This is a genomic window from Winogradskyella sp., from assembly GCF_028289625.1.
In the GTDB taxonomy this organism is placed as follows: Bacteria; Bacteroidota; Bacteroidia; order Flavobacteriales; family Flavobacteriaceae; genus Winogradskyella.
This window is the reverse complement of sequence record NZ_JANQOM010000020.1, coordinates 115,344-173,014: the sequence shown is the minus strand read 5'-3', so window position 1 is coordinate 173,014 and position 57,671 is coordinate 115,344. Positions and strand designations below refer to the sequence as shown.

Genomic DNA, 57,671 nt, shown 5'->3' with positions numbered 1-57,671 from the left:
ATAAAATAGCCTCGCTTCTCCGATATGATTAATTCTTCCTTATAGTAGTAAGATATTTGAAATGGACTCTTACTTATTGTGATATAGAAGTCGTTACTTGTCCTTAATATGATGTCTTTGCCTCTTTCCGTTGCTTCAAAACCTGAAACATTTGGTGTTTTAATAACAGCATGCGATTGACCATCCAATTTTTCACCATTTGGCAAGAAAGTAGTTTCGACTATATCGGGAGTATATGCTGAGAAAAGATATGTGCCGTCATTTACTTTTACACTTGGCTCGCCTTTTTCCGATATGGAAAAAGACTCAAAGGTTCTTTCGTAATTCTGAGCACTTATGGAGACGCTTAATAGCGCCAATACTGTATAAAAAATTATTCTATTCATTATAAAATTTTAAAGACCTCACAGGTGCGTTTATTACCCATGAGGTCTAAGAGCTGCTATTAATCTTTATTCAATAAGAACTCCAATGGTCTATCTAGCCTTTGATTCCATGAATTTTCTGAATGTTCTGTATCCTCAAAAAATAGATTTTTGGAATCCTCTTCTGTGTATCCTTTTTCCTTTAAAATCCCATCAACTTTTGATGCATATTGCGGATAATGTTTGTCGAGCGTTTTATTACCATAATCAAAATAGACTTTATGGCTACCGGCTTTTGGAAAACTGTTATTCATATATCTAAATATGGCATCAGGATACGGATTATCTTCAACAGGTCTTGCACCGACCCAATGTGTTGAAAGACAGCCAGCTCCACCAAAAATCTCTGGATATTCTGAAACAGCGTACATGGACATTAAACCTCCCATACTCGAACCCATGACATAGGTATTTGATTTGTCCGTATGCACAGAATATTGTTTATCGATCAACGGTTTTATTTCCTTAACGAGGCATTTTAAGTAGTTATCGCCATTAAGCTTAAAATTTCCCTTGCCAGCAATATCTACGAGAGAATCTTTAATCGACTCATCTATGTAGTTAAAGGCCTTTTGCGGAAATAAATCTTGCCAGCGAATTTCTGAAATATTATGAATTGCTACTACAATAAAGTCTTTGGTTTTGCCTTCATTAATTAGTCGGCTTGCCCATTCATCAACTTTCCATTCTTGTTTATTCCATGTTGTTGTAGCATCAAATAACATTTGTCCGTCGTGCATGTACAATACGGCATACTTTTTATCTTTTGAATAGTTCTCTGGTAACCAAACATCAATCGGTCTTGGCGTGATATATTTAGACGGAAAGCTATCTAATCTTACTAATTTTCCACTAGACAATTCAGCGGAAGTTACTGGTATAAAATTATAAGCCAATTCTGAAGATACTTCCTCAGTGACTTCATCTTGCATTTGCGCTTTGTCATTTTTACAAGAACAAAGTATCAAACAAAATCCTAAAACTAGCACTACATTTTTCATCCTTAAAGCTTTGTAGTTAGTATCGTAACACCTTTGGATTTTAAATCTATGACATCTCCCCATGTTACGGTTTCGCCTGTAATTATATTCTTAAGCGTTTTACCCTTTAGACCCATTTCCTCTTGATAATTGAGGTCTATTGTTATGATATCTTCGTTTTTATTCAGAATTAAAACAATCGTCTCGTCGCCTAAAGTCCTGTACATAAAATACGTGCCACTAAATGGTGCAAAATGAACGGTTTTACCATCGTGAATGGCTTTACTGCTTTTTCTATAGTTGAACAGTTTTGTAATGAACGATTGCATATCTTTTTGAGCATCGGTTAAGCCTTCACCTGTAAAAGCATTTGTAGCGTCACCTTCCCAACCGCCAGGAAAATCAGTTCTTATAAGGCCATGGTCGCCAGGCTTTTCAAAATCGTTCATAAAGATCTCTGTGCCATAGTAAATTTGCACAATTCTTGGCATCATGGCGTATGTCGCCATAGCCATTTTAGTATTTTCTATATCCCCATTCAATTGGGTGAAAATACGGCTCATGTCGTGGTTGTCGGGAAATACTAGAATGTCTTTTGGACTTGGATAATGAAAATCATTGGCCAAGCCTTCATATATTTTTGTTAATCCTGTATCCCATGATTCTTTCTCGTTAAGACCTTCAACGACTTTTCGTTGCATCGCAAAATCCATAGTTGATCTTAGGTTAGAATCGTAACCGTCTTTGTTATTTGCTCCTTCTTGCCAATAGCCAATCAATAAAGGATTATAACTCCACTCTTCACCTACAATGCTAAAGTTCGGATACTCATCCATGATGGCACCTGCCCAATCGCTCATAAAATCCTTGTCGGGATAAGGATATGTATCTTGACGAATGCCACCTAACTGTGCTGTTTCAATCCACCATATACTGTTTTGTATAATATATTTTGCCATGAAAGGATTACGTTGATTTAAGTCGGGCATTGCGGCCACAAACCAGCCCTCATTATTTCCTTTTCTGTCAGCTTCTGAGGCATACATATCTTGATTGGTCGTACGTCTATGATTAGAGTTAATGGTATAGGCGTTTCCCCAATTTTCTATGTTTTCTTCATAATTCTTTTGAAGGTTAACCCAATCTTTGAATGGTAAATCTTTCATCCACCAATGGTATAGTCCACAGTGATTTGCCACCTGATCCATAATAAGTTTCATCCCCTTTTCTTTCAATTTAGAGGATAACTCTTTATACTCCTGGAGAGTACCAAAACGAGGGTCGATTTCGTATAAATCTGTTACAGCATAGCCATGATAAGACCCTTGTTTCATATCATTTGTTAGAAGTGGTTGCGGCCAAACAGCTGTAAATCCTAAATCGTGGATGTAATCAATATGATTTGTAACACCAACTATATCACCTCCATGCCTCGCATAATTATCAGTTCTATCAATGGTACGCTCTAGCATAGAAGGTTTTCCCTCAATACCCAATGGCGTATCATTAGTACTAATTCCGTTTACAAAGCGGTCTGGTGTAATTAAATAAATCGCATCAGAACTGTTAAACCCTATATAATCTTCAGGTGATTTTTCACGTTCTTTTAATTCATAAGTTTGTGTCAATTCGGTACCATCATCTTGTTTAAAAACAATGTTAAACTTACCAGGTTTTGCGCTTTCAGAAATTTCTAAATCCAAAAACAAATAGTTAGGACTATCTGCTTTATTGGCTTTAACTAACGTTATCCCTTGATGAGAAATCTCAGGTGAAGTTGTACCAATATTGGGATGCTTCACCAAAAGCTGAAGGCTTTGGTTCTTAAATCCTATCCACCAATGTGGTGGTTCTACTTTTTCTATATCATTAGCTTCTACTACCGGTTCACTAGTAGTGCTATCATTAGCATTTGATGGTTGCTCTTTACAAGACATCAAAAAAACTAATAGAAATGCTGTAAGAACTCTAAATGTTGTCATATTTCTTATGTTTTAATGTTCTTGATTTAGGCTATATATTGTTTTAAACAGTTACTAAATTATTGGGTGAAATCAATATGGCTTTTCCATTTACCATAATTTGTAAATCCTTATCTCCCTCTAATTCGAAATGTGTGTGCCCTTGGCATACATTTACCTTAATGATTTGATGTCTAAAATTTACCTTAAATGAATAGGCTTCCCATTGCTTTGGGATTTTTGGCTCAAAACTTAGCAAATTGTCTTTAATACGCATGCCACCAAAACCTTCGACAATACTCATCCAGGTACCTGCCATAGATGTGATATGTAACCCTTCATGAACTTCATGATTGTAGTCATCCAAGTCTAGTCGTGATGTTCTTAAATAAAAGGTATAGGCTTGTTCCATGCGGCCTAACTTAGCTGCTTGAATGCTATGTACGCACGGCGATAGTGAACTTTCATGAACTGTAAAAGGCTCATAAAAATCAAAATGACGTTCAAGTTCTTCTTGGCTAAAGTGGTCTTCAAAAAAGTAAAACCCTTGAAGCGTATCTGCTTGCTTTATATATGGTGAACGTAAGATCCTATCCCAAGACCATTTTTGATTTATAGGTCTTTGGGATTTGTCCAAGTCTGAAACTGTAATTAATTCTTTGTCTAAAAAGCCATCTTGTTGCAGGTAGACATTGTGCTTTTCAGAATATGGAAAAAACATATTATTGGCTACTTCTTGCCAATCCTTAATTTCTGCTTTAGATAATTTGGCCTTGTGCATCACCCGTGTATAATCCGTAGTGAATTCTGATTGTACACGTTCAATATTTTCTATGGCGTAATTGATACACCATCGAGCAATATAGTTGGTATACCAGTTATTATTGACGTTATTCTCATATTCGTTAGGACCAGTTACACCTAGTATAACATACTTATTCTTCTCTGTAGAGAATGTTGCTCTTTGGTGCCAGAAACGCGCAATTGCTATTAGCACTTCGAGTCCCATTTCCGGAACATAACTGTAATCGCCTGTATAGCGGTAGTAATTAAAAACAGCAAATGCGATAGCACCGTTTCTATGGATTTCTTCGAAAGTAATTTCCCATTCGTTATGGCACTCTTCACCATTCATGGTCACCATAGGGTATAATGCTGCACCGTTTTTAAAACCGAGCTTTTCAGCATTCTCTATTGCTTTTTCTAAATGTTTGTATCTATAGGTTAACAGATTTCTGGCGACACTTTGATCTTTGGTTGCCATATAAAATGGAATACAATACGCCTCAGTATCCCAGTATGTACTTCCACCGTATTTTTCTCCAGTAAACCCTTTTGGGCCAATATTCAATCGGGCATCAGTTCCAAGATAGGTTTGGTTTAAATGAAATATATTAAATCGGATACCTTGTTGTGCTTTCACATCACCTTCAATAGTAATATCTGCCATATCCCAAATTTTCGCCCATGCTCTTTTTTGGTTTTCTAACAAAGTTGCAAAACCAGACTTTGTGGCTTTTTCTAAAACATGCTTAGCAGCAGTAACCAACTCATACTTATCATGATTTCTATCTACGGTGTACCCACCAAACTTGTGTATTGTGTAGGTTTCATTTTGCTTAACGTTATATTTATAACTAAAGGCTGCACTATTAGAATCAGCACTAATGTTGGGTTCAATAATAATTGATTTTCCTTCGATGAACACTTGGGATTCCATGAATGTACAGGTATAAAAGTTGGTTTTCATGGTCTTTGCCTGGATAAATGCCTGATTGTTTTCGTGACTAACATTTAAGGTGTCCCAAAACTTATCGTCCCAGTTGGTATCTTCGTTGGTTATGCCGCTATCTATGTAAGGGCTGTAGATAATCGATGCATCAGCGTTAATAGGCTTAACAGAATAATTAATTGCACCTAATTCGTCAATATCTAAACTGAGAAAACGCTTTACAAATACTTCTACTTGTATATCATTTTGCAGTGTCGCCACAAAACTTCTAGACAACCAACCTTCTTTCATGTTAAGTTCCCTTTTAAAGTTTTCTACCTTTTTACAAGTATGAAGATCGAGTGCTTCATTATTTACAAACACGTTAATTCCTATCCAATTTGGGGCATTAAGTACCTTAGCAAAATACTCTGGGTAACCATTTTTCCACCAGCCTACTCTTGTCTTGTCTGGATAGTAAACTCCAGCAATATAACTGCCCTGAAAAGTAGGTCCTGAATATTTTTCCTCGAAATTCGCACGTTGCCCCATAGCACCGTTTCCAATACTAAATAAGCTTTCGGAAGCTTTTACATTATCTGGATCAAATCCTTCTTCTAAGATTGACCAATCATTGGGTATGATATAATCTAAATTCATGTATATTTTAATTTAAAGGTTAATTAAACCTCTTATTTTTTATCTTTCAATTAATGCTTTTATAAATTCATCAGAGATTTCAGTGAAATCCTTAAATATATGTTGAGCGTGTCCTAAAACATCCTCACTGCCAATACCAACAGAAATCATATTAGCCACATTTGCAGCCTCGACACCTGCGATAGAGTCTTCAAAAACAATACAATTTTTGGGTGCTATCCCTAATTGTTTCGCTGCTATTAAAAACACCTCTGGATCTGGCTTTGCTTTGCTAACATCGTTACCGTCAACTATAGCATCAAAGCATGTATTTAAGCTTACACGCTCTAAAATAGTTCTAGCATTCTTACTCGCTGAGCCTAATGAAATAAGCTGCTTTTCTTTCTTCAAAAGATTGAGCACTCTTGGGACATCTGGTAAAATTTCGTCTTCATCCATTTTTGAAATATGACCTAGATAATCTTCATTTTTCTCTGCCATTAATCTATTGAATGTATCTTCAGAAATCGTTTTATTTCCCCAAGATAATATCTTTTCAAGAGACTTAACACGACTAACTCCTTTAAGCTGTTCGTTCTCCGCTTCGGAAAAGCTTATATCTAAACTATTGGCCAATTTCTTCCATGCCAGAAAATGATATTTGGCCGTATCGACAATAACCCCATCTAGATCGAAAATAAATCCTTTAGTTTTCATTTATTTAATCTCTTTAGTAGTTAACTAAAAGTGTTAATTCTCTTCTTTCACTGGATTGGTATCGATACTCTGATCGTTGACAAACCTTACCGAAATTGCTCCGAGAATCATAATAAATCCGGCAAGTACAAGGATATAAACCCCTTCTCCTCCAAAGAAACTCCTTAAAATTGGGCCTCCAAAAATCCCACTAATAATTTGAGGAATGACTACGGTTAAGTTAAACAGCCCCATGTAAATACCCATTCTCTTTGCAGGTAAAGAACCTGAGAGTATAGCATAGGGTATGGCTAAAATAGCAGCCCAAGCAATTCCGATTCCGACCATAGAAATTAACAACATGTATTGATTAGAAAAGAAATATGTTGAAATAAATCCTAATCCTCCTAATAACAATGACAACGAAAAGATAAATTTCCTATTGGTCAAGTCCATTAGCTTTGGCATAATCACAGAATACAAAGCAGCCACCAAACTGTATAAGGCAAAACATATACCCACCCAGTTACCAGCATCTTCGTAAGCCTTTCTAATAGTATGGTCTGTTGATGAATTGGCATCAAAATCTATTGGAACACCAAAATAATGTTGAGAAATCGCTGTGGTAGAATACACCCACATTAAAAACAAGGGAAACCAAGAGAACAACTGCACAATAGCTAACTGCTTCATAGTTTTAGGCATATTGAGAACTAACTTAAAGAAGCTTTCTTTTTTGGTCTTGTCTTCCTCTGTAATTCCATTAATCTCTTCAAACTCTTTTGGCGGATATTCTTTTGTTTTGAATACCGTAACCAAAACCGTTAATAATAAAAGTGAACCGCCTATGTAAAATGACCAAATCACCGATGGCGCCACTTTTCCGGGTTCCGCCTCATTAGCCACACCTAGCCCTGTCAAAATAAAAGGTAAAGCAGACCCGATGACCGCTCCTACATTTATTAAAAAACTTTGAATAGAATAACCCAAATTTCTTTGGCTATCGGGAGTCATATCAGCCACTAAGGCTCTGAATGGCTGAAATGTAACATTAAAAGAACCATCCATTAATGCTAACATAATTACACCGAAAGCAAGTACACCTGCCCCGCCTGCTTTTAAAAATAAGGGGGCATTAGGCATTAAAAACATGGCAATCATAGAAACTATGGCACCAATTAAGATATAAGGCGAACGTCTACCTATCCGTGTCCATGTTTTATCACTTGCGGCACCAACCACAGGTTGAACCACTAAGCCCATGATTGGGGCAACTAACCAAAAAAATGAAAGATTATGAGGGTCGGCCCCTAAACTGGTTAATATTCTACTGGCGTTTGCATTTTGTAGTGCAAATCCAAATTGAACTCCTAGGAATCCAAAACTCAAGTTCCAGATTTGCCAAAAACTTAACTTACGCTTTTTCATGAAAATAGTATAGTTTAAATTAATACTATCCTGACAAGCAATGCTTATCAAAACTTACGTGAAGAAGTGAAAATATAAGTTTTGATTTCGGTGATAAAGATATAAAAGATTTTAAAACGGCAATGTTAAATTTCTATTTGGTAGATTCGCGCTCTACCAAATCCGTTGCTATGACAATGGTTTGAAACTCTTCTTCTTCTGTATCTATTTCACTTTCCAATTTATCAATAAGGAGATCTGCCGCACGCTCACCCATTTGTTGCGCATGCTGGCTTACTGTTGTTAACCCTGGTGTTGCATGTTTAGACAAAACGCCATCCGTAAAACCAATAACCTGTACATCATTAGGTATATTAAGGCCTAACTTTCTAGCTACCTTCATTGCAGATAGCGCATACAGTTCATTGACTGCAAAAACTCCATCAATATACTCGTTAGAGTTAAAAAGTTGCTCAATCTCCTCTTCAAGTTCATCTAAGTGGGTCTCGAAATCTAAGGTATCGTCAATCTTTAAAATGAGATTTGCTTTGGGTGTCATTTTATGATCTTTAAGTGCTTCAAGATAGCCTTGGGTTCGTAGCTTACCAACACTGACATAGTCTTTAGTTGTAATTAATGCAATTGATTTACACCCGTTAATTATTAATTTTTCAACAGCATTTTTGGCTCCATTTAAATCATCCACAATAACCTTATCACAATCTATTTCCGAAACCACGCGGTCAAACATTACTATAGGCATACCTTGACTCATAGTCTCAGTAAAGTGATGAAAGTCCTGTAATTGCTGGGTCTCTTTTGAGATGGATAAAATAAACCCATCAATACTTCCATTAGCCAGCATTTCCATATTTATGACTTCTTTAGAGAAGGATTCGTTAGACAGCCCAATAATGACGTTATACCCTCTATTATTTGCTACTAATTCTACACCACGAATAACTTTTGAAAAGAAATGATGCACAATTTCAGGGATAATAATACCAATAGTATTGGTCTTACGATTCTTTAGGCTTAAGGCTATATTATTGGGTCTGTAATTATATAATTTAGCAAATGCCTGAACTTTTTGCTTTGTATCATTACTGATTTCAGGGCTGTTTCTCAAGGCTTTGGAAACCGTTGAAATAGAAACATCCAATTCCTTCGCGATTTGTTTTAGGGTTATTTTTCGCTTCATACTAAATTAACAATAATAAAGACATAATTTACGAAGATAAGTCAAATTTGAAGTTATCGAAATTTTTTGACTTCATAATTTTAACACGCATCTATTGATAATATCTCATTTTTTTACTATTTTTCGATTGGTATGAGTAAATTTTAAAAAGTTTTTAACACGAAAACGTTTTCGTGACATTCGTCATGTTTTTTAACACTCGTATCACACTAATTTTACATAGATTTAACCCAAGAAGTGAAAATATAAATCAATTAACTAAAGCGATTAATTTAAAATTATTGTATGAAAACATTCTTAAATGCTGTATTATTCTGTTTAATCATGATACCTGCAACCATGTTTGCACAAACAACAGTTTCTGGAACGGTTACAGACAAGGCAGACGCTATGCCTTTACCAGGAGTTAACATTCTGATTAAAGGGACTTCTAGAGGAGCATCAACAGATTTTGATGGTAAATTCTCCATAGAAGTAAATCAAGGGGAAACGATTGTCGTTTCTTACGTGGGTTACAGAACCCAAGAAATTATTTATAATGGTGAAGCTTCAATAGATGTGGCTTTGGAGGAAGATGCTGCTGAATTGGATGAAGTTGTCCTAATTGGTTATGGTTCTACTACCAAACAAGATGCAACAGGAGCCGTAGAAAAAGTAAATGATGAGGATTTTAACCGCGGTGCGATAGTAGCACCCCAACAACTTATTGCTGGTAAAGCCGCTGGTGTGCGTGTTACAACAGGTGGTGGTGCAGCTGGTGAAGGAGGTGAGATTCGAATTCGTGGTGGAGCATCCTTAGGTGGAGATTTTGGTGGAACAAACGACCCACTAATTGTCATCGATGGTTTACCTATTGACCAACGTGGTGGAGCTCAAGGTACAAGAAGTGCCTTAAATGCTATTAACCCAGCAGACATTGAAGATTTTGTTGTATTAAAGGACGCCTCTGCAACAGCCATCTACGGGTCTCGTGCTTCTAATGGTGTCATTTTAATTACCACTAAGAAAGGACGTGCTAATCAACCTCTACAATTTGAATATAGCTTACAAGCCTCTACAAGACGGGTAGCTAATACTCTAGACGTTTTAAGTGCGGCTCAATACAGACAAGTAGTACAAGATAATGGTGGTGATACTTCTACATTTGGAAATGCCAATACAGACTGGCAAGATGAAATCTACAGAACCGGTGTAGGTGCTATTCATAATATTACGGCTACCAAAGGTTATGAAAATTTTAACTTTAGAGTGAACTTTAATCATGCTTCACAACAAGGGCCATTATTGAATGACCTCTATGAACGTACTGGATTTAATACTTCATTTGAGCATCGTTTTTTAAACAATGACTTAAAAATCACGGGGATAGCAAGAGGCATTCAAGATGAGTTTAGATATGCCGATGAGGGAGCGATAGGATCTGCCGTTCGATTTGACCCTACGCAGCCTGTACGAGATGAAAATGGGAATTTTACACAGTACTTCACGGCAGGTAGCCTTCCACCACAAAATCCTGTTTTTCTACTCGAAGAAAGAGAGGATCGGCAAACGATTAAGCGTTTTATAGGTAACTTATCACTAGATTATAAATTTTGGTTTTTAAGGGATTTGAAATTAACTGTAAATGCTGGTGTAGATTACGCTGAGAATGAAGGTTTTAGGTTTGAACCAGCCAATCCTAATGTTGCAGAAGAATTCCCGCTTGACCGTCGTTCGGATGGGCTTAACCGGAACACTTCATTAGATTTTCTTTTAAATTATAAGTCGACTATAGAAGCTATAGATACCGAAGTCGATGTCACCTTGGGTCATGGCTTCCAAGAATTCTACATCAGAAGCGATATTAATGAAATTCGTGGTCCTGAAGGGCTTATAGATACTAATATAGATAGAAATAACTTACTATCCTATTTTGCGAGAGCCAGTTTTGACATTTCAGATCGCTATTTAGTATCTGCCATCATACGACGTGATGCCTCCTCAAGATTTGCCGAGGACAATCGTGTTGGTTATTTCCCCGGGATTAATGTTGGTTGGAAAATTATGAATGAAAAATGGATGGAAGATTCCTTTTTTTCAAACTTGAAATTAAGAGCAGGGTTTGGTGTCACCGGACAACAAGAGATTGGTGACAACTATAGTTTCCAAGGTTTGTATACACCATCAATTAATAACCAAGCCAATATTCAGTTTGGTACCACGATTAATGGCGAGCCAATATTTATAGATACTCTAAGACCCGAAGGTTTCGATGAAAATCGTACATGGGAAGAAACCGATCAGTATAATATTGGTTTGGATTTCGGATTTTTCAATAACAGAATTTCTGGTACGATAGATGCCTATTATAGAGAAACTCAAAACCTATTGGCTCGAGTTCCAGTACCTTCTGGCTCAAATTTAACGGATTTACTGATCACAAATATTGGAGAGCTCGAGAGTAGAGGATTAGAAATAGTTTTGAATGGTGTGATTTTCCAAAACGAAAACTTTGGATGGAACACAAACTTTAACATTACGTTCCAAGAGCAAGAAATTACAAGATTGAGTTTGAGTGATGATCCTAATTTCTTTATAAACGTAGGTGATATTAATGGTGGTGTAGGTAATAATATTCAAATCCTAAAGCCAGGATTCGACCCAACAACCTTCTTTGTGTTTAGACAAGTGTACGATGATAATGGTAACCCTGTAGAAGGAGCTTATGTTGATGTTAATGGTGACAACCAAATTACTGAGGCGGATCGTCAACCATTTAAAAAGGCCACACCAGATGCCTTCATCGGGTGGACTAATAATTTCCGCTATAAGGATTTTGATCTTAATTTTACGTTTAGAGGTAGTTTCGGTAATTATGTCTATAATAATAATGCCTCTGATCTTGGTAACCTTAATGCCATTACCAATCAACCTGGCTATTTAGCTAACGGTAATGCTAGCTTTTTAGATACAGGATTCCAAAATCAGCAATTATTTTCGGATTATTATATAGAACGTGCTGATTTTGTAAGATTGGATAATATATCTTTGGGATACACCATTCCTTTCGAAAAAATGACGCTAAGAGCTTCTTTAACGGGAACTAACCTATTTGTTATAACAGAGTATGACGGACTAGACCCGGAAATAGCTGACGGTAGAGAGAGAAATTTCTATCCTAGAACGCGAGATATTGTATTAGGACTTAACTTTACATTTTAAGAGCAATGAGAAAACTTAATATAAATAATAGAGCTATGATGAAAAGAACAATTAAAACAGTATTAGCGATATTTGCATTAGTGTTTTTAATACACTCCTGTGAAGATCGACTAAATTTAGACCCAGAAGACGAACGTCTCACGGCTGATGCCGCTTTTGAAGACCCAGAAGCTTATAAAGAGTTTTTGGCTAAGATTTATGCAGGTATATCTTTAAGTGGACAGCAGGGCCCTGCAGGAACTCCCGACCTCATAGGTTTAAATGAAGGGTTCTCAAATTATTTGAGACTGTATTGGAAAATGCAGCAATTAACCTCCGATGAGGCCTTAATTGCTTGGAATGACGGAACTATTCAGGATTTACATGCGCAAGTATGGACCTCAGGTAATGAATTTATCAGAACTATGTACACCCGTATATTTTATCAAGTGGCATTAACTAATGAGTTTCTGCGCCAAACCACAGACGATAAGTTAAGCGGTCGCGGTGTCAATGATGAGTTGAGAGCCGAAATTCAAATATTTAGAGCCGAAACACGTTTTATGCGTGCTTTATCCTATTGGCATGCATTGGATTTATATGCCAACCCCCCATTTGTAACTGAAAACGATCCAATTGGTGCTTTTTTACCACCACAGATACAGCGTGCAGACCTATTTCAATATGTTGAGAGCGAACTCTTAGATATTTTGGATACTATGGCTGCGCCAAGACAAAATGAATACGGGAGAGCAGATCGTGCAGCAGCTTGGATGGTATTGGCTAAATTATACCTTAATGCTGAAGTTTACACAGGTACAGCTCGCTACAGCGATGCTCTCACTTATGTAAACAATATTATTAACGCTGGTTATGAAATTCCAGACGTACCGTATTTCTATTCGTTCTTGGCGGACAATGATTCTAATGGAGCCCAGAATGAAGTCATTTTTACCATCCCATTTGATGGTTTGAGAACTCAAGCTTTTGGTGGAATGACCTTTTTGACTCATGCACCTGTTGGTGGTACTATGAACGACGTGGCAGGGCCATTTTTCGGAATAGCAAGTGGTGGTTGGTTTGGTATAAGAACTTTACCAAATTTTGTTGAACTTTTTCCAAACGAAGCTAATTCAGCAGACCAAAGAGCTTTAATATGGACAGATGGTCAAAATAAAGATGTTGAAAGTGTAACCAATTTTAATGACGGTTATGGTATTTTTAAATATCGTAACGTTGATATTAATGGAAACCCTGGCTCGGACCCCTCTGGTGACCATGTAGATACTGATTTCCCTATGTTTAGATTAGCAGATGTCTATTTGATGTATGCCGAAATTGTAGCACGTGGTGGTGGTGGTGATGCGTCTACTGCAGTAAGCTACATCAACGAACTGAGAGAACGTGCTTACGGCAACACATCAGGAAATATATCAACTGGTGACTTAACTTTAGACTTTATTCTCGATGAGCGCTCTAGAGAATTGTATTGGGAAGCCCATAGGCGTACTGACTTAATCCGATTCAATCGATTCTCAGATAATGGGATTTGGCAATGGAAAGGTAACGTTCCGCAAGGAACAACAACCGAAGCATTCAGGGATATCATGCCTATTCCAGAGACCGATATAAGTGTTAACACTAATTTACAGCAAAATACAGGATATTAATAAGCTTAAATAACTATGAAAACATTAAAATATTTTAAATACTTAATTGTCGTTAGTCTTTTTTTCGGGCTTGTGGTCTCGTCTTGTGACGGTCCAGATCCTGAATTCTTTGCAGACCCTTCGTCACCAATTACTTTAGAGGAATTGGATATTAATCTTATAGTGATTGATGGCGCCAATCCAACTAACCCAGGAGTGACCTTTAATTGGAACGACACAAACTTCAATCAAGCTGTTGTGGAAGGCTACTCGGTTGAATTTTCGGCATCAGCCGATTTTACCAATCCAATAGAAGCAACCGGTTCTAATGGTGTTAGTACTGTAACGATGTCTATGAGCCAACTCAACAGTGCTGTTGGATCTATTGGCTTAGACCCGCTTCAGGTTGGAACTGTTTATGCAAGAGTTATTTCTTCATTAGGCGTTCAAGATGAATTAGCGGCTATTTCTAATGTCATTTCTTTTGATGTTGTGCCGTTCTTTAACTACGTCTTTAGAGATTTTTATCTCGTTGGTCCAGCTTCATCTGCAGGTTGGGAGAACAATAATAATAATCCTCCTATGTACAGAGATCCTTCTAATTCCAATGTATTTTCATACACAGGTTTTTTTAACGGCGGACAACCTCTAAAAGTTATTGAAACTAGAGGTCAATGGGCTCCTCAATATGGTGAAGGATCTGAGGGACAATTGATTTTCCGACCAACTGAGGATGACGATGACCCAGCACCTATAAATGATATTGAAGCTCTTTCTGACGGGTATTATAGATTTGAAATGAACATCAGTACTCTAGAATTTACTATAGAGTCGTTTAATGAAGCTGGCTCAACTCTTTATGATAGCATGACTTTACAAGGAAATGGTTTAGAGGGTGGTAGTGTACAAATGACATCATTTTCATTTGATCCTCATATTTGGTTTATTAGTAATGTAACCCTAGTACCCGGGGAATTACAATTCGTAACTAATACGGATATTATTTGGGCGGGCGATACGGAATTTTCTGGTGTAGCCACAGAGGGATCAGGTAGTATTCCTGTTATTGTTGAAGATGAGTATGAAGTATGGTTTAATGACCTTACAGGAGATTATATAATGATTCCACTAAACCTTTAAAATAAATGACTATGAAAAATAAATTAAATAAATTTTTGGGAATCTTCATCTTGGCACTGGCAACCATAGTCCTAGCTTGCGATGATGAAGAGACAGTAAATATTATTGAACCTGAAGCTGCGTTTGTTTTAGAACAATCCACGGCTTCTAATGTACTCTTAAATTTTGGTTTGCCAGATAACCCTGCTTTTACGGTAACGTGGAGTGACCCAGTTACAGGCAGTACAAACTATGATATAGAAATGGATATTAATAATGATTTTTCTAACCCTATAATGTTAGGAAGTTCTAGTACAAATTCATTTTCTATTAACGTTATGGATTTAAATTCTGCAATTATTTCCACCGGTACTGCAGAATTTGATGGGTTAACCGTGTATGTAAGAGCTCTGGCAGGAGGTGCAATAAGTAATACTGTAACTTATAGTATAACTGCTTATCCTACCGAAGGCGGTGTTGCTATAACAGATCCTTCAAACGGTGATAGTTTTGTGCTATCAATAGGCTCTGTAGACGATGTGATTTTAGATATGCAATGGGCAGATGCTTTACCAGAAGCCATTGGCAGTGTTGATTATGTCATAGAATCAGCATTAGCAGGTACCGATTTTGCAACAATTGTGGTTATTGGAACAGGAACTGATATTTCTTCACTTGAATTAACACATTCTGCTCTAAATGCAGTAGCGTTAGGTCTTGGACTCCCAGCAGATACCGCTGGTGATGTGGACATAAGAATTAGAGCTACTACTACAAATGATAATGGCACCTTGCTAGAGCGTATAAGTGAAACAACAACCATTAGCATCACCCCTTATGCAGTAAGTTTTCCAAACTTATATTTAGTAGGTAATGCTACAACACCAGATTGGAATAATAACAACAATAACACTGCAGTATTTAGAAATCAAGATGTGCCTAACAATTATATTTACACAGGTTACTTTAATACTGGTGAGTTTAAACTGTTAGAAGTTTTAGGACAGTGGCAACCACAATGGGGTACTAATGATGGTACTACATTAGCTGTTAATCCAGGTGGTGGTTCTGACCCAGGCGCATTTAGTGTTGCTACTGCTGGTTACTACACCTATGATTTTACTGTTGTAGATGAAGGAGGTAGCTTTACAGTAACCCCTTATGATGCATCTGGAGATCCTACCTATTCTACTATGGGACTTATTGGAGACGCTACCCCTAATGGCTGGGATGGAAGTAACGACACCAACTTTACACAAGACGCTAACAATCCGCATTTATGGTATATAAATAACGTTACTCTTACTAATGGCGGGCAGTTTTTAATCAGAGCTAACGATGTTTGGCCTGGTGAACCTAATGCTGCTGTTTGGCGTTATACAGGATCAAGTGAAACCTATGGCCAATCTAATTTAGATAATGGTGGTGGAGATAACTTCCCATTCACTCTACCTACAGGTTCTTATAATGTTTGGTTCAATGATTTGGATGGTAGATACGTAATTATACCTAACTAATACATATTATTTTATCCAAAAAAGGCTGTTTAGATTAAACAGCCTTTTTATTTAAAAAATTAAACTATGAAAAAAATTACATTTTTGATTGCAGTGTTTGCAGCATCGATTACAGTTGCACAGCAGCAGACAGTACAATTTGAAGTAAACCCTTGTTCTTTTCAAGATAGTGATGATATCACTATTACTTTTTTTGGCGATAGTATCGATGAAAGTGCTTGGAGCATTACGAATAATGAACTTTTCTTGTGGTCTTGGTCTTTTGATGAAAATGACACCAATGAGATGGACTCACCTTTTAATGGTTCTTGGACCAATTCGAATCCTGCAAGTCAGTTAACGTATAACCCCGGATCAGACACCTATACCATAACTCTTAATCCAAACGCCTATTATCAGCGCAGTAATATTGGACGCATAGGTTTTTTAATTAAAGCCCAAAACGGAACTGGTGATAAAAAATCCCAAGATATATTAGTAGAGGTTGGGGAATCGGCATTTTCTGTATTTTTAGATGCACCCTCTGAAAATTCCTTACTAATTTCATCTGGAGATAATGTTACTATCACGGCCTCTAATACTTGTGGTCTTGCAGATTATGTACTTAAAGCTAATGGTGTTACGATTGACACCCAATTAAACACAGCATCTTACACATATACGGCTAATAACGTTTTAGAAACAACATCCTTCTCTTTAGAAGTAACACAAGGGCCAGACACTAAAGTAATATCGGTTACGGCATTATTAAATCCAAATATAAGTCCACAAACAATGCCATCTAATCTTGTTGATGGTATTAACTATGATGATAATGATCCTACCAAAGCAACTTTGGTATTAGATGCACCTTCAAAGGATTATATTTATGTGGCAGGTAGTTTTAATGACTATGCACCTGATAATACTTATGCGATGATTAAGGATGACGGAGCTGGTTCAACAAAGTTCTTTTTGGAACTTACTAACTTAACACCTGGGGAAATAAATACTTACCAATATTGGGTGGTTGATGAAAATCCACCAGCTAACTCTCCCACATTGGTTAAGGCTGCTGACCCTTACTCTACTTTAATACTATCGTCTTTTGATGACCCTTTTATACCAGCGTCAACTTATCCAAATTTACCTGAGTTCCCTGATAGGGCTGAATTTGAAGTTACAGTACTCCAGACTGGGCAAACATCTTACAATTGGCAAGTTCCTAATTTTAATAAACCAAAAAAAGAAGACCTCATTATTTACGAAGTTCTAATTAGAGATTTTGATGCAGACAGAAACTATCAAGATCTCATTGACAAAATAGATTATTTTAAAAACCTAAATATCAATGCTATCCATTTGATGCCTGTTATGGAATTTGAAGGCAACGAAAGTTGGGGTTATAATACTTCATATCATATGGCATTGGACAAATTTTATGGCACTGAAAATAAATTTAAGGAGTTCATAGATTTATGCCACCAAAATGGTATCGCGATTATTTTAGACTTAGTGCTTAATCATGCTTTTGGACGTTCTCCAATGGTAAGGATGTGGATGTCTGATTCCGATGGTAACGGTTTCGGTGACCCTACCAGTGATAATCCTTATTTCCATACCGTACCTCAGCACGACTATAATGTCGGCTATGATTATAATCACCAAAATGATAGGGTTAAAGATTATGTAAAACGTGTTATAAAGCATTGGATAGAAGAATATAAAATTGATGGTTTTCGTTGGGATTTGACCAAAGGATTTACCAATAATTGTGGTCCTGGGTCACCTGGTGGATGTACAGATAGCTATCAGCAGGACAGAGTCGATGTTTTAAAAGAATATACAGATTATGCTTGGTCTTTAGACCCAACGCACTATACCATTTTTGAACACCTAGGCCCTGATAATGAAGAACAACAATGGGCTAATCATAGAGTTAATGAAGGCTTAGGAGTAATGATGTGGGGTAAAATGACCAATGAATATACTGATTTGGCTCAAGGTTTTTCTTCTAACATTAATCGTATGGGACATGTAAGCCGTGGTTTTAATGAGCCACGTTTATTGGGCTATCCAGAAAGTCATGATGAAGAAAGAATCATGTACGAAGCCGTCACATTTGGAAATAACTCAAACTCTTCTCATAATGTAAGAGATTTAAATACTGCGTTATCAAGAATGTCAGCACTTGGCGCGGTTTCTGTATTAATTCCAGGTCCAAAAATGATATGGCATTTTGGTGACTTAGGAATGGATAATTCTATCTGGACCTGTGGTGATGGTACCACCGTTTCACCTGGTAATGACGGTTGTAAACTAGCCACAAAACCTCAACCGCAATGGGTAGAGAATTGGTTGAGTGATGCTTTAAGAAGTCAAATCTATGAAGACTGGGGAAAATTCCACAAACTAAAAGTCGAAGAGCCAGTTTTTGAGGGTGACTATGATATAACCTCTGACAACCTCATACAAAGGGTTGACATATTTGATTCATCTATTCCAACAACTCAACTAAGAAATGTGATCATATATGCCAATTTTGATGTTACAAGTCGAAATATATTTACCAATTTCCCATCGGGTGTTACAAGTACGTGGTACGACTTAATGGATCCAACTGGTAATACCACAGTCCCTAACGGAACCGGTATTCTTTCTATACCTGCTGGTCAATTTAGGATTTTTGGAAATCAGCCTTCTAATGTTTTAAGTATAGACGACCAAGAATTTTCAGGCTTTACTATTTATCCGAATCCGTCAACAACATCATTTAGTGTTAACACAAATGTTTCGAATGTTGAGATCTATGACCTTACCGGTAAAATGGTAAAAGCTTACAGGGGTGATTTTACAAGAACAGACGCTTTTGATATTTCTAGTCTTAACACTGGAATGTATATTGTAAAAGTTGAAAATGATAATAACCAAACGATGACAACCAAGTTAGTCAAGCTCTAATTATAAGTGTTATTTGAGCAAAAAGAGCTTCTCGTTGAGAAGCTCTTTTTTTCTTAGATTTATCTTTTAATTCTATATATTTTCAATGAAATATCTCTTACTAATCGCATTTCTGTCATCATTTATGAGTCTCAATACCCAGCAATTAAAAAAGCACAGATGGGAAAACCGTGTGTTACTGATTATTTCAGAAAATGAATCGTCCGACCTAGTAAAGCTCCAATTAGAATTACTTAACAATCCCAATGAATTAAAAGAGCGTAAACTTATTATTTATAGGATTCATCCAAAAAAATATGGTCTAGCAGATGCAACTAAAACCAACTGGATTAAAGGCTCAAAATTATACAATGTCCACAACTCAAAGAAAAGTAAATTTAAGGTTGTTTTAATTGGATTAGATGGGGATATAAAACTCGAACAAAGCAAAATCCTTAACTCTGAAAAACTGTTTTCTACTATAGATCGAATGCCAATACGCCAAAGAAAACTCAAAGACAATCGCAAATAAAAAAGCTTTAATCTTATAAACTGAAGCTTATTCTATGTAACCATATTAACTCATTCTCGAACCGTACATTAAATTATTGAAAAACCTAATCCTATCTAAGCTAAAAACTAACAAGAAGAAAAATTGAACCTTTTGTTGGAGAAATCAGAAAAGTTCCGTCATTATATTCCAATCATTAATATTTTGAAACTATAGATAAAAAATCTCCTCAATTTCTTAAGGAGGTTGCTCCACATCTGTCGGTTTAAAACTTACCCTTTTTTAAAACCACAACAGTTTTGCGCTTCTTCTGCTATTAATTAATGAAGAAGTTATAATTCAGTACTTTATTCCCTCTAGACTTGTTCCTGAATTATTTTCAATTTCTTTTTCACCCAATTATTTTGTTTCAATCTTAGTCTTCTAGAATAAGATGCTAATTCTAGTCTATACAAAAACAATATATACTTAAATTTTCTGTATACCTAATGGCTATTATTTTATAAGTAGTAGTGGTACTACCCAAAATTTTAAATAGTTTATTTAAGAGAGGTTTATTTTCTACATAAGAAATATGGTTTAAACTATTACCATGAACACCTTCATTATCTACTAACTAGCTAATTAAAAGCACACCCTAATTGGCAACAGATAAGTCTGCACCAACAAGCATAATAGAAACATTGGTTACATTACCCATATTTCAATTCCCGATATTTCCATCAAATGCTATGGCCTAAAAAACATCGAATTCATTGCTCATACACTACTTAAATCCCAACTACTCAAATTTTGTTTGAATAATTTGGTTCTCCTTTAAAGCTAGCTGCACAAAATATTTAAAATGCATTCGTTTGCATTTATTATGTTTTTTTACAACCTAATTATTAAAATACCCTAAGCACTTTTGTTTAAAATTATTATTTATCAAATTATTATATCCCAAATACATATAATACTTAATAAAGCATTAACATTTTTAAATAAATAATAATTGCATATTCTCTTTTGATCTGTTATTTTTGTGCAATCGTTTGCATTAATTGTATGTTTATTATGAATTGCAAAAAGACAGTAATACTAAATTTTTAACTAAATATTTTCAAATTATGAAGCATTTTTACTTCTCTAAACTTATGATAGGCATGGCTCTACTTTTAGTAGGCCAATCCTATTTAATTGCGCAAAACAACATACAAGATGTTGTTATAAATGGCCAAGCATTTAAGAAAATAACTGGGACTATAAGTGTCGATGAAACTCTTGATAATTCTTCGTTATGGGTTATCGAAGGTATAGTAGAAGTTGCGCCAAATATAACACTTACAATTACTGAGGGCACTCAAATTTTTGCTGAAACAACAGGCACACGTCTAGAGGTTAATCAATTAGGATTGGTTAACTGGCAAGGTACTGCTGCAAATCCTATAGTTTTTAACTCACTAGCTAATGCGCCTGGGCAAGGAGCGGGAAATACGGCTAGAGGTCAGTGGAGTGGGATACAAATAAATGGTGCTGGCGGTACAGATAATTCGGGTACTATTAGATATGTAAGGTTAATGTACCCAGGTAGTGATGATGATGCATTTCAATTTAGTAGCGTTGGAGACCAAACTGTGGCAGAGTATATTCAAGTTTTTCGTCCTGGCGACAATGGAATAAGAATAAATGACGGAACGATTAATTTTAAATACTTAGTTTCAACTGATCCTACTGACCAAGAAGCGGGTATCCGTTGGGGCGATAACTGGAACGGAAGCGGTCAATTTTGGGTTGTAAATATGTTAGAAGGTTCTGAAGCTATACTAGGTAGAGGGGGAAATGGTTTGCTTTCTAATGTAACTATCACAGGCCCTGCATTTAACGATACGTCTGCTGCCTTTGAAGGTATTGGAATTAGAATTAGAGACGGTAGTACTGCCCAAATATATAATACCGCTGTTACAGGAGTAGACGTAAGTATAAGATTCAGTAACGGATCGGAGCAAGGTGTTACGGATGGCGTGAGCTTCTTCAGGAATTCTGCAAGTTTTGAAAATGACCCCACTAGTGCAGGCGGTGCAGGTTTTCATAGCTCTGCTGAAACATTTAACCCAGAAGATAGTGCATATGTACCAACAAATAATAATTCCACAGACTCCTTTTCCATCGTTGATTCCTATGTTGGCACAAGCACAACCAATAGTACAGCAGCTGGTGCTTTAGATGCTTTCTTTACAGATGTAAATTATGTAGGCGCTGTACAAAATGGCAATGATTGGACAGAGGGTTGGACTGTTAATTTAGACGGAACACCACGAACCCTTTCTGTAAATGGTTTTGACATAGAAAATATTGAAGTTTATCCAAATCCTGTAGTAGATGAGTTGATTATTAATTCTGGAACACGAATCTCAAACATGGTAATATACAACACCATGGGTCGTAAAGTCTATGAAAACTCATCTCTTGTCAATGGTGAAAACAAAATAAACATGTCTCAATTTCAACAAGGGATTTATTTCTTGCAATTGTCCTCAGGGGATGCGACTCAAACCTTAAAGGTCATTAAGAGATAGGCTCTAGTTTATAGTTGTTCAATAAGAACGGCGGACATGTATTATAGCAAAGCTATTAACAAGGCTCAAGAATAAAAAAAGTGAATTTGTTCTTGAGCTTTTTCAATTTAAAGATTTAAACTTAATAGTTATAGATAAATTACCTGTTACAAATTGTATTTATAAATGATTCTCTAGGTCATTTAACGTCTTTAAAATCCAAAAACACGCGGTAGCCATAAGCTTAAGTCTGGCGCATAGGTAATAATGATTAAAACGGCAATCATCACTAAAAACAAAGGTAAAAGTGGTCTAACTACCTTTTGAATGCTAAGATTGGCCACGCCACATCCCACAAACAATACGGATCCCACAGGTGGTGTGCAAAGTCCAATACACAAGTTCATAATCATGATAATACCAAAATGAATCGGGTCAATGCCAATATCCGTGACAATTGGCAAAAAAATGGGCGTAAAAATTAAAACAGCTGGCGTCATGTCCATAAAAACACCAACAAAAAGTAAAATGAGATTTATGATTATAAGAATGATAATAGGATTATCACTTATGGCTAGCAGGCCAGCACTAATTTCCTGAGGAATACTTTCATAAGACATCACCCAAGACATAGCCACAGAAGTTGCAATGAGTAACATCACGATGGCATTGGTCTTAACGGTTTCTAACAAAATTGAAGGCACATCTTTAAGGGTTATTTCCTTGTAAACAAAAGCCAACGCAAAGGTGTAAATCACGGCAATTGCAGAAGCTTCTGTTGCGGTAAATATACCCGCCACAATACCACCGATAACAATAACCAATAAAAGTAAACTCGGAAATGCTGCTATAAATCGTTTAAAGAATATTTTAAACCCAACACTTTTTTCGGTAGGATATTTTTTAATATAAGAATAAATAGCTGCCACCAGCATCAACGCCAATCCTATAAGTATGCCTGGCACATAACCTGCAAGGAATAAGGCCGCTATAGAAACACCACCACTAGCCAAGGAATAAATAATGAGAATATTACTCGGTGGTATAATGAGGCCAGTTGTTGCGCTAGTAATATTCACAGCGGCACTAAAGGATTTATCATAACCTTCCTTCTCCATCATGGGATTCATAAAACCACCAATGGCCGAAGCGGCAGCAACTGCGGAACCCGATATGGCACCAAACAACATACAGGCTATGATATTTACAAAGGCCAAACCACCTGGCAAAGGGCCCACAACTGCCTTGGCAAAATCGATTAGACGGGTGGCAATGCCTCCGCGATTCATCACTTGGCCTGCCAAAATAAAAAATGGAATAGCCAATAAAGCAAAGCTATCCAATGAGGTGGCCATGCGTTGTGCTAGTGTAGTCAAGGCAGGCACCAAAGGCAAAGAAACGACAAGCGTAAATAAGGCAGCTAAGCCAATGCTATAGGCAATAGGGACGCGTAAAGACAGAAAAATAATAAAGCTTAAAACTAATATGAGTACCTGCGTATAATCCATAGCACTAAAGCATTTTTATTTTTTGTTTATACGAATCAAAACTATAGTAGACAATCAAAAAGCCACTAATCGGTAGGACAACATAAACAAAAGCCAATGGTATCTTAAGAACAGCTGATTTTTGTTCCAATGCCCATGTTAACCAACAAAGCCTAAGACCGCCAACAACCATTACCAAAATAGCGAATACAATTACAAAAAATGTAACAAATCCATGGAAGAACCGAGGTGATTTAGCAATAGTATTTTCAGGAATAAGGTCAATAGCGAGATGAAGTTCTTTCCCGGTGGCATAAGCAGCACCGAATAAACCCAACCATATTAACGAATAACTTGCAATCTCATCGGTGAACGTACTTGGTGAACCCAACACATAACGCGATATCACTTGCCAAACCACCGCAATCAACATTATTAAGATGATTAATATCAACAAGCGTTCGAGAAAAGTATCTACCGTTTTTCTCATTAATTTATACTTTTAATATCGCGGATAAGTTTTTGAGCAACCGAATCACCCTTGAACATATCCATAATTGCTTCTGTTTTTTCAGAAAAGGGGTTCTTATCAGGATAGTTTACTTTAACACCAGCTTTTTTTATGGTTTCAAGCGCTTCTTGCTCTGCTTGCTTCCAGAATTGACGTTGAATAATGGCAGATTCATCTGCTGCTTCTTGAAGCCATTGATGTTCTTGAGCATTTAACCTATTCCAACTTTCAGTCCCAATGAGTAAAATATCAGGTACTGCAGTGTGTTCATCAAAACTGTAATACTTGCACACTTCGTAGTGCTTTGAGGTGAAAAAACTAGGCAAATTGTTTTCCGCACCATCCACAACGCCTTGCTGTAAGGCCGTATATAATTCACCCCAAGAAATCGGTGTCGGTGCTCCACCAAGTTGTTTCACCATTTCAACAGCCATATTGCTTTTTTGAACCCTGATTTTCAAACCTTCTAAATCCTTTGGACTACTGATGGCTTTAGTTTTGGTATAAAAGCTTCGGCTTCCGGCATCGTAATAACAAAGGCCCATAAGTCTATAATCACCACCTTTATGCAACAAATTTCTACCGATAGCACTATCGTAAAAATCGTAAGTATGCTGTCTATCCCTAAAAAGATAAGGAATACTTAACACTTTATAATCAGAAACAAAATTTTCTAAAACGGCCGCTGATACTTTAGTAATATCCAAACTACCGATTTGGAGCAACTCCAAACACTCACGTTCTGCCCCTAATTGCCCACTAGGATAGAGTTTTACAATCAATTTTCCCTTGGATTTATCCTCAAGCTTTTTACCCAATTCAACCATGGCTTTATGAACAGGGTGATTGGTATCCAATCCATGAGCAAGTCGTAAAACCTTAGTCTTTTGCTCTTCGGCACAACCAAAAAAAATCGACACAACCAATACGATAAACATGGTCTTTAATCTATTAACCATATTAACTTCGGATAGTTTTAATAAGCATCAAAGTATCTTGAATCTTATTTATTAAACCTATAAAGGTATCGCCTTCAAAATCTGATGTCTTAAACAATTGCGAACCCATACCTACACAACTAACACCAGCGTTAAACCATGCCGAAAGATTCTCTTGGGTAGGCGCCACACCACCTGTTGGCATGACTTTAATATGCGGCAATACGGCTTTGGTGGCTTTAACAAACTCTGGACCTAAAACGTTTCCAGGAAATACTTTAATGACTTCACAGCCCAGTTGAGTTGCTGTAAAAACTTCTGTTACCGAGCCACAACCCGGAATGTACATAATAGTATTAGTATTGGCATATTCTGCAATTTCAGGAATAAGAGCTGGTGAAACAATAAATTGTGCTCCTGCGCCATAGAAAGCTTTTGCACTGACTTTATCAAAAATAGTTCCAATACCTAAAACTAAATCCTTGTATTGTGAGGCATGCTTATTCAATGCTTTAAATACCTGAAAGGCATTAGCACCTCTATTGGTGAACTCAAATACCCGCACTCCACCTTTATAACTAGCATCAAGCACTTTTTTGGCAATGGAAATATCCGTATGATTAAATACAGGAATCATTCCAGTTTTTTCCATTGCAAGTACGATATCCTTTTTTGAAAAACGACTCATAATTTCAATTTATCTAGCTACACGACCGGAAGCATCCCCTCCCATTAACTTTTCTACTTCTTCAACGCTTACTTGATTAGCGTCTCCTTTAATTGTATGCTTTAAGCAAGAGGCTGCAACGGCAAAATCTAAAGCTTTTTGGTCATTACCTTCATAAGTGATAAGCCCATAAATCAAGCCACCCATAAAGGAATCACCACCTCCAACACGGTCTACAATATCCGTAATCTGGTATTGACGTGTATCGTACATCTTTTTACCATCATAAAGTACACCAGCCCAAGTATTGTGAGAAGCGGAAATGGAACCTCTTAATGTTGTAATGACTTTTTTGGCTCTAGGGAACTTTTCCATCATCTGCTGACACACCGATAAAAATGCTTCTGCCCTTACATCATGTCCATGTTTATGCACATCCAATCCTTCTGGATGAATCCCAAAATGCTTTTCCGCATCTTCTTCATTTCCCAATACAACATCACAATAAGCAGTTAATTCTGTCATGATTTTTTCACGATGTGCATCATCGCAATAGTTCCACAATTTAGCTCTATAATTCAAATCTGTTGAAATGGTAATGCCTTTTTCACTAGCTTTTTTGCAAGCTTCCAAACAAGCGTCTGCAGCACCTTGGGAGATGGCTGGTGTGATTCCAGTCCAATGAAACCATTGACAATCCTTGAACACCGCATTCCAATCGACCATGCCTTCTTCTATGGTCGCCATACCAGAGTGTGCACGGTCATAAACCACCTTACTACCTCTTGCCACAGCACCTGTCTCTAAAAAATAAATACCCAAACGTTCACCGCCCCAAATAACTTGGTCAGTATTTACACCACGTTTTCGCAATTCCATCATGGCGCATTTTCCCAAATCATTATTAGGTAAGCGTGTTACAAAGCTCACTGGAATACCATAGTTTGCCAAAGAAACAGCAACATTAGATTCGCCACCACCATAAATGACGTCAAATGTATTTGTCTGTGAGAATCTTAAAAATCCAGGAGGTGCCAACCGTAGCATGATTTCACCAAAAGTTACTACTTTTTTCATTTTTAATATCGTAATATCTTATTTTAAGTTTTTTCTTTCTATTTATGTGTTTGACTTTTTGACCTCCTTCCGTCGTCAAAAGGCTAATATATCGTCAAGATTTTATTCATTTTTCAAAAAAAATTCCATTTCATTGAGGTCAAATCTACAATTTTTGTTTACTTTGTGCAAACGATTGCGCATATATTTACATTCTGAAATTTTATTTTGAATACCTTAAAGTTACATACCGATGATAATTGTGCTGTAGCATTAAAAATGCTTGATGCTGGTAGTATAGAAGCAGTTGATGGCATAATGTTGGGAATTAAGGAAGATATTATACCCAAACATAAGTTTGCGCTACAGGATATTTCAAAAGATAGTGCCATCATTATGTATGGCATAAAAGTCGGCAGAGCCAAGACCTCAATTTTGTCTGGGCAAGCGCTGTCAATAGGAAATGTTAGCCATGATACTGAAAACCATACGAACTCTATTACAGCAATTCAAAACGAAAAAATTCAAACCAATGATTTCAAGAATTTAAGGTTTATGGGCTACAACAGAGAAGATGGCCAAGTAGGCACCCAAAACATCTGGATAGTCATACCCTTGGTTTTCTGTGAAAATCGCAACGTTAAAATCATGGAAGAGGCTTTTCTTGAAGAATTAGGTTTTAAACAACCAAATAACTATAAGGCCTTAGTACGTTCATTAATGAATAAAGAAAATAGCGAGCAGGCTACTGTAAACAATCGCTACTTTAAAAATATTGATGGTATTAAATTCTTAACCCATCATTCAGGTTGTGGTGGCACGCGTGAGGACGCTCAAATTTTGTGTCAGCTTATTGCTGGTTATGTTGCGAATCCTAATGTTGCTGGGGCAACTGTTCTAAGCTTGGGTTGTCAAAATGCTCAAGTTAGTTTATTGAATAAGGCACTTGAAAGATTACTTCCAGCTACCGAAAAGCCAGTTCATATTTTTGAGCAACAACAATTGGGTAGTGAAGAACAATTATTGACCAAAGCCATAACAACAACCTTTAGAAGTTTAGTGGAAGTCAATAAAACAGAAAGACAACCTGCACCATTATCTAAGTTAGTAATTGGTCTGGAATGTGGTGGTAGCGATGGGTTTTCTGGGATTTCGGCGAATCCTGTTGTAGGTCACCTAAGTGATATTATTGTAAGTTTGGGCGGTTCGTCGCTTTTAGCAGAATTTCCCGAGCTATGTGGTGTGGAGTCGCAACTCAAAGCACGAATGAAAAACGCAACTGATGTTCACAAATTTGATAAACTGATGACCAACTATGCCCATCGTGCTGAAGCCGCTGGCAGTGGTTTTGATATGAATCCTTCACCCGGAAATATAAAAGACGGACTCATAACCGATGCTATGAAAAGTGCAGGTGCGGCCAAGAAAGGCGGTACTATGCCCATTTCTGGCGTTCTGGATTACACCGAACAAATCAAGACACCTGGTTTACACCTGTTGTGTACACCTGGTAATGATGTGGAAAGTACAACAGGCCTTGCTGGCAGCGGCGCAAATATCATTCTCTTTACTACTGGATTGGGTACACCCACTGGAAATCCGGTAGCACCTGTAATTAAGATAAGTAGCAATAATCAATTGGCAGAACGCATGCCAGATATCATTGATTACAGTGCTGGGGACATCATTGTAGGTAAAAAAACGATTGAGGATTGTGCACTCAAACTTCTTGAAATTATTATCGATATTGCAAGTGGGAAGAAAAAAAGCAAAGCACAACAACTAGAACAAAACGATTTTATTCCTTGGAAACGAGGCATTTCATTATAAAAATTATGAATTCATTATTTAGTTTAAAAGAAAAAAAGATAGTAATTACTGGTGGTACAGGCGTTTTGGGAAGTGAATGGGCTACATATTTATCTCAAAATGGAGCCAAAATTATTGTCTTAGGACGTACTAAAGAAGAAGCAGATACAACGAAATCTCAATTGGCAGAAAAAGGACTCAAAATTGAAGCCTATCCTTGTGATGTCACTAATGAAAAAACATGCATCAACGTTGCCCAGAAAATTAAAAACGCACATGGCAATATCGATGTATTGGTTAATGCCGCTGGCGGCAACATGAATGGCGCGACCATTACACCAGAGCAAAGCTTACTAGATAGTGATACCGACGCCTTGCGAACCATTATTAATTTAAATTATATCGGAACCTACTTAACAATTAAGGCTTTTCTACCCCATTTTATTGCGTCTAAAAAAGGAAATATTATCAATATATCAAGTATGAGCGCCGAAAAGCCACTGACGCGTGTTATGGGTTACAGTTCGTCAAAAGCTGCCGTAAACAATCTAACACAATGGTTGGCGGTAGAATTTGCGCAAAAATATGGCGAGGGTATTCGTGTTAATGCCATTGCCCCAGGTTTTTTCTTAACAGAACAAAATAGAACCTTATTAACCAATGAAGGCGGTAGCTATACCGACCGCGCGAAGCTCATCATAGACAATACACCAATGAATCGCTTCGGACAACCAAATGATTTACTAGGTGCAATGCACTTTTTATGCAGCGATGCCTCAAAATTTGTCACGGGAATTGTGATGCCTGTAGATGGCGGATTTAGTGCCTTTTCTGGTGTATGAATTTATTGTGGAAAAAGAAATCAAAACGTTGAATTGTGGAAAGAGATTTTCGCTTTTACGGAAATAGAATGAAAAAACTAGAACAAACCATGCGTTGGTATGGCCCTAATGACCCTGTGTCACTTTCTGACATCAGACAAGCTGGAGCCACAGGTGTGGTGTCCGCATTGCACCAAGTACCTAATGGAAATTTATGGACTTTTGAGAAAATCCACAAACGCAAGAAAGAAATTGAAGTAGCAGGCCTTAGGTGGAGCGTGGTGGAAAGCATTCCCGTGCATGAGGATATCAAAACACGTAGCGGAAACTACAACGAATATATCGAGGTTTATAAACAATGTATTCGTAATCTGGCAGAGGCCGGCATTAAAACGGTCTGTTATAATTTTATGCCAATCCTTGATTGGACACGCACGGATTTGGCTTTTGAACTGCCCAATGGTGCCAAAGCCTTGCGTTTTGAAATGGCTGCTTTAGTGGCTTTTGATGTCCATATCCTTCAGCGACCACAAGCTGAAAAAGACTACACCAAATTACAACTTAAAGTAGGAAAGGATAAATTCAATTCAATGACCAATGCGCAAAAGGATGAATTGACCAAAACGATTATCGCAGGATTACCTGGTGCGGAGGAAGGCTATACCATTGCGCAATTTCAAGAAAAATTAAACGAGTATGCTGATATTGACCATAAAAGCTTGGCACTTCACCTGAAATTATTTTTAGATGAAATAATTCCAGTTTGTGAAGAGGTTGGTGTTAACATGTGCATCCATCCTGATGACCCACCTTATGATATTTTTGGCTTACCTCGGGTTGTAAGCACAGTATCGGATATTGAGCGTATTTTTTCAGAAACCGATAGCCCTAATAATGGCCTGACCTTTTGCACAGGTTCATTTGGTGTTCGTGCTGATAATGATTTACCCAAAATGGTTCGCCAGTTTAAAGACCGTATTCATTTTATCCATCTGCGTGCGACACAACGTGATGAATTTGGCAACTTTCACGAAGCAAACCACTTAGAAGGTGACGTACCAATGGTTGAGGTGATGAAGGAACTCATTCTTATGCAACGGGGAAAAAAATATCCTGTACCCGTGCGCCCAGACCATGGCCATCAAATGCTAGATGATTTACATAAGAAAACTAATCCTGGATATGCTAGTATTGGACGTTTAAAAGGTTTGGCCGAATTACGAGGTTTGGAATTGGGGATTCAATTTAATTTAGAACGGTAGGGCTTATGACTTGATTGGTGTTTAGAAAATAATGACACTTGGATAAACATATTTACCTACAATTTTTAATCATCAAGAAATTCTGCCAAGGCTTTTTCTTCTGGAATTAGACCTAAACCTGGCTCTTGAGGTATATAGATATAGTGCTTTTCAACTTTAAAACAGTTTTTAAAGCCTTATGCTTAAGCTTGTCCATGCGTATTCCTGTACTCTTTCTAGACAAAAATACTAGCCACAATATGCAAGAAGCAGCCGTGCAAAGTGTTAGTTGGCATTGTGTGGCATAACCCAAAAACAGCGTAACTAGTGCGCCAAATGCACCAGTGCTTAAAAAGTCTTTTCTTTTCATTCTTTAAATTTTAATACCAGAATCTCCACGTCATAATTTTTTTAAGTATTTTCTAAACTCAAAAAAAATTAAGTGTTTTTTGTGATATCATTCAACACTAATTGTGCCACTTTGGCGAGTGCTTCTTCGGGTTTCGATATTGCATTTTCCTTACCAACTCTTTCGCTCAAGCTATAATAACTTGTAGCACCAAGATTCTTTTTTTCAGGTTCAGTTAGCTTTATGGATCCTCCTAAAATATAGCACGGGACTTTTAGTTTTTGTGCTTCTTTACAAACGCCATAGGGTACTTTTCCATTTAAGGTACTAGCATCTATTTGTCCTTCAGCTGTTATAACAACATTTTGATTTTTGATTTTTTCACTAAACTTTGTTAATCTCATAATTTCAGCTGTTCCTGGATTTAACTGTGCTCCTAAAAAAGCATAGGTACCTAGACCCATTCCACCAGCTGCTCCACCAGCTTTCATCTGTTCTAAATTTTGAAAATCGTCTTTAGTAGGTCTTATATCTTCAAATGAATCGTTGTTAGTTATTAATAGTTCTACAATGTTGGTTAAGCTATTCTCCAAAATTCTCACTTCCTGAATATTGGCTCCTTTTTGTGGCGCAAATACTGGTGCAGCACCTTGTGGTCCTAGTATAGGATTATTAACATCGTACAAAGTAATAAATTTGGTTTGCTTTAGTTTTTCCAAATTCAGTGGTGACTCAATTTTAGCAACCTTATAAAGTTGCCCTCCAAAAGGCCGTATCTGCTTACCTTCTTTGTCAAGAAATTTATATCCCAGTGCTGTTGCCATACCAACGCCAGCGTCACAAGTTGCACTACCACCAAGAAATAGATACACCTTTTTTATGCCATGTGAAATGGCGTGATTTATAAGCTCACCAAAACCATAGCTAGTGGTATACATACAGTTTCGTTTTTCTGGTGGCACTTGAACCAGACCAGCCGCTGCGGCCATTTCTATATAGGCATTTTTCTTTTTATCAACTGCATAATATGATGATATGGGTTTCATTAACGACCCTTTAACCACTAGGCTAATCTTTTCCAATTCTAAAATATCCCAAAGCACATCCAAGGAACCATCGCCACCATCTGCAAGTGGTAGGCTAGTGCAGTTAAACCTTATGGCATCACCATTCGAATCAACATAATTGTTTTCTGATGCAACATATTCAATAATATCGCAAATCTGCTTTGCGGAAAGCGTACCTTTCATTTTGTCTGGTGCAATGAGTATGTTTATGGACTTGGTCAAATTAAGACTAAACTTAAAATTAAAATTGTTGCTAAAACCGTTAATCCCTGTGCGCCTGTTATAAAAGTATAGCTTCTAAGGGCATCTTTGGTTTTTATACCAGAAAATTGACTCACCACCCAAAAATAACTGTCGTTAAGATGGCTTACCGTCATTGCGCCACCACCAATGGCAAGTACAGCTAATGCCAACTCTATTGGTGTTTCCCAACCTAGAACGGGTAATAATGGCGCAAGAATACTAGAGGTTATAATCATAGCACTCGTACTACTACCCTGTGCAGATTTAAGAACTGCCGCTAGGCCAAAAACAAAAATCAGCAACATAAGACTACTTGAGGTACCCGAACTTAACCATGAAGCGACTTCAGTTGATAAAGCTGTTGATTTTAAAACACCACCAAATGCACCACCAGCTCCAGTGATAATCAAAATTGGACCTGCTGTTTTTAAAGCTAGAGAAAACCATTCGGTATTCATTTTTACACGAGTAGCTTTATTTTGTATGTCTTTAGATTCTTGCTTAATATCTAAAGTTTTTGGTCTAAGCAATAGCATTGCTAAAATTGCACCAACCAAAAGCGCTATTGTTGGGTTACAAATAAACGACAACCATTCTGGCACAGCTCCTAATAATTGGAAGATACTTCCTATGGCTATCAACAGAATTGGCAAAACCAATGGCAATAACGCTTTATATAGTTTTGGAATATTTGACATGTACCCTTGCTCTGGTAAAATCATATCCTCTGTCTCTAGTTTATAGCCAAATTTTCGTGATAAAACTATGGACACCAATAATACTGGAATAGACACCAATAGACCTAATACGATAACAACCCCCAAGGCATCCATCGCATTGAGATTACCTGCTGCTGCTACCGGACCTGGTGTGGGTGGTATAAGTGTATGAGTGGTGTACAACCCACTGGCGAGACCAAGACTTAATACGGATTTTTTATTTTGAGTTGCCTTTGCTAAATCTTGCGTGATACCACTTAACAAAATAAAACCACTATCACAAAATACTGGAATACTTATGGTTGCTCCAAGTAGTGTGACAGCTGGTAAGGTCTTTTTTTGACTGACCAATTCTGCTATTCGACAGGCTATTGCATTTGCCCCTCCAGATTTTTCAAGATAGGTTCCAATAATGCATCCAAAAACAACTATTAGTCCTATTGATGCTAATAAATTCCCAAAACCAGAAGTAATGCTTTGCAATAATGTTTCCAGAGGCATTACTGTGAGAACACCTAAAACCAGGCATCCAAAAATTAAAGAGATAAAAGGGTTAAGTTTAAAGCGAGAACTGGCTATGACTACCACTATGATTGATAATACTATAGCTACTATAAGTCCTACACCACTATTCATTTAGTCTTTGATATTTACTGGGTATTGTTTTTCCATCTCGTCATAAAACGATTTAAGCACCCAGTAAGCTTCCTTTTTAAATCCACCGTTGCTGATTAAACCTTTTCGATTCCAACCGTCTTGAATTAAAGGTAAATTTCGACGAGGCGACCTAAAATCTATTAATATCCAAGGTGTACTTCCACGTAAAGTTGGTATGCGTTTCAGCATGGCAATTTGCCTTTCATAAAGGTATTTTTGGTAATCTTCTGTCCAGCGTTCTAACTTATCTCCACGATGGTTATACAAAGCACCACCTCCAAATTCACTTATAAAAAACGGTTTATCATCAGGTAATTCCCAAGACACTTCGTCGCAACGGTCTGGTAGGCCAGAATACCAACCAATGTATTCGTTACAGGCAATAATATCTACATCTTCTGCAAACGGATCTGGAATGGTAACCACATCCGCTTTGCTTTTTTCATCACGCTCTAAAGCAGCACTTATAAAACGTGTGTCGTCAATATTCAAAGCAATAGATTTTAGCTTTCTCAGAAAGTTAAGACGTGACGGTACTTCTGGTGTTTCATTGGCAAGCGACCAGATGATGACACTTGCGCGATTTTTATCGCGCTGTATTAAGGTTTCTAGCTGTGTTTTGGCTTGATTGAACACAACTGGATTTTCATAATCAATGCCCCAATAGACAGGAATTTCTTCCCATAATAAAATACCTAATTCATCTGCTAATCTTGGCATGTATTCGTTATGCGGATAATGTGCTAAACGCACAAAATTACAGTTAAGTTCTTGTGCCCAGCCAAAAAGTGTTCTTGCATCTGCTTTGCTATAAGCTCTACCGCCACGAATGGGGTTTTCTTCGTGTAAGGAAATGCCTCTTAAAAAAATAGATTGACCATTCAAAAGGATATCTGCACCTTTGGTTTCAATAGTTCTAAACCCTATTCTATCTGTGATAGCATCCGTTGAAGTAGTGATTTTTACATCGTATAACTTTGGACGCTCTGGATACCACTTCTTTATTTTTTTTGCAGAAATACTAAGTTCGGCTTTACCTTCAGCATTAGTGACAAGTTGCTTTTCAAGTTTTATCTCAGGTATGGAAAGATTTATGTTTTGTCCAGCCTCACCGGTATTCAATTTAATAAAACCTTTAATATTTTCAGGATTTTTAGGGTCTAGTTGAATTCTATAATCCTGAATATAGGTTTCGGGCAATTCCACAAGTTTTACTTCTCGAGTAAGGCCACCATAATTCCACCAATCGCTTGTGAGCCCTGGCACACGACTGTCTTCCCTTCGGTTATCAACTCGAACCACCAAGGAATTATTTTCGGGTTGAAGCAGTTCGGTAATGTCAAAATTGAAAGGGTCGTAACCACCAAGATGCATGCCCACTTTTTGGCCATTGAGATAGACATCAGTTTGGTAGTTGGCTCCACCGAAATAAAGGATAAGTTTTTTGTTTTCAGGTAAATTATAATCGAAAGTTGTGCGATACCAAGCACTTCCTTCGTAGTAAAACAGTTCTGGTTTTTGAGTGTTCCAATCACCAGGCACTAAAATTTCGGCACTGGTATTAAAATTATACTCAACCCTATCTGTTGGTGACTCTGCCACACGGTCTGTCCAGTAGGGTTTTGCACTGGCTTTTGTGCTTTCAACTTTATCAAAAGGTTGCCAATTCCGATGGTTTCTATAGCCTGTTTCATAAGGGTCAACTACAAATTTCCAATGGCCGTTGAGTGAGGTTGCATCACGGTTGTGAATGTTTTGAATCAGTGGTGTAGATTGCGCATTTAAGTTTAAAACAAAAAGCCAAGGTAATATACTTAATAAGTTTACTTGCGTTAATTCGCTCTTCAGACGAAATTTTAAAATCTTTTTCATATTAACTGTTCTTTGAGATCCAGTAAATTTTTTCTTTTTTCCAGATGCCATCATCGTATTCTATGCCAAGTCCTGGCTTTTCTAATATGGCTAACTCGCCGTTCTTAGGAATTACCGGACTATGCCAGTCCTTTTGAGTTTCTTCGCCACCTACACGGTATTCTTGATGGTGGGATAGTACAGGACAGACTGCAAAAACTTGGTTAGGTGCTGCTGCCATTGGGCCAGATTTTGGCGAATGTGGTGTAAAGCCAAGCCCGTAATAGTCCGCTAAATAAGAAATTTTTAAGGTTCTAACTATACCTCCGAAGTAATAGACATCAGGTTGTAATGTATCCATAGCACCGATTTGTGCCATGAGTTTGAACTGGTCAAAACTAAAATCCTGTTCACCACCTGCTATTTTACAACTAGTGGCCGCATCTTTTACTAATTTATGAGACCATAGGTCTTGCCAGTAGCATGGTTCTTCAAAAAACTCGATACCATAAGATTCTATCATTTTTAGGACTTCAATAGCCTCATCTGCAGTGTATGAACTGTTACCATCTACATATAAGGTAATGTTTTCGCCTACTTTTTTGCGCATGTAAGGTACCCAGTCATTGGTGCGTTTAATGTAAGGTTCCGTATTTTTCATACGGCCACCTATTTTAAATTTAACTGCTTTAGCACCTGTTGCCTCCAATGTTTTTAAAACACGTTCCGTTTCGCCTTCATAGGGTTTTTCGCGTTCCAAACTAGAAATGTATACCTTATATGCATTACGCTTCTTATCACCTAAAAAGGTATATGCAGGGCGATTAGCGATTTTTCCTAACAAATCCCAAAGCGCAATTTCAATGGTGCCAATGGCATTCCAATAGGGCAAGCTTACGAACTTATAGTTGCGTTCCATTTTTAGAATTTCGTCAGGTAGATGAGCAATATTCCTTGCATCTTTCCCTATGAAATTCATCGCAGCCAATTTGGTAAATATGGTTTCTGAGCTTCGGAAACGGCCTTTGTTCATTGCGGATACTCCGGTGTTACCTTCTTTATCTGTAATTCGGCAAAAAAAGCGTTTTTTCACATTAGGTGAATCAATTACTTCTATTTTATCAATGATAATTGGACTAGGAAAAGTATCCATTACGCGTTGATGGATACGCTCTTCCAAGGCAGCGCCTGCAAAGGGTTTTTTTTGTGTCTGAGAGTTTGGGACTTTTGGTTCATTAGCACAGGCCAAGAGTGGTAGGCTTGCTATCCCTGCACCTGCTACCGTGGTTGTTTTTAGAAATTTTCGTCTATTAATCATTATGATTTTTTTTGTCTTTATCTATGGTTGTGATGATATCTGCATTGGTAATTTGTTTCCCATTGATGGATATCTTGTTCAATATCAAGTCTTGGGTATGATTAACAATAAAAGGTGCTGCTGATTCCTTTACACTAAGATTTTCGAGATAAACTCTTTTTATTTTTTGTTCATTTCTACCATTGATTTTTATAGAAATATCGGTGGCTTTGTTAACATCGATATTTTGAAAATAAAAATCGCTATACAACGTGTAGTATTTATTGCCTCGCCAACCTTTATAATTCGTCGTAAATTCCAGACCATATTTTACAGTATCTAAAGCTTTGAAGTTTTTAATAAAAATATCTTTTATAAAACCACCTCTATCTGGATTACTTTTAAATTGAAATGCATGTTTTTTACTTCCGTTTAGTGTATTGTCATGCACGAATAAATTTTGAATACCACCACTCATTTCACTGCCTATACAAAATCCACTACCTACTTCGGTTGAAAAGGTATTATTCCTTATTATAATATTTTCTGAATGCGGATAATCCCAACCATCCTGATCGCGACCTGCTTTGATGCTAATACAATCATCATAGGTATTGATGTTGCAATTTTCAATAAGAACGTACTGACTATTTTCTGGGTCAAAACCATCATCGTTATGTGTTCCTCTATTGATATTTAAACCTCTTGCTGTAACGTTTTCACACAGCACAGGATGAATAGTCCAAAAAGGCGTTTCTTGAATTGTGAAATCTTCAAACAGAATGTTTTGGCAATTGATAAACTGGATGCCCGATGGACGCAAAAAATGACCTTCACCAAAAACACGTTCTTCAATTGGGATTTGATCATTCCCCATTTGTCTGATACGTTTTTTATCTTCTTTTTGTTTAAATTTCCATTCAGACCAAATAGGTTTGCAGTTGCCACTAATCTTACCTTTTCCAGTTATGGCAAGATTTACTTTGTCTATAGCATAGATTAAAGGATTATAATTCATAGCAAAAGTGCCTTCCCAACGGGTTTTTACAATCGGTAAATAATCTGAAGGATTAGGTGAAAATTCTAATATGGCGTTTTCAGCAAGGTTGAGATTGATATTGGACCGAAACACAATAGGTCCGTTAACTTTGTAATTCCCAGCAGGAATATGAACAACACCTCCTCCGGTTTCTGAAAGCTTGATCATGGCTTTATGTAAGCTTTCTTTAAAATATATCGTGTCGTTTACAACTAGGGTATCTGGTTTAAATCTTGGAGGAACTATCTTTTTGACAATCTCTGGATAAGTCATATTCCAAGCCGTATCTATTTTTGCCTTTGCATATTCAATTGAAAAATCGTTTATGGCAGTTCGGTCTTTTTTGCAACCAACTATCAAAATAGAAGTGACTATGATTATGACAAACCTTCTCATACTTATTTTTTGAAAGCACTTTTATGGATACGACTTAAAAAACGCATTCCAAATGCGGTATTGATGTCCCTATAATAGAGCTGCATTTCACCATTTTTCTTACTGCGCTGTCTAATGCCATAGTAAGCTCCAGCCAAATTCTTATCGGAATGATCTTCAGAAAATTGATTGGCAAGCGTAAAATTCATAGCATCTCTAATGGGTTGCTCAAAACGGTCATAACCCAAGTGCCACAATTCTAACCACAGTATTCCGGCAAAACTGGTACAGCTACCACAGGGACTACGTTTATCGTGGTTACCATCCAAATAACTGGCATACCATATCACACCAGTACCGTCCTGAACACCAGCCATAGCATCTGCGCATTTTAGAGCAGATTCTAAATATGTCTGGTTTTCGGTAAGCTTATAGGCTTCTATTAATGCTTCTGCATTCCATGTATTGAATCGACCATGAACTCGACCCTTCAAAGGCTCATTAGGCTCATAATCCATCCAAAAACCACTTGGGCTTTGGTCTGCAACGAGTTTATCACAAATCTCCAAAAAGGCTTTTTTATAACGTTCTTCGCCAATATGATGATAAATATCTAACCATAAATAACCTTCAGCATTTGGTCTGGCAACTTGCTTAATATCAAAAGGTAATCCTTCATGCTGCTTATGTGGGCTTTTGGTTTTCCAGATTTCCCCAGTTTTACCGTCAACTATATTATAAGACAATCGTTCTTTAGGAATGTAGAGGTTATCTAAAATCCAAGCACCTGCACTTGTCGCAACATCAGCATAGGTATTATCTCCTGTGACTTTAGACAAAAGGAATAGTCCAGGCGTGCCATCTGTAATAGTTGTGGTGTTAATGAGCTCTCCCATTTTATCTCCATGAACTGCATTAAGAAAACCTTCGAGCTGGTGCCCTTTTGGAAATTGTAAACCTACCCACCAATTACCAGCGATTATCGAAGCATCTAAAGCACGTTGTTCTCCTGTAATCTCATAAGCTTCCAACAAGCCATAAATTGCTTGTCCTGTGTGCCATGCGGTTTCGTAAGCTTCCCATTTACCTTTTAGCCAGCGGTAGTTCCCTTTGGCTTCACCGTTTTCGGATAGCATGGCGTCTATGGTATGGCTGGTGGCATGCTTTAGAGATTCAGTAATTCTTTGATTGTAAGAAGAATCTAGTTCAAATGTTCGTTGTTGAGCGCAAGAAAATAGCGACAGGCTTAAGATTATAGGAAAGAAAAAATAAATTTTTATCAGATAATAGTATGTTATGCTTTTATTCTTAAACATTATTTTGTCTTTATATGTTGTTAACAGTATCTATTTTCAATCTAAACTTGTTATTCTAATTCTTGCTGTATCACTTTTCGCATTAATTAATTCAAAATTCGAATTAACTATAGTATCCTGTTTTAAGACCACATTTTCAAAAGTCACAGCATCTGCATGAGCAATAAGCATATCTGCTTTAGTTTGCACGTAATCACCAGCAGTTTCCCAACGTTGGATTGTTTTATTACCTTTAGGCTTCACCCAATCGCTATTATCCAAACGTTGCTTATAGTTAAAGCTAACATTTTTGAAGCTAATGGAATCGATATTATGTTCGGGATGGCCACTGATGTAAGTAATGCCACTGGTATTAAACTCGCTATTACGAAAATAAATTTTTGAAATATCGCCGATTTTTCCGTTTTCGGTTCTCGTATGGACATCAATAAAGATTGGATATTCTTGTTTATGTCTGCTTCCTGTTGTGGCATTTATGTTAGAAAAGGTAATGTCTTCATATCTGCCACCATCCATCATAAATAAGGCAACAGCATATCTGGTATTATTAATTCGGATATCGTCAAAACTAATATTACGAGTAAGGTAACCACTACCCGTACCAAGCTTTAAGGCAGAATCATCACTTTCGATATAGCAGTTACTGACATGTATATCTTCAGTAATTTTTGGCCTTGGCTCTCCTTTACTGTTTATCCATTTTTCCGGTTTTCGATGATTCTTAATACAAATGGCATCGTCTCCTGTTCGGATATCACATTCTGAAATCCTAACATTTGAGGAATTTCGGATATCAATACCATCCGTATTTGGTGATTGGGGATGATTTTTAATGGTTAGCCCCTTTACTTCAACGCCATTGCAATAGTTAAAATTTAAGGTATGAGAAGGACTGTTAATTAGTGTTATACCTTCAACTTTTACATTTTTAGCATCTTGAATGTTTATCCATGGTTGTGGGCGTTCCTTAAATTGCCACTTATCATCAAAAAATGAACGGCCATTACCATTTATTGTACCTTTTCCTTTGATAATGAGATTATCTGCATAAGGTGCTAAAATGAACTCCTTATGCTTGTAATCTTCTAGATCACTACTCGCCATCAACACGCTGCCTTCTTCAAGTACAATTGTAATGTCAGGACCCAAAGTGAGTGCACCAGAATAATAGGTTCCTTTAGGAAAAACTAAAGTTCCTTTTTTTGAAATAGTAAAGTTAATAGCATCTTGAATGGTTTTTGTCGATAAGGTTTTTCTATCTGGGATAGCCCCAAAATCTAACACATTGAATACCATACTTTCTTTTTGACAGGTACTTAAATTCAGCCCTAGGATGAGGAATAGTAGTTTGTGAAAAGTCAACTTTGGATATTTCAAAATAATACATTTATGTAATGGGTTAACAATAAGTGGCAACCTCAAAATCAGATTGCCACTTTATCAATTAACTTAACTACAAATTACAATCAATTAACTAAAGCATATGCTTGGTAAGCATTAATTTCTAGGTGTTCCGTCAATATTTACACACCATCCTAAAGTCCAGTCATTTCCAACCTCAACTGCTCCAACATAATTAACATCATCAAAAAAGGGATCTAATGCTCCCGCAGATGTTGAATTTGTTGTGTCTGTTCCGACATAAGAATCAACAATAGTAAAGGGTGTCACCGAGTTATTGAATGTTGGGATATAATCATTGTCTGTAGGGTTAAAGAAATCTGTTGTACTGTGAAAACCTGTGCCATTGTTAGCTTCATTGTTAAAAGAAGCTGAATTTGCAAAAAAGCTTTCACCGTTAACAACACCTTGTTCACTGCCATTGCTAAACCTTATACTCGTGTCAACTCCAGTAACAACGGCATTATATATTTTTGCAGTACCTCCATTTCTAATTCTAAATCCACGACCATTTGGGTTTGTAGAAGGATTGTTAAAGGCAGAACCTGTCACAGTTATATTAGAAAGAAATCCACTCCCTGCTCTTCCTTGAATAGCCTCCGAACCTTCTAACATATTTACAACCCAAAATTGACCACTACCATTCCAGTTTTCACTCCAACGAATCCCAGCTTCACCCGCAAGAGGATCTGTTGAAACCATATATTTTAAATTAATCATGCCATCATTAACTCTAATACCATTGTCCCCAGGACGGTACACCTGAATATATTCCGCGACGGTTTGATCCCCAGCATTTGTAAACTGAATGGAATCATCGTTACTACCAGGGTACATTAATCTTATGTACCTCACTATACCTGAGTTATCATTACCACCAGCACCCTCTATACCTATACCACTCCATTGGCCTCTATCGGTATTTCCTGCGCCTTGCCCAGGCGCATTGGCCAGAGCATTGAAAACAATGGGGTTGGTTGCTGTGCCCTGCCAATCTACCAAGCCTAATTGATTAACTTCTAAACGGGTATCTTCTGTCTCAGCAAATATTTGCGTTCCCTCTATAATAGTCAACGTGGTTTGTTGAAAGACTTCAACCTGTCCCGAAATAATCCATAATGAAGAGCTATCTAAAGTTTCGTCAAAATTAATGATACCCGTTATGCGTTTGAATGCTTGTCCATTAAGTGTAATGTCTTCAATCGTATATTGTGGTACTATTTCTGATATATTCACCGTTATTGTAGTTTGTCCTGTATTGTTTTGGGTATCCCTTGCTGTAAAAACTACTTGACGTGTGGTATCAAACCAAGCTTCAGGGACCTGAAATGAAAAAGAAGAATTCACTATCCCAGAGGTACCATCAAAATTCTGACTCTCCAGCACATTACCACTTTCAGAGATGGTGATATTTGTAATGCCAACAGCACCTTCAACATTTAAATTTGGAATATTAATCAACTGGGCAACACCTAAATTTAATTCTGTTATACCACCAACACTTATAATTGGATCAGGATATGTTGGGTCAGGAAAGTTTTCATCATCATTAAGTTCACATGACACCAAAAAAATCATTGGTATCACCATAACTATCATACTTAAAAATTTTGACGTTTTCATTTCTTAAAAATTAAAGTTTAGACCTAATCGAGCAACGATTCCATATATTTCGTGATTAGTTACCTGGTCCCTGAATTGATTGAATTGAATCACAGGTGTATTTAACAAGTTTTGCGCTTCAGCAAAAACGGTCAATCTATCATTAATCCTATAGGATGCATTGGCATCCAACTGGTAGCGTTCTTCTAGTACAAAATCGTTAGTAGGGTCAATATCAAAACTATCAAAGGATTGCCCATTATAATTCAAAGCTCCTCTTATGCTGAACTTTCCTTTGTCATAGTATAGTGCAGCGTTCCACGTATGGTCAGCTTGCCCTACTAATGGTACATCATCTCTTCTCAGTATAGTACCATCATCTTCTATAAAGGTAAATGAACTGCTACTATTTACATAGGTATAATTGGCATATATGCCAAATCCATTGAGCCACCCTGGTAAAAAGGTAAACTTCTTAGCAAAATTTACTTCAACCCCTATAACATCAGCTACCTCGCCATTAACTGGCTGTATGAGTTCAAAACCTTCTATAATTGGATCATCTAATACAACAGACTGCTGTGTAAAGATAAAATCATCAATTTGTTTATAATAGACGCCTAAACTGATAGTTCCTTCGTCTTTAAAATAGTGTTCAACCAGAACATCAACATTTTTAGAAAACGCAGGAACAAGATCAGGATTACCTCTCTGCACTTCATTATCCGCAAAATTTCGATTTTCAGCTGGCACCAAATCAATTAGGTTAGGTCTAGCAAAAGATTCAAAATAGGAAGCCCTAAGATTTGTTCTATCAGTAAGTTTATATTTTAAGTGGATACTTGGAAGAAAGAAATTGTAATCTGGGCCGCCTTCATCAAGTCGAATTGTGGTTTCGCCTACGACCTGCTCTACAACATTTGCCTCATAGTTGGTAGAGGTTGCCTCGTAACGAGCACCAAATACTGCACTAAACTTACCAAAGCTCAATTTGCCTTGCCCATACCAAGCATAGATATTCTCTTCTACGTCAAAACTATTTGAAACGGTATTGAATGTGCTCTCAGCAGGATCAAAAGTATAAAGGTCAAAATTAGCATTAAAGTGTCTAGCAGACCTGGAAGGTGAAGGAAAAGAACCCATATCATATCTTCCATCGAATATAGATCCCTGATCGTCGCCAACAACTTGATCTAAGGTATAAAATCCTTGGTATTCTGCCCATTGTAAATTTGTTCTTCGCCTTGAATTTTCTTGTAATCTAAACTTACCGCCAGTTTTGAATTCCCCTGTTACCTTGTTGCCTAAACGTAAAGGAACAGTAACATTGAGATAGCCTGTTTGGTTGAAGCCATTAATTAAATTAGGATTGTCGGCCTGATAACCACCAAACTCATATTGGCTGTAATCGTTAACATCAAATCCTTGAGGTATAAACTGCGGAAAATCACGATCAGATCTATCAATTATATAATTAACTCCTATTGCCCTAAAGACCGTCCTGAACGATGTTTCCTCTCTTTCGGACCTCGAAAGCGTATATCCATAGTCCAATTTCCCCCATGCACCCAAAGCATGTCTACCTCCTATGGTTAGATTAACATTTTCTCTCCTTTCATCATCATCAGACATATCTCGTCTTAAACGAGCATTACTATTTATACCGCTACCAACTTCATTAATATTGTCAGCATTGGGAAAGTCCCCCATGGATCTAAATCGAATTCGATAACGCTCGTTCTGGTCTCTTAGAAAATTATAAGAGAATGATGTGAAAACAGTACTTTGTTCATTGAATTTATAATCTAGTGTCATATTGGCACCAATACGTGTTCTAAGATTAAGTAAAGGCCTAAGTGCTAACTCATCTAACACATATTGTCTTTCTTCATTAGGGCCAACTTCTCTAAATCTGTAATTAGTTTCTAATCGTTCCTCCCCATTAACTGTATTATAATAGCTACCACCGATTATTATACCAAACTTATCATCCTCACTTCTTTTATCGTACCTAATTTTACTTCTGAAACTACCACGCTCAAAAATATCAGCATAACCCCCAGCAACTGTTCCTTTAATACGACCCTTAGAACTTCTTGCTGTTGGCGTAATCAAATTGACGGTACCACCTATAGCATCACCATCGTTTTCTGGCAATAGTGCTTTTGTAATCTCCATTGAGGAAAGGAGTTCTGCGGGTATTAGATCTAAGGACTCAGTGCGATTACCACCACTATCTGTTGTAGGTAATTGCGCTCCATCTATAGTTACAGTTGTGTAATTTCTTGGAGTTCCCCGTAATCTAATATTAGCTCCCTCTCCATTATTTCGTTCAATATTTACTCCGGCAACCCTCTGTAGGGCCTCGCCAACATTGATGTCAGGGAACTGATTAACAAGGTCGGCAGAAACTATAGTTTTGATGTTATCGGCATTCCGTTGTTGGTTGTAAGCCTTTTGCTGACCTTCAATTGAAGCTGTAACTATAACTTCCCCTAGTTGATTTAAGGAAGGTTCGAGCATTATAGAACCTAAGCTTAGATTATCATCTTCTTTAACGATTATTTCAATGGTTTTTGTAATATACCCAAGATAAGAAACTTGTAATTGATGATTTCCTACTGGAATAGCCGTAACCGAAAATCTACCGTCAAAATCAGATACCCCACCAATATTTAGAGCCTTTATAAAGACCGATGCACCAGGTAACAGACTACCATTATCGCTGGCCAAAACAATCCCTGAAACAGAACCTTTTCCAGTGGAGTTAACCTGCGGAAAAACTGTTAGCGATACCAGTAGGCTAAAAACGCATAAGATTCTTGAACAAGTACTTAAAAGTTTCATATTAAAAAATTTATGTGCAAACGTTTGCATAATTACAAATAAATTATCAAATCACAAAATTTAGATGAATGATTTTACTTAAAATGTATGGAAAAGACCTATAAAATGCTAATTAAGCAAAGAATTCTTCTTACGAAACACTTAATCATCAAAATTATTTATATTTGCGCATACGATTACGCAAATATTGCACAATTTTAAACACAACATCTTGAAAAGAAAACCGACTATACAGGACATAGCAGCAAAATTGGATATCACTCCATCTACTGTTTCCCGAGCCTTAAATAATCATCCCAGAATAAGCGCTAGCACAAAAAAAGCCGTGCAACGCGTAGCAAACGAAATCAACTATCGCCCCAATTTTGTTGCCAGTGCATTACGAAAAGGAACTACTCAGCTCTTAGGGCTTGTAGTTCCAAGAATAGACCGTGCATTTTTTTCCAGCGTTATTCGTGGAGTTGAAGAAATCGCTCTAGATAAGGGCTATAGTGTTATTGTCGCCCAATCTAATGAAGACATTAATCGTGAACGTGACGTAATCAAAGCTTTTTTAAATGCGCGAGTAGCTGGTATTTTTTGTTCATTAGGCAAAAACACTACCGAATTTGACCACTATCTTGAAGCTCAGAAACAGGGTGTACCTATTGTATTGTTTGACCGAACCACAACGGCAATTGACGCCAGTAAGGCTGTTATTGATGACTATTTGGGCGGATACATGGCAACCGAACATCTGATAAAACAAGGTTGTAAACGAATAGTCCATTTAACAAGTCATCAAGTAAGTAATATTTATAAGGAACGGCAAAGAGGATATCTCGATGCCTTAAATGATAATTCTGTAGAACTAGACGATACGTTAGTGATTCGGTGTGACCTTCAAGTTGAAGACGGCATCAACACTGTTAACAACGTTCTTGCAAATGAATATTATGATGGTGTTTTCAGTGCCTCTGACTACGCTGCACTGGGAATAATGCAAGCCTTAAAAAGTAAAGGTAAATCTATTCCCCAAGATGTATGTGTTGTAGGGTTTTCTAACGAACCGTTTACAGAATTTGTTGAACCAGCCTTAAGTACGGTTGATCAATTCCCCGAAGATATGGGTAGAGCGGCTGCGGATTTATTCTTTAAACAAATAGAATCAGATTTAGATCTTTCCACAACTTATAAAACGATGCTTCAGCCACAACTCATTATCAGAAAAAGCTCGAAAAGGCTCAAATCAAATTGATGGAAAATGAAGACATTTATAACAGATAATTTTTTACTGCAAAACAGTTATGCCCAAAGGTTATTTCACGGCTATGCAGAATCATTACCTATTATCGATTATCACAATCATCTAATTCCAGAAGACCTAGCCAATAACAAACAATTTGCTAATATTACGCAAGTATGGCTCTACGGTGACCACTACAAATGGCGTGCTATGCGAACCTTGGGAGTTGATGAGGCTTACATTACAGGTAGCGCTTCAGATAAAGACAAGTTTGAAAAATGGGCCAATTGTGTGCCTTATACCGTACGCAATCCCCTCTATCACTGGACACATTTAGAATTGTTACGCTATTTTAACATTGGCATCCTATTGGATTCGAACTCATCCAGTGACATCTATGCCCAAGCAAATGATTTACTAGCTTCTGAAGCGTTTTCTGCAATGGGTTTGTTACAGCATATGAATGTAGAATCTCTATGCACAACAGACGACCCAACGGATTCATTAGAAAATCACCATACACTGGCAAAAGCTGATAGTAATATTAAAATTTTACCAACCTTTAGACCTGACAAGGCTTATAATTTGTCCAATATAGAACAGTTTAAGTCTTATATTAAAAAATTGGAATCAGCATGTGGTTTCACTATCGAAGATTACGATAGTTTACTGAATGCCCTATTGAATAGAATAGAATTTTTTCATGAAAATGGTTGTCGCTTGTCTGACCATGGTCTTGAAAGATTAGTCTTCGTTGAAAACAACAATTTTAACGAGGGTGAGATTTTTTCAAAAGCATTAGCCGGAAAACATATAAAACCGCAAGAACAGCAATTCTTCACATTTAAATTACTCGGATTCTTGTGCAGAGCTTATTGCGACCATGGGTGGGTTCAGCAATTTCATTTGGGTGCGCTAAGAGATACAAACCATCGGATGTTAGGCAAGTTAGGTCCAGATACTGGTTTTGACTCTATTGGTGATTTTAGCCAAGCTGAAGGGATGGCTCGTTTTTTTGATCACTTGGAATCCACAAATCAACTCGCTAAAACCATTATTTATAATCTAAATCCTGCGGACAATGCCATTTTTGCCACTATGGCTGGTAATTTTAATGATGGAAGCATCAAAGGTAAGGTACAATTCGGAAGTGCATGGTGGTTCCTAGACCAAAAAGATGGTATGGAGAAACAACTTAACACACTATCTAATTTAGGTTTACTGAGCTGTTTTGTAGGTATGCTTACAGATTCTAGAAGTCTTTTGAGCTTTCCAAGACATGAATACTTTCGCAGAATACTCTGTAATTTGATAGGGGAAGATGTAAAAAATGGTCTTTTGCCTTGGGATGAAAAATGGTTAGGCAAACTAGTAAGCGATATCTGCTATTACAACGCTAAAAATTATTTTGACTTCTAACCAAAAGTATCTCCCTTATGTTAAAAACTGAGCTTCCTGTAAAAATCATTCAATTTGGAAAAGGTAATTTTTTACGAGGTTTTTCTACATGGATGATTGAAATCTTAAATAAGGAAACCGATTTTAACGGTGGTATTGAAATTGTCGAAACCTTTGACACGGCTAAATCCCAACAACTGATTAATCAAGGTTTTAAGTATCATGTTATCGAGAGAGGAATTGACAATGATATTATTATAGACCAAATTACAATAATAAATGCCATAACAGGTCTGACCAATTCAGTCAAATCTTACGATAGCTTTCTAAAACTGGCTTTGGAACCTCAACTGAAATTTATTATTTCGAATACTACTGAGGCTGGTATCGCATTCAAAAGTGAAGATACCGATATTAATCAACCATTAACATTTCCAAGCCGCCTTACAGCTTTGCTATTTTATAGATTTAAACATTCAGTACATCTTGAAGAGTCCATTTTTGTACTTCCTTGTGAATTGATTGATGACAACGCAGATACATTAAAAGGCATTGTTTTTAAATATTGTGAGTTGTGGAATTTACCTCCGGAATTTGTTAAGTGGTTGAACAATACCATAGTTTTTTGTAACACACTTGTTGACCGTATCGTATCAGGTTACCCCAAAACACCTGATGCATTTCGAGAAAGAATCAATTTTCAGGATAAACTCATGGTGGAGTGTGAACCCTATCATTTTTGGGCTATTGAGAACAAAGGCCAAATAAATAAGGTTTTCCCTGTTTGGAAAACAAACCTCAACATTCGATTTGTAAATGATATTAAACCATATAAAGATTTAAAAGTACGTATCTTAAATGGCGCACATACTGCTATGGTAGCTTTAGGCATGCTACAGGGTATAAAAACTGTGGATCAATTTATGTCAGATACTAGGCTCAGAACATTTTTAGAAAACATGCTGACCCACGATATTTTACCAACTTTATCCCACAGCAAGAAGGAATCAAATGATTTTAAAAATAAGGTTTTTGACCGATTTCAAAATCCTTTTATCAAACACCAGCTCAGTGCGATTCAACTCAACTCCATTTCCAAATTTAGGGCAAGATTACTTCCGACACTAAAGAAATATATAGATTTAAACGGAAAACTCCCAAATTATATTACTGAAGTATTGGCACATTTGATATGGCTTTACAGGCAAAGTATTTCCCCTTTGGGATATGAACTTAAAGATGAAACTCAAGTATTGGATATTTTCAAATCAGCGTGGTCAGGTAATGGGCTTGAAAAAGCCGTAAGCCTATTACTTGGAAACGAAGAACTTTGGGGTGAAGACCTTCTTTCAATAGAAGGTTTAAAGAACGAAATAATAGCTAAAATAAAACTATTAAACAGTACAAAGGTTAATTAATGTGCGAATAACCTATAACATTGATTCTAAAATTTTTCTTTGATAAAGCTAATAACCCATTTATTATTAGTAATAGTAAAAGCGAGAAGCTATTTATAGTCAACGTACAATATTAACCAACAAGAAGTGGAACAAAAAACAGGCGATTACAAAAGTTGAAATAAATAGAATCCAATATTTGGGTTTGGTTACCGGAGCGCTCTTGTTCATATTAATCTTACTTTTTTTAAACCAGAAGGACTATCGAAGGAGGGTGTTGTATTCAGTTCAGGTTTTTTAAGTATTCCACAAATGCTACGTATAGGGTTTTGGATGAATATCATTTCCATAATTGTAGCGACCGTAGTGATTTATATTTTACTACCACTAATTTGGGATATTGAGATTAGCATTTTCCTGATGGGTTTAAGTAACATAAGAATTTCAATAATTATAAATAAGCCTCTTAATGCTTACTTGTAGGTTTTTGACAAGTAACTTAGGATAAAGATTCGGATAATTATCAAAAGTATAAATGTTGCATAAAATCGAACTTAATAATGATATTTATTCACTAGAGAATTACTCAAACTATACCTTTAAAATAGAAGAATGACGACCCAAAAAAAGCCCCAGTTTCAAAACTGAAGCTCTGATTCGTACAGGCGGCGAGACTCGAACTCGCACACCTCGCGGCACTAGATCCTAAGTCTAGCGTGTCTACCAATTCCACCACGCCTGCAATTAGTCCCAATTTTTTATTGGGATGCAAATATAAACAATAGTTTCAATATTCAAATAGCAATCCACCAAGAAATATTCGCATTAGTTTTTCTTATTTTTGTTAGAAATCATTTCGTATTATGCAAAACATAAATTCTTATATCAGCGAGCACAAACAACGGTTTTTAGATGAACTTATAGCACTTTTAAAAATGCCATCCATCAGTGCAGATTCTGCCTATAGAACGGATGTCTTAAAAACAGCAGATGCTATTAAAACTAGTCTAGAAGATGCTGGATGTGACCATGTGGAAGTCTGTAAGACAGATGGATATCCTATTGTCTATGGCGAAAAAATAATTGACAAAAATTTGCCAACTGTTCTAGTCTATGGTCATTACGATGTGCAACCACCTGACCCTCTGGATTTATGGAATTCACCCCCTTTTGAACCTGTTATTCAAAACACGGACTTACATCCAGATGGTGCTATTTTTGCCAGAGGAGCCTGTGATGACAAAGGTCAGATGTACATGCATGTTAAAGCTTTAGAGTATATGACAAAGCATAACGAATTACCATGTAATGTAAAGTTTATGATTGAAGGCGAAGAAGAAGTTGGAAGTGAAAACCTGGGTGTTTTTGTAGCTAACAATAGAGAAAAGCTCAAAAACGATGTGATACTTATCTCTGATACAGGAATGATTGCTAAAGATGTACCTTCAATTACTACTGGATTAAGGGGTTTAAGCTATGTGGAAGTTGAAGTTACCGGACCCAATCGCGATTTACATTCTGGTTTGTATGGTGGCGCTGTCGCCAATCCAATTAATGTTTTGACGAAAATGATAGCTTCGCTACATGATGAAAATAATCATATTACCATTCCAGGATTTTATGACAAGGTAGAAAACCTCTCTGATGCTGAACGTGCCGAAATGGCCAAAGCTCCTTTTTCACTCGAGGCCTATAAAAGCGCATTGGCTATTGATGCTGTTTATGGTGAAAAGGGGTATACGACTAATGAGCGTAACTCCATTCGTCCTACATTGGATGTTAATGGAATTTGGGGAGGCTATATTGGTGAAGGTGCAAAAACAGTCATTGCCAGTAAAGCATTCGCAAAGATTTCGATGCGTTTGGTACCACATCAAGACTGGGAAGAAATCACGGAGCTATTCAAAACGCATTTTGAAAGTATTGCCCCTAAAGGTGTAAAAGTAAAAGTAACACCACATCATGGTGGACAGGGCTATGTAACACCGATTGACAGTATTGGTTATCAAGCAGCCTCTAAAGCCTACGAACAGACCTTTGGCAAAACTCCCATTCCTCAACGTAGTGGAGGTAGTATTCCTATTGTAGCACTTTTTGAAAAAGAGTTAAAAAGTAAAACCATTTTAATGGGCTTTGGTTTAGATAGTGACGCCATCCACTCACCAAATGAGCATTTTGGCATTTGGAATTACTTAAAAGGGATCGAAACCATTCCTTGGTTCTATAAGTATTTCACTGAATTATACTCATAGTTGTTGCTATCACAGACATACAGTTCTAATTGGAGTTTAGGACGAAAGCTTGTTTTTAGGTTTATTAGTTTTTATGTCTGCACTTACATCTTTCTGATGTTTTTCAATTCGTTTTTGGAAACGCCATTTCGTTGGTTTGGAAAGCAATTTTTAGGCATTAACTACTCGTATGAAATTAACGGCTACGGCAGTGGAGATTATACCTACTCTTATATTACATTTTTTGTTGGAATCGTATTAGCGCTTTGGGGTTTTACTTTCTGGACACTATTAGACAGAAAACGTCAAAGCTATAATAAATTCCAATACTGGTTATTTGTGATTATTAGAGTTTTTTTAATCTTTTTTATGTTGACTTATGGTTTTGTAAAAGTGTTTCAAATTCAGTTTCAGCCACTTCCATTAGTTAAATTATTACAACCCATCGGAAAACTTTCCCCTATGGGATTGGCATGGACATATATGGGCTATTCTAAAGGTTTTGGAATGTTTGCTGGTTTCATGGAGATCCTTGGTGGTTTATTATTAATACCTAAACGAACCGTAACCTTAGGAGCATTTGTTATTATTGGTGTTATGACACAAGTCGCCATGATGAATTTAATGTTCGATATTCCCGTGAAGTTATTTTCAATGCATTTGGTGCTTTTGGCTTTGATATTATTTCTATCAGATTCAACAAGATTTATGTCGGTATTTATCCAAGATAAGCAAATAAAGTTTCAAAAAAGCTTCCATCCTATTAAAGATGAGCAGTACCATAAGACAATTTTTTGGATAAAGACCATTGGGCTATTATTGATTTTGGTTTTAGCTGGTATTTTTGGTTACAACGCAGAACAACGCTTTAAAGCTTTTACCGATGAACCTCCAAAGCTATATGGGATTTGGGAAGTAAGTACGTTCATCAAAAACTCGGATACCATTCCTCCCTTGTTAACAGAAGATTCGCGTTGGCGTTATTTAGTTATAGAGCGTAAGGGCATAGCTGATGTTAAAGCTATGAATGCTAACTTAGAACGTTATAAATTTGAAGTTGATAGCGTAGAGAATACTATAAATATGTATATATCCACTAAGGAAAAAGATAGTTTAAACCTACAGTATCATCATCCTAATGCTCACTACCTAAAATTATTTGGACGCCTGGAAAATGACAGTATCGAAGTGCATTTATTTAAAAAAGACCTTAACGATTTTCCATTAAAAACAAGAGGGTTTAGATGGATAAACGAGCGCCCTTACAATCGATAGTTACAATTTTTTTTAATCTACATTTGTAGAATACAAAATTTAATTCTACATTTGTAGAGTTAATTCTAATATTGTAGAATATGAACCTTTCAAAAACCGAAGAACAATTAATGCAATACCTCTGGAAACTCGAAAAAGCTTTCATGAAAGAGCTTTTAGATTCTTACCCTGAGCCTAGACCTGCAACGACAACAATCGCCACTTTATTAAAACGAATGATTGGCAAAGGATTTGTAGCCTATAAGACCTATGGTAAGTCTAGGGAGTATTATCCTCTAGTTAAAAAAGAAGATTACTTTTCTAAACACGTTAATGGTTTAATTAAAACATTCTTTAATGACAGTGCCTCACAGTTTGCATCTTTCTTTACAAGAAAAACGGATTTAACAAAAGAAGAACTTGAGGAGCTTAAGTCTATTATAGACAAAGAAATCAAAAATAAGTAAACATGGAAATGTACCTATTTAAATTTTCAGCATGCCTAGCTGTGTTTTGTTTAGTCTATTTGTTTTTACTTGAAAAGCAAAACATGCATAGGTTCAAGAGGTATTATCTTCTCGGAACCGTGGTTATGTCATTAATTATTCCGCTTTTAACAATCACCTATTATGTAGAACCCGTTGTCAGTGATTTTGAAGATTTTTCTTCATTAATTCCTCCTATTGGATCTTCTTATGTAGAAACAGCAATAGCAGAAGAACCTTCCATAGATTTAGAAACTATCTTATGGTCCATTTACACCATTGGCGTCATTATATTTTTTGGACGATTTGTGATTAATATTATAAATCTTACGCATATAATTGCAAAAAGCGAAAAGATATCAGAACATCCCTTTATCTATGTTCTACTTCATTCTTACCGCATACCACACTCATTTTTTAAGTATATCTTTTTAAACAAACAACGTTTCGAAAACAAGGGCATCCCTAATGAAGTTTTACTACACGAACAAACACATGCAAAGCAACTACACAGTATGGATATTTTGCTCCTCGAGTTGCTTCAAATTGTCTTTTGGTTTCATCCATTGATTTATGTGCTAAAACATCATGTTAAACTTAACCATGAATTTTTGGCTGACGCTGCAGTTCTAAATCAAGGTACAGATCCCAAGAACTATCAAAACATACTTTTACAATTTTCATCGAGCACTCAAAATCAACAACTAGCGAGTGCCATCAATTATTCATCATTCAAAAAACGATTTACAGTTATGAAAACACAAACATCAAAAACCAAAATGTGGTTGAGCACAATGCTGCTGCTTCCCATTGTTGCTATTCTCTTTTACAGTTTTGCCGAACGCAAGGAAGTGATAAAAAGCGTAGAAGATCTTGAAACTAATCTTTTTCTAGTTACTGTTGAAAAAAACAATAATACCATAGAACTAAGGTGCGAAACCGGATGTAAATGGAGCCATATTACTTTAGAGCCAAAAGCTACACCTTACATCATAAATGATTACGGATTTTCTAACGGATCGACTATTGATTCCGATAAGTTTGCCTTTTCAATTAAACCCACTGAAGTAGGTGTAGAACTCAATGGCCTTAATGGCACAGCATGGGTTGATTTAGCATTTTCTTTAAGAAAAAACAAAAGGCAAGCCATAAACCAGTTAGGTATGACGAGCATACCTCCCTCTCCACTAAAAAAAGAGAGAAAAGCTAAGGTACTAAACATGAAAGCCACAAATAATACGCTTTTTATCGGCAATAAAAAATCAAGTTTAAGCACCTATGTAGAAGATTTAAACGACATTACATCAAATTGGACCTCTGAAGATTTTGAAATCACTTATCTAGATTTAGAAACCCAAAACTGCTCTGAAGAGTTTTTAAGTTCCTTAAACGAATTACATAAAAAAACCGATCATTTTTTAATTACTGTACTAGGCACAAAAAACGATGTGGTAAAGGCTTATAATAAAAAATACGAAGTCTATAAAAAACTTCAAGATACTCCACCTCACTTTATCAATAAAACTGAAAATGAACAGAAGAAAATGGAAGCCTTATTTTCTGATTTAGGCGGTATGTATTTTAGGATGTCTAAAGCCAATAAAGCTAAAGTAAAACGACCAATATCTCCTGTAAGACCTTATACAAAGATTACCCTAAACGGAAAAACATACTATAAGAAGTATGAAGATTTAACTGAAGAGGAAAAAGCAACCCTTCCACCGCCCCCACCTCCAATAAAAAAGTCTAAAGGTGGGCCTAATTTTGGGAACCCTCAAGAAACATATAATCCTTCATTTTTAGAGTACATCATAGAAATGGAACAACTCGGTGCTTCATTTTATCTAGATGACAACAAGATTACACCAGAAAAAGCAAGAAGCATTGCCAAAAACAATAAAGGTAAGCGAACAGATATGTTGACCCAAAAAGATGCTAATGGTAAATATATAGTAAAGCTCTCTAATTCAACTTTAAATAAAACAGAGTATGCAATCATAAATAACATTCCTTTAAATGATGTGGGCTTAGAACTTTCAAAATCACAATTAAGAGAACTTAAAGTTACCCTTAAACGATATGATGTAAGTGGGTTCAAAATTATGTTCCCTGATAATAACCCAATTAAAGTTAAGGGCAAAGTATTAACTGAAAGCATAAAATCCAGAGTCGATGATTTAATAGGAAATCAAATTGTAACCATATTTGACATAGAAAATAGTGGAAATCTAGATATCCCTCCTGTGTTAATTCTAATAAACGATATACAGGAGAGCGCTACCAAGCAACAAATTACCGAATATAACACTTGGGCAAGAAAAATTAATACAGCTGTGAGGAAAGCTGAAGAAAATGATGATGTAAATGCCTATCCTATAGTTAAACAAAAAGAAGTTGAACATTACATGCACATCTATAAAAATCTAATGACAGATGAGCAACGTAAAAATGCTGAGGCTTGGCCAAAATTTCCACCAGCACCGCCAAAACCACCTAAACCACCTAAAGACCAAAAGTCTAGAATAAAAGAGATGATGTCCGTAAAACGTCCTGAGCCGCCTAAGCCGGTAAAAGCCTTAAGAACTGAGGAAAAAAAGCAATTGAAAAAACAAACCAAGGCCCTTATGAAAGAGCGTTCTGAAAAGCTCAAAAAACTAAAAAAGGAAACTAAAAACACTAACGTTAAATCATCAAACACGCCAGATGATTATACAATTAGAAAACTCATTTTAAAAGTTAGTAAAAGACAAACAAAACCACTGAGCTATCGCCTGAATGGGAAGAAAAGTAGTGCAGAAGAGATTGAGAATTATATATTGAAATATCCAGAATCAGATGTTCGCTTTGACACCGGAAATACAAATAGCACCTTAACCTTTTCAAATAAAAAAGGAGCTAAAATGAGCTATAATGATTTGCAAAAAATTTATAATGCAATCTTTAAAAACTACGAGCAAGAAACCGAAAAAATTATTGCACGACCTGTGAAATCTCAAAAAAGTAAAGGTGGCCCAAACCCTATATCTTATGATGAAACCGCACTTAATGACTTTGAATTGAAAAAAACATATCTAAAAAAATATGCCGAATATGAAGCAATGCGCCACACCAAACCTCATTTTGTAAAGAAGTCCAAGGAGCAAAAAAAGAAAATGAGTGATTTGTGGGTAGAACTCAGACAGATGTATTTCTTTTCCTTATCAAAGGATGAAAAGAAAAATCTGAAATTACCTATTACGCCTTTTGCTCCTTATGTTAAAATTCTTAAAGATGGTAAGTCCTACTACAAGGTTAATAAGCATTTAACAGAAGAAGAATTAAAAGTCTCATCAATATTTAACAAAAGGGAAACTGACTTTTTTCCTGGTCTAGATTTACTCGATAAGAATGATCCGATTGTCATTCCCATAGGCACTTATAAACTAGAAAAAGAGTCTGTAAAAAATGAAGATGGTCGACGTAAAGTGTTCATATCAATTTCTGAAGATGGGACATATAAAATCAGTAAGGATGGCAGTCTAAAAAACTTCAATCTAGTTTCTTTAAATACCTTAGAATCCCTAGTTGCGAAATTATCAGAGCTAGAAAAAACAAATACTTTTGTTTTTTCTGATACCAAGGATTTTAAGAAGTTTAGATCCAAGCCATCAAAATCGCCAGAGTATCAAGATGACATTGAAGTGATACTTATTAAGGATGATATTAGATTTAATACCATGGAAATAAACGGTAAATTTAGAGAGCACCCAATATATCAGCTTGTATTAAACAATGACACTTCTGAAATTCTAAGGAGTCACGTAGCCAAACTTGGTGAATTATTCAAAAAATATGGGATTTCTAATCTAACTTTATAAAGATTTACAGATTTTAAAGCCTAAGCCTCATTTCGTGAGGCTTTTTTCATTGCTTTATGTAACAAAACCATAGTTTTTG

At 36.6% G+C, this 57,671-nt stretch carries 39 protein-coding genes and 1 tRNA gene (1 of these 40 only partly in view); 17 read left to right on the top strand and 23 right to left on the bottom strand.

Annotated features, from left to right (window positions below; translation table 11 throughout):
• The 7 genes from Q0992_RS04835 to Q0992_RS04805 all read right to left on the bottom strand — a co-directional run.
• A protein-coding gene (locus Q0992_RS04835) for a TIM-barrel domain-containing protein (protein WP_299521196.1) crosses the window boundary here: on the bottom strand, positions 1 to 386 show its start. 2,053 nt of this gene lie to the left of the window's left edge; the window shows 386 of its 2,439 coding nt (coding positions 1–386); the start codon lies at positions 384 to 386; its stop codon lies off the left edge, out of view.
• Between the two features lie 59 nt (positions 387 to 445).
• Positions 446 to 1,426 carry an alpha/beta hydrolase-fold protein gene (locus Q0992_RS04830; RefSeq protein WP_299521194.1) on the bottom strand — a complete coding sequence of 327 codons (981 nt, stop codon included), beginning with the start codon at positions 1,424 to 1,426 and terminating at the stop codon, positions 446 to 448.
• Between the two features lie 2 nt (positions 1,427 to 1,428).
• A complete protein-coding gene (locus tag Q0992_RS04825; protein ID WP_299521192.1) occupies positions 1,429 to 3,387 on the bottom strand; it encodes a glycoside hydrolase family 13 protein in 1,959 nt (652 codons plus the stop codon).
• A 43-nt stretch (positions 3,388 to 3,430) separates the two neighbouring features.
• On the bottom strand, positions 3,431 to 5,737 hold the full coding sequence (locus Q0992_RS04820; RefSeq protein ID WP_299521190.1) for a glycoside hydrolase family 65 protein: 2,307 nt from the start codon (positions 5,735 to 5,737) through the stop codon (positions 3,431 to 3,433).
• Positions 5,738 to 5,776: 39 nt separating this feature from the next.
• Positions 5,777 to 6,433 (bottom strand): beta-phosphoglucomutase, encoded by a 657-nt coding sequence (gene pgmB / locus Q0992_RS04815; RefSeq protein WP_299521188.1) that lies wholly within the window; start codon positions 6,431 to 6,433, stop codon positions 5,777 to 5,779.
• A 33-nt stretch (positions 6,434 to 6,466) separates the two neighbouring features.
• Positions 6,467 to 7,840: an MFS transporter gene (locus Q0992_RS04810; protein ID WP_299521186.1), complete on the bottom strand. Its 1,374-nt coding sequence runs from the start codon at positions 7,838 to 7,840 to the stop codon at positions 6,467 to 6,469.
• Positions 7,841 to 7,973: 133 nt separating this feature from the next.
• Entirely contained in the window at positions 7,974 to 9,020 is a 1,047-nt protein-coding gene (locus tag Q0992_RS04805; protein WP_299521184.1) for a LacI family DNA-binding transcriptional regulator, read from the bottom strand.
• Positions 9,021 to 9,305: 285 nt separating this feature from the next.
• On the opposite strand from Q0992_RS04805, the gene Q0992_RS04800 reads away from it, so the two are divergent.
• From Q0992_RS04800 to Q0992_RS04770, 7 genes are all read left to right on the top strand, one after another.
• Positions 9,306 to 12,221: a SusC/RagA family TonB-linked outer membrane protein gene (locus tag Q0992_RS04800; RefSeq protein WP_299521182.1), complete on the top strand. Its 2,916-nt coding sequence runs from the start codon at positions 9,306 to 9,308 to the stop codon at positions 12,219 to 12,221.
• A gap of 38 nt (positions 12,222 to 12,259) precedes the next feature.
• Positions 12,260 to 13,870 (top strand): RagB/SusD family nutrient uptake outer membrane protein, encoded by a 1,611-nt coding sequence (locus tag Q0992_RS04795; RefSeq protein WP_299521212.1) that lies wholly within the window; start codon positions 12,260 to 12,262, stop codon positions 13,868 to 13,870.
• Positions 13,871 to 13,885: 15 nt separating this feature from the next.
• Positions 13,886 to 14,989: a SusE domain-containing protein gene (locus tag Q0992_RS04790; protein ID WP_299521180.1), complete on the top strand. Its 1,104-nt coding sequence runs from the start codon at positions 13,886 to 13,888 to the stop codon at positions 14,987 to 14,989.
• An 11-nt stretch (positions 14,990 to 15,000) separates the two neighbouring features.
• Positions 15,001 to 16,485 carry a SusE domain-containing protein gene (locus tag Q0992_RS04785; protein ID WP_299521178.1) on the top strand — a complete coding sequence of 495 codons (1,485 nt, stop codon included), beginning with the start codon at positions 15,001 to 15,003 and terminating at the stop codon, positions 16,483 to 16,485.
• Positions 16,486 to 16,551: 66 nt separating this feature from the next.
• A complete protein-coding gene (locus Q0992_RS04780; RefSeq protein ID WP_299521176.1) occupies positions 16,552 to 19,425 on the top strand; it encodes an alpha-amylase family glycosyl hydrolase in 2,874 nt (957 codons plus the stop codon).
• Positions 19,426 to 19,510: 85 nt separating this feature from the next.
• Positions 19,511 to 19,936: a DUF4174 domain-containing protein gene (locus Q0992_RS04775; protein ID WP_299521174.1), complete on the top strand. Its 426-nt coding sequence runs from the start codon at positions 19,511 to 19,513 to the stop codon at positions 19,934 to 19,936.
• 1,088 nt (positions 19,937 to 21,024) lie between these two features.
• The gene (locus Q0992_RS04770; protein ID WP_299521172.1) at positions 21,025 to 22,473 is read left to right on the top strand and encodes a T9SS type A sorting domain-containing protein; all 1,449 of its coding nucleotides are present in this window, start codon (positions 21,025 to 21,027) and stop codon (positions 22,471 to 22,473) included.
• A gap of 191 nt (positions 22,474 to 22,664) precedes the next feature.
• On the opposite strand, the gene Q0992_RS04765 is transcribed toward Q0992_RS04770, so the two are convergent.
• Genes Q0992_RS04765 through Q0992_RS04745 form a run of 5 tightly spaced genes read right to left on the bottom strand, consistent with a single transcriptional unit; the run spans position 22,665 to position 27,132 of the window.
• Positions 22,665 to 23,960, bottom strand: a complete 1,296-nt coding sequence (locus tag Q0992_RS04765; protein WP_299521170.1) for a TRAP transporter large permease — start codon at positions 23,958 to 23,960, stop codon at positions 22,665 to 22,667.
• A gap of 4 nt (positions 23,961 to 23,964) precedes the next feature.
• Positions 23,965 to 24,429: a TRAP transporter small permease gene (locus Q0992_RS04760; RefSeq protein WP_299521168.1), complete on the bottom strand. Its 465-nt coding sequence runs from the start codon at positions 24,427 to 24,429 to the stop codon at positions 23,965 to 23,967.
• Positions 24,429 to 25,409 carry a TRAP transporter substrate-binding protein gene (locus tag Q0992_RS04755; protein WP_299521167.1) on the bottom strand — a complete coding sequence of 327 codons (981 nt, stop codon included), beginning with the start codon at positions 25,407 to 25,409 and terminating at the stop codon, positions 24,429 to 24,431. Before Q0992_RS04755 ends, Q0992_RS04760 begins: the two co-directional genes overlap by 1 nt.
• A gap of 1 nt (position 25,410) precedes the next feature.
• A complete protein-coding gene (locus Q0992_RS04750; RefSeq protein ID WP_299521165.1) occupies positions 25,411 to 26,076 on the bottom strand; it encodes a bifunctional 4-hydroxy-2-oxoglutarate aldolase/2-dehydro-3-deoxy-phosphogluconate aldolase in 666 nt (221 codons plus the stop codon).
• A gap of 9 nt (positions 26,077 to 26,085) precedes the next feature.
• Entirely contained in the window at positions 26,086 to 27,132 is a 1,047-nt protein-coding gene (locus Q0992_RS04745) for a sugar kinase (RefSeq protein ID WP_299521163.1), read from the bottom strand.
• Between the two features lie 207 nt (positions 27,133 to 27,339).
• On the opposite strand from Q0992_RS04745, the gene Q0992_RS04740 reads away from it, so the two are divergent.
• The 3 genes from Q0992_RS04740 (at position 27,340) to uxuA (ending at position 31,003) form a co-directional block, all read left to right on the top strand.
• Positions 27,340 to 28,941 (top strand): UxaA family hydrolase, encoded by a 1,602-nt coding sequence (locus tag Q0992_RS04740; RefSeq protein WP_367277942.1) that lies wholly within the window; start codon positions 27,340 to 27,342, stop codon positions 28,939 to 28,941.
• A 5-nt stretch (positions 28,942 to 28,946) separates the two neighbouring features.
• Positions 28,947 to 29,762, top strand: a complete 816-nt coding sequence (locus Q0992_RS04735) for an SDR family oxidoreductase (protein WP_299521161.1) — start codon at positions 28,947 to 28,949, stop codon at positions 29,760 to 29,762.
• A gap of 68 nt (positions 29,763 to 29,830) precedes the next feature.
• Positions 29,831 to 31,003 (top strand): mannonate dehydratase, encoded by a 1,173-nt coding sequence (gene uxuA / locus Q0992_RS04730; RefSeq protein ID WP_299521208.1) that lies wholly within the window; start codon positions 29,831 to 29,833, stop codon positions 31,001 to 31,003.
• A gap of 112 nt (positions 31,004 to 31,115) precedes the next feature.
• Here the strand turns inward: uxuA and Q0992_RS04725 are convergent, their stop codons facing one another.
• The 10 genes from Q0992_RS04725 to Q0992_RS04680 form a co-directional block, all read right to left on the bottom strand.
• Positions 31,116 to 31,352, bottom strand: a complete 237-nt coding sequence (locus Q0992_RS04725) for a hypothetical protein (RefSeq protein WP_299521159.1) — start codon at positions 31,350 to 31,352, stop codon at positions 31,116 to 31,118.
• A gap of 68 nt (positions 31,353 to 31,420) precedes the next feature.
• Positions 31,421 to 32,620 (bottom strand): glycerate kinase, encoded by a 1,200-nt coding sequence (locus Q0992_RS04720; RefSeq protein ID WP_299521157.1) that lies wholly within the window; start codon positions 32,618 to 32,620, stop codon positions 31,421 to 31,423.
• Complete coding sequence (locus Q0992_RS04715) at positions 32,617 to 33,996, bottom strand: GntP family permease (RefSeq protein WP_299521155.1); 1,380 nt, start codon at positions 33,994 to 33,996, stop codon at positions 32,617 to 32,619. The genes Q0992_RS04720 and Q0992_RS04715 overlap by 4 nt, the downstream gene beginning before the upstream one ends.
• A complete protein-coding gene (locus Q0992_RS04710; protein WP_299521153.1) occupies positions 33,997 to 35,889 on the bottom strand; it encodes a glycoside hydrolase family 2 protein in 1,893 nt (630 codons plus the stop codon).
• 1 nt (position 35,890) lies between these two features.
• Entirely contained in the window at positions 35,891 to 37,186 is a 1,296-nt protein-coding gene (locus tag Q0992_RS04705; protein ID WP_299521151.1) for a mandelate racemase/muconate lactonizing enzyme family protein, read from the bottom strand.
• A complete protein-coding gene (locus tag Q0992_RS04700) occupies positions 37,179 to 38,600 on the bottom strand; it encodes a glycoside hydrolase family 28 protein (RefSeq protein WP_299521149.1) in 1,422 nt (473 codons plus the stop codon). Before Q0992_RS04700 ends, Q0992_RS04705 begins: the two co-directional genes overlap by 8 nt.
• A 2-nt stretch (positions 38,601 to 38,602) precedes the next feature.
• Positions 38,603 to 39,895 carry a hypothetical protein gene (locus Q0992_RS04695; RefSeq protein ID WP_299521147.1) on the bottom strand — a complete coding sequence of 431 codons (1,293 nt, stop codon included), beginning with the start codon at positions 39,893 to 39,895 and terminating at the stop codon, positions 38,603 to 38,605.
• Positions 39,896 to 39,931: 36 nt separating this feature from the next.
• Positions 39,932 to 41,272, bottom strand: coding sequence for a glycosyl hydrolase family 28 protein (locus tag Q0992_RS04690; protein ID WP_299521145.1), 1,341 nt, complete (start codon positions 41,270 to 41,272; stop codon positions 39,932 to 39,934).
• Between the two features lie 120 nt (positions 41,273 to 41,392).
• The gene (locus Q0992_RS04685; protein ID WP_299521143.1) at positions 41,393 to 42,919 is read right to left on the bottom strand and encodes a hypothetical protein; all 1,527 of its coding nucleotides are present in this window, start codon (positions 42,917 to 42,919) and stop codon (positions 41,393 to 41,395) included.
• 3 nt (positions 42,920 to 42,922) lie between these two features.
• Complete coding sequence (locus Q0992_RS04680; protein ID WP_299521141.1) at positions 42,923 to 45,745, bottom strand: TonB-dependent receptor; 2,823 nt, start codon at positions 45,743 to 45,745, stop codon at positions 42,923 to 42,925.
• A gap of 211 nt (positions 45,746 to 45,956) precedes the next feature.
• Here Q0992_RS04680 and Q0992_RS04675 point away from each other — a divergent pair, with 211 nt between their 5' ends.
• From Q0992_RS04675 to Q0992_RS04665, 3 genes are read left to right on the top strand one after another with little or no spacing between them, the layout of a single operon-like run.
• Positions 45,957 to 46,982, top strand: coding sequence for a LacI family DNA-binding transcriptional regulator (locus Q0992_RS04675; protein WP_299521139.1), 1,026 nt, complete (start codon positions 45,957 to 45,959; stop codon positions 46,980 to 46,982).
• Between the two features lie 6 nt (positions 46,983 to 46,988).
• Entirely contained in the window at positions 46,989 to 48,389 is a 1,401-nt protein-coding gene (gene uxaC, locus Q0992_RS04670) for a glucuronate isomerase (protein WP_299521137.1), read from the top strand.
• A 17-nt stretch (positions 48,390 to 48,406) separates the two neighbouring features.
• Entirely contained in the window at positions 48,407 to 49,786 is a 1,380-nt protein-coding gene (locus tag Q0992_RS04665) for a tagaturonate reductase (RefSeq protein ID WP_299521135.1), read from the top strand.
• Between the two features lie 639 nt (positions 49,787 to 50,425).
• On the opposite strand, the gene Q0992_RS04660 is transcribed toward Q0992_RS04665, so the two are convergent.
• A tRNA-Leu gene (locus Q0992_RS04660) sits at positions 50,426 to 50,507 on the bottom strand.
• A gap of 121 nt (positions 50,508 to 50,628) precedes the next feature.
• Here Q0992_RS04660 and Q0992_RS04655 point away from each other — a divergent pair.
• The 4 genes from Q0992_RS04655 (at position 50,629) to Q0992_RS04640 (ending at position 57,592) form a co-directional block, all read left to right on the top strand.
• Positions 50,629 to 52,017, top strand: a complete 1,389-nt coding sequence (locus tag Q0992_RS04655) for a dipeptidase (protein WP_299521133.1) — start codon at positions 50,629 to 50,631, stop codon at positions 52,015 to 52,017.
• Positions 52,018 to 52,131: 114 nt separating this feature from the next.
• Positions 52,132 to 53,271, top strand: a complete 1,140-nt coding sequence (locus Q0992_RS04650; RefSeq protein ID WP_299521131.1) for a DoxX family protein — start codon at positions 52,132 to 52,134, stop codon at positions 53,269 to 53,271.
• An 80-nt stretch (positions 53,272 to 53,351) separates the two neighbouring features.
• Positions 53,352 to 53,717 (top strand): BlaI/MecI/CopY family transcriptional regulator, encoded by a 366-nt coding sequence (locus Q0992_RS04645; protein WP_299521129.1) that lies wholly within the window; start codon positions 53,352 to 53,354, stop codon positions 53,715 to 53,717.
• 83 nt (positions 53,718 to 53,800) lie between these two features.
• Positions 53,801 to 57,592, top strand: coding sequence for a M56 family metallopeptidase (locus Q0992_RS04640; RefSeq protein WP_299521127.1), 3,792 nt, complete (start codon positions 53,801 to 53,803; stop codon positions 57,590 to 57,592).
• The last annotated feature ends 79 nt before the right edge of the window (positions 57,593 to 57,671 follow it).

Bases quoted from the DNA above. Each gene is read 5' to 3' on its own strand.
- Q0992_RS04830 (WP_299521194.1), bottom strand. From the start codon at position 1,426: ATGAAAAATGTAGTGCTAGTTTTAGGATTTTGTTTGATACTTTGTTCT.
- Q0992_RS04825 (WP_299521192.1), bottom strand. From the start codon at position 3,387: ATGACAACATTTAGAGTTCTTACAGCATTTCTATTAGTTTTTTTGATG.
- Q0992_RS04820 (WP_299521190.1), bottom strand. From the start codon at position 5,737: ATGAATTTAGATTATATCATACCCAATGATTGGTCAATCTTAGAAGAA.
- pgmB (WP_299521188.1), bottom strand. From the start codon at position 6,433: ATGAAAACTAAAGGATTTATTTTCGATCTAGATGGGGTTATTGTCGAT.
- Q0992_RS04810 (WP_299521186.1), bottom strand. From the start codon at position 7,840: ATGAAAAAGCGTAAGTTAAGTTTTTGGCAAATCTGGAACTTGAGTTTT.
- Q0992_RS04805 (WP_299521184.1), bottom strand. From the start codon at position 9,020: ATGAAGCGAAAAATAACCCTAAAACAAATCGCGAAGGAATTGGATGTT.
- Q0992_RS04800 (WP_299521182.1), top strand. From the start codon at position 9,306: ATGAAAACATTCTTAAATGCTGTATTATTCTGTTTAATCATGATACCT.
- Q0992_RS04795 (WP_299521212.1), top strand. From the start codon at position 12,260: ATGAAAAGAACAATTAAAACAGTATTAGCGATATTTGCATTAGTGTTT.
- Q0992_RS04790 (WP_299521180.1), top strand. From the start codon at position 13,886: ATGAAAACATTAAAATATTTTAAATACTTAATTGTCGTTAGTCTTTTT.
- Q0992_RS04785 (WP_299521178.1), top strand. From the start codon at position 15,001: ATGAAAAATAAATTAAATAAATTTTTGGGAATCTTCATCTTGGCACTG.
- Q0992_RS04780 (WP_299521176.1), top strand. From the start codon at position 16,552: ATGAAAAAAATTACATTTTTGATTGCAGTGTTTGCAGCATCGATTACA.
- Q0992_RS04775 (WP_299521174.1), top strand. From the start codon at position 19,511: ATGAAATATCTCTTACTAATCGCATTTCTGTCATCATTTATGAGTCTC.
- Q0992_RS04770 (WP_299521172.1), top strand. From the start codon at position 21,025: ATGAAGCATTTTTACTTCTCTAAACTTATGATAGGCATGGCTCTACTT.
- Q0992_RS04765 (WP_299521170.1), bottom strand. From the start codon at position 23,960: ATGGATTATACGCAGGTACTCATATTAGTTTTAAGCTTTATTATTTTT.
- Q0992_RS04760 (WP_299521168.1), bottom strand. From the start codon at position 24,429: ATGAGAAAAACGGTAGATACTTTTCTCGAACGCTTGTTGATATTAATC.
- Q0992_RS04755 (WP_299521167.1), bottom strand. From the start codon at position 25,409: ATGGTTAATAGATTAAAGACCATGTTTATCGTATTGGTTGTGTCGATT.
- Q0992_RS04750 (WP_299521165.1), bottom strand. From the start codon at position 26,076: ATGAGTCGTTTTTCAAAAAAGGATATCGTACTTGCAATGGAAAAAACT.
- Q0992_RS04745 (WP_299521163.1), bottom strand. From the start codon at position 27,132: ATGAAAAAAGTAGTAACTTTTGGTGAAATCATGCTACGGTTGGCACCT.
- Q0992_RS04735 (WP_299521161.1), top strand. From the start codon at position 28,947: ATGAATTCATTATTTAGTTTAAAAGAAAAAAAGATAGTAATTACTGGT.
- uxuA (WP_299521208.1), top strand. From the start codon at position 29,831: ATGAAAAAACTAGAACAAACCATGCGTTGGTATGGCCCTAATGACCCT.
- Q0992_RS04725 (WP_299521159.1), bottom strand. From the start codon at position 31,352: ATGAAAAGAAAAGACTTTTTAAGCACTGGTGCATTTGGCGCACTAGTT.
- Q0992_RS04715 (WP_299521155.1), bottom strand. From the start codon at position 33,996: ATGAATAGTGGTGTAGGACTTATAGTAGCTATAGTATTATCAATCATA.
- Q0992_RS04710 (WP_299521153.1), bottom strand. From the start codon at position 35,889: ATGAAAAAGATTTTAAAATTTCGTCTGAAGAGCGAATTAACGCAAGTA.
- Q0992_RS04705 (WP_299521151.1), bottom strand. From the start codon at position 37,186: ATGATTAATAGACGAAAATTTCTAAAAACAACCACGGTAGCAGGTGCA.
- Q0992_RS04700 (WP_299521149.1), bottom strand. From the start codon at position 38,600: ATGAGAAGGTTTGTCATAATCATAGTCACTTCTATTTTGATAGTTGGT.
- Q0992_RS04695 (WP_299521147.1), bottom strand. From the start codon at position 39,895: ATGTTTAAGAATAAAAGCATAACATACTATTATCTGATAAAAATTTAT.
- Q0992_RS04685 (WP_299521143.1), bottom strand. From the start codon at position 42,919: ATGAAAACGTCAAAATTTTTAAGTATGATAGTTATGGTGATACCAATG.
- Q0992_RS04680 (WP_299521141.1), bottom strand. From the start codon at position 45,745: ATGAAACTTTTAAGTACTTGTTCAAGAATCTTATGCGTTTTTAGCCTA.
- uxaC (WP_299521137.1), top strand. From the start codon at position 46,989: ATGAAGACATTTATAACAGATAATTTTTTACTGCAAAACAGTTATGCC.
- Q0992_RS04665 (WP_299521135.1), top strand. From the start codon at position 48,407: ATGTTAAAAACTGAGCTTCCTGTAAAAATCATTCAATTTGGAAAAGGT.
- Q0992_RS04655 (WP_299521133.1), top strand. From the start codon at position 50,629: ATGCAAAACATAAATTCTTATATCAGCGAGCACAAACAACGGTTTTTA.
- Q0992_RS04645 (WP_299521129.1), top strand. From the start codon at position 53,352: ATGAACCTTTCAAAAACCGAAGAACAATTAATGCAATACCTCTGGAAA.
- Q0992_RS04640 (WP_299521127.1), top strand. From the start codon at position 53,801: ATGCATAGGTTCAAGAGGTATTATCTTCTCGGAACCGTGGTTATGTCA.